At 39.6% G+C, this 57,671-nt stretch carries 52 protein-coding genes and 1 other RNA gene (1 of these 53 running past the window's edge); 25 read left to right on the top strand and 28 right to left on the bottom strand.

Annotated elements, in window-relative coordinates; all coding sequences use genetic code 11:
* The 7 genes from gcvP to Q0948_RS09580 all read left to right on the top strand — a co-directional run.
* Positions 1 to 1,432, top strand: partial view of an aminomethyl-transferring glycine dehydrogenase gene (gcvP, locus tag Q0948_RS09610; RefSeq protein WP_298351573.1) — the 3' portion only. It extends 1,418 nt beyond the left edge of the window; 1,432 of the gene's 2,850 nt are visible here — the last part of the coding sequence; its start codon lies off the left edge, out of view; its stop codon occupies positions 1,430 to 1,432.
* A 252-nt stretch (positions 1,433 to 1,684) separates the two neighbouring features.
* The gene (locus tag Q0948_RS09605; RefSeq protein ID WP_298351570.1) at positions 1,685 to 2,743 is read left to right on the top strand and encodes a 3-oxoacyl-ACP synthase III family protein; all 1,059 of its coding nucleotides are present in this window, start codon (positions 1,685 to 1,687) and stop codon (positions 2,741 to 2,743) included.
* Positions 2,744 to 2,798: 55 nt separating this feature from the next.
* Positions 2,799 to 3,320: a methyltransferase gene (locus tag Q0948_RS09600; RefSeq protein ID WP_298351567.1), complete on the top strand. Its 522-nt coding sequence runs from the start codon at positions 2,799 to 2,801 to the stop codon at positions 3,318 to 3,320.
* A 1-nt stretch (position 3,321) separates the two neighbouring features.
* A complete protein-coding gene (locus tag Q0948_RS09595; protein WP_298351564.1) occupies positions 3,322 to 4,173 on the top strand; it encodes a glycosyltransferase family A protein in 852 nt (283 codons plus the stop codon).
* Positions 4,174 to 4,237: 64 nt separating this feature from the next.
* Positions 4,238 to 5,329, top strand: a complete 1,092-nt coding sequence (locus Q0948_RS09590) for an alkaline phosphatase (protein WP_298351561.1) — start codon at positions 4,238 to 4,240, stop codon at positions 5,327 to 5,329.
* A gap of 74 nt (positions 5,330 to 5,403) precedes the next feature.
* On the top strand, positions 5,404 to 6,141 hold the full coding sequence (locus Q0948_RS09585; protein ID WP_298351558.1) for an ABC transporter permease: 738 nt from the start codon (positions 5,404 to 5,406) through the stop codon (positions 6,139 to 6,141).
* Positions 6,142 to 6,903, top strand: coding sequence for an ATP-binding cassette domain-containing protein (locus Q0948_RS09580; RefSeq protein ID WP_035327447.1), 762 nt, complete (start codon positions 6,142 to 6,144; stop codon positions 6,901 to 6,903).
* Between the two features lie 91 nt (positions 6,904 to 6,994).
* Here the strand turns inward: Q0948_RS09580 and Q0948_RS09575 are convergent, their stop codons facing one another.
* From Q0948_RS09575 to porU, 10 genes are all read right to left on the bottom strand, one after another.
* A complete protein-coding gene (locus Q0948_RS09575) occupies positions 6,995 to 8,485 on the bottom strand; it encodes a DUF389 domain-containing protein (protein WP_298351554.1) in 1,491 nt (496 codons plus the stop codon).
* Positions 8,485 to 9,570, bottom strand: a complete 1,086-nt coding sequence (locus Q0948_RS09570; protein WP_298351551.1) for a mannose-1-phosphate guanylyltransferase — start codon at positions 9,568 to 9,570, stop codon at positions 8,485 to 8,487. The genes Q0948_RS09575 and Q0948_RS09570 overlap by 1 nt, the downstream gene beginning before the upstream one ends.
* A gap of 8 nt (positions 9,571 to 9,578) precedes the next feature.
* Positions 9,579 to 10,175 (bottom strand): SprT-like domain-containing protein, encoded by a 597-nt coding sequence (locus tag Q0948_RS09565; protein WP_298351547.1) that lies wholly within the window; start codon positions 10,173 to 10,175, stop codon positions 9,579 to 9,581.
* A 3-nt stretch (positions 10,176 to 10,178) separates the two neighbouring features.
* Positions 10,179 to 10,859 (bottom strand): SDR family oxidoreductase, encoded by a 681-nt coding sequence (locus tag Q0948_RS09560; protein ID WP_035327439.1) that lies wholly within the window; start codon positions 10,857 to 10,859, stop codon positions 10,179 to 10,181.
* A gap of 22 nt (positions 10,860 to 10,881) precedes the next feature.
* Positions 10,882 to 11,892, bottom strand: a complete 1,011-nt coding sequence (locus Q0948_RS09555; protein ID WP_298351541.1) for a M20/M25/M40 family metallo-hydrolase — start codon at positions 11,890 to 11,892, stop codon at positions 10,882 to 10,884.
* A gap of 63 nt (positions 11,893 to 11,955) precedes the next feature.
* Complete coding sequence (locus tag Q0948_RS09550) at positions 11,956 to 13,602, bottom strand: pyruvate dehydrogenase complex dihydrolipoamide acetyltransferase (RefSeq protein WP_298351538.1); 1,647 nt, start codon at positions 13,600 to 13,602, stop codon at positions 11,956 to 11,958.
* A 3-nt stretch (positions 13,603 to 13,605) separates the two neighbouring features.
* A complete protein-coding gene (gene pdhA / locus Q0948_RS09545) occupies positions 13,606 to 14,604 on the bottom strand; it encodes a pyruvate dehydrogenase (acetyl-transferring) E1 component subunit alpha (RefSeq protein ID WP_298351535.1) in 999 nt (332 codons plus the stop codon).
* Between the two features lie 183 nt (positions 14,605 to 14,787).
* Complete coding sequence (locus Q0948_RS09540; protein ID WP_298351531.1) at positions 14,788 to 15,270, bottom strand: cytidine deaminase; 483 nt, start codon at positions 15,268 to 15,270, stop codon at positions 14,788 to 14,790.
* A 33-nt stretch (positions 15,271 to 15,303) separates the two neighbouring features.
* On the bottom strand, positions 15,304 to 16,494 hold the full coding sequence (gene porV, locus Q0948_RS09535; RefSeq protein ID WP_298351528.1) for a type IX secretion system outer membrane channel protein PorV: 1,191 nt from the start codon (positions 16,492 to 16,494) through the stop codon (positions 15,304 to 15,306).
* Between the two features lie 46 nt (positions 16,495 to 16,540).
* The gene (gene porU / locus Q0948_RS09530) at positions 16,541 to 20,350 is read right to left on the bottom strand and encodes a type IX secretion system sortase PorU (RefSeq protein WP_298351525.1); all 3,810 of its coding nucleotides are present in this window, start codon (positions 20,348 to 20,350) and stop codon (positions 16,541 to 16,543) included.
* A gap of 214 nt (positions 20,351 to 20,564) precedes the next feature.
* On the opposite strand from porU, the gene gldJ reads away from it, so the two are divergent.
* From gldJ to Q0948_RS09485, 9 genes are all read left to right on the top strand, one after another.
* The gene (gldJ, locus tag Q0948_RS09525) at positions 20,565 to 22,226 is read left to right on the top strand and encodes a gliding motility lipoprotein GldJ (protein WP_298352527.1); all 1,662 of its coding nucleotides are present in this window, start codon (positions 20,565 to 20,567) and stop codon (positions 22,224 to 22,226) included.
* Positions 22,227 to 22,295: 69 nt separating this feature from the next.
* Positions 22,296 to 23,570 (top strand): UDP-N-acetylmuramoyl-tripeptide--D-alanyl-D-alanine ligase, encoded by a 1,275-nt coding sequence (gene murF / locus Q0948_RS09520; RefSeq protein WP_298351522.1) that lies wholly within the window; start codon positions 22,296 to 22,298, stop codon positions 23,568 to 23,570.
* Positions 23,571 to 23,660: 90 nt separating this feature from the next.
* On the top strand, positions 23,661 to 26,840 hold the full coding sequence (gene glpK, locus Q0948_RS09515) for a glycerol kinase GlpK (protein WP_298351519.1): 3,180 nt from the start codon (positions 23,661 to 23,663) through the stop codon (positions 26,838 to 26,840).
* Positions 26,841 to 27,022: 182 nt separating this feature from the next.
* On the top strand, positions 27,023 to 28,666 hold the full coding sequence (locus Q0948_RS09510; protein WP_298351514.1) for a solute:sodium symporter family transporter: 1,644 nt from the start codon (positions 27,023 to 27,025) through the stop codon (positions 28,664 to 28,666).
* Positions 28,667 to 28,716: 50 nt separating this feature from the next.
* Positions 28,717 to 29,739 carry a UDP-glucose 4-epimerase GalE gene (gene galE / locus Q0948_RS09505; protein WP_298351511.1) on the top strand — a complete coding sequence of 341 codons (1,023 nt, stop codon included), beginning with the start codon at positions 28,717 to 28,719 and terminating at the stop codon, positions 29,737 to 29,739.
* Between the two features lie 187 nt (positions 29,740 to 29,926).
* Positions 29,927 to 30,451: a CPBP family intramembrane glutamic endopeptidase gene (locus Q0948_RS09500; RefSeq protein WP_298351508.1), complete on the top strand. Its 525-nt coding sequence runs from the start codon at positions 29,927 to 29,929 to the stop codon at positions 30,449 to 30,451.
* Between the two features lie 6 nt (positions 30,452 to 30,457).
* A complete protein-coding gene (locus Q0948_RS09495) occupies positions 30,458 to 30,967 on the top strand; it encodes an N-acetyltransferase (RefSeq protein ID WP_298351505.1) in 510 nt (169 codons plus the stop codon).
* Positions 30,964 to 32,400: an L-serine ammonia-lyase gene (locus tag Q0948_RS09490; RefSeq protein WP_298351502.1), complete on the top strand. Its 1,437-nt coding sequence runs from the start codon at positions 30,964 to 30,966 to the stop codon at positions 32,398 to 32,400. Before Q0948_RS09495 ends, Q0948_RS09490 begins: the two co-directional genes overlap by 4 nt.
* 79 nt (positions 32,401 to 32,479) lie before the next feature.
* On the top strand, positions 32,480 to 33,229 hold the full coding sequence (locus Q0948_RS09485; RefSeq protein WP_035336360.1) for a hypothetical protein: 750 nt from the start codon (positions 32,480 to 32,482) through the stop codon (positions 33,227 to 33,229).
* A gap of 13 nt (positions 33,230 to 33,242) precedes the next feature.
* Here Q0948_RS09485 and Q0948_RS09480 read toward each other — a convergent pair whose 3' ends face one another.
* Positions 33,243 to 33,752, bottom strand: coding sequence for a nuclear transport factor 2 family protein (locus tag Q0948_RS09480; protein ID WP_035336359.1), 510 nt, complete (start codon positions 33,750 to 33,752; stop codon positions 33,243 to 33,245).
* Positions 33,753 to 33,812: 60 nt separating this feature from the next.
* Between Q0948_RS09480 and panB the strand changes: the two genes are divergently transcribed.
* Both panB and Q0948_RS09470 read left to right on the top strand, forming a co-directional pair.
* Positions 33,813 to 34,631 (top strand): 3-methyl-2-oxobutanoate hydroxymethyltransferase, encoded by an 819-nt coding sequence (gene panB / locus Q0948_RS09475; protein WP_035336358.1) that lies wholly within the window; start codon positions 33,813 to 33,815, stop codon positions 34,629 to 34,631.
* 34 nt (positions 34,632 to 34,665) lie between these two features.
* On the top strand, positions 34,666 to 35,355 hold the full coding sequence (locus Q0948_RS09470) for an RluA family pseudouridine synthase (protein WP_298351492.1): 690 nt from the start codon (positions 34,666 to 34,668) through the stop codon (positions 35,353 to 35,355).
* 7 nt (positions 35,356 to 35,362) lie between these two features.
* On the opposite strand, the gene Q0948_RS09465 is transcribed toward Q0948_RS09470, so the two are convergent.
* The gene (locus tag Q0948_RS09465; RefSeq protein ID WP_038599407.1) at positions 35,363 to 36,223 is read right to left on the bottom strand and encodes a DMT family transporter; all 861 of its coding nucleotides are present in this window, start codon (positions 36,221 to 36,223) and stop codon (positions 35,363 to 35,365) included.
* 46 nt (positions 36,224 to 36,269) lie between these two features.
* On the bottom strand, positions 36,270 to 37,832 hold the full coding sequence (locus Q0948_RS09460) for a hypothetical protein (RefSeq protein ID WP_298351476.1): 1,563 nt from the start codon (positions 37,830 to 37,832) through the stop codon (positions 36,270 to 36,272).
* A 118-nt stretch (positions 37,833 to 37,950) separates the two neighbouring features.
* On the opposite strand from Q0948_RS09460, the gene Q0948_RS09455 reads away from it, so the two are divergent.
* The 5 genes from Q0948_RS09455 (at position 37,951) to Q0948_RS09435 (ending at position 43,394) form a co-directional block, all read left to right on the top strand.
* On the top strand, positions 37,951 to 39,123 hold the full coding sequence (locus Q0948_RS09455) for a 2-isopropylmalate synthase (RefSeq protein WP_298351473.1): 1,173 nt from the start codon (positions 37,951 to 37,953) through the stop codon (positions 39,121 to 39,123).
* 50 nt (positions 39,124 to 39,173) lie between these two features.
* The gene (gene leuC, locus Q0948_RS09450) at positions 39,174 to 40,559 is read left to right on the top strand and encodes a 3-isopropylmalate dehydratase large subunit (protein WP_298351470.1); all 1,386 of its coding nucleotides are present in this window, start codon (positions 39,174 to 39,176) and stop codon (positions 40,557 to 40,559) included.
* Positions 40,559 to 41,149 (top strand): 3-isopropylmalate dehydratase small subunit, encoded by a 591-nt coding sequence (leuD, locus tag Q0948_RS09445; RefSeq protein WP_298351467.1) that lies wholly within the window; start codon positions 40,559 to 40,561, stop codon positions 41,147 to 41,149. Before leuC ends, leuD begins: the two co-directional genes overlap by 1 nt.
* A gap of 77 nt (positions 41,150 to 41,226) precedes the next feature.
* On the top strand, positions 41,227 to 42,342 hold the full coding sequence (leuB, locus tag Q0948_RS09440) for a 3-isopropylmalate dehydrogenase (protein ID WP_035327391.1): 1,116 nt from the start codon (positions 41,227 to 41,229) through the stop codon (positions 42,340 to 42,342).
* Positions 42,343 to 42,497: 155 nt separating this feature from the next.
* A complete protein-coding gene (locus Q0948_RS09435) occupies positions 42,498 to 43,394 on the top strand; it encodes a hypothetical protein (RefSeq protein WP_298351463.1) in 897 nt (298 codons plus the stop codon).
* A 163-nt stretch (positions 43,395 to 43,557) separates the two neighbouring features.
* Here the strand turns inward: Q0948_RS09435 and Q0948_RS09430 are convergent, their stop codons facing one another.
* The 14 genes from Q0948_RS09430 to Q0948_RS09365 all read right to left on the bottom strand — a co-directional run bounded on the left by Q0948_RS09430 (position 43,558) and on the right by Q0948_RS09365 (position 55,645).
* Positions 43,558 to 43,839: a DUF2188 domain-containing protein gene (locus tag Q0948_RS09430; RefSeq protein WP_035327387.1), complete on the bottom strand. Its 282-nt coding sequence runs from the start codon at positions 43,837 to 43,839 to the stop codon at positions 43,558 to 43,560.
* A gap of 57 nt (positions 43,840 to 43,896) precedes the next feature.
* A complete protein-coding gene (argH, locus tag Q0948_RS09425) occupies positions 43,897 to 45,180 on the bottom strand; it encodes an argininosuccinate lyase (RefSeq protein WP_298351458.1) in 1,284 nt (427 codons plus the stop codon).
* A 54-nt stretch (positions 45,181 to 45,234) separates the two neighbouring features.
* Positions 45,235 to 46,305: a M20 family metallo-hydrolase gene (locus tag Q0948_RS09420; RefSeq protein ID WP_298351455.1), complete on the bottom strand. Its 1,071-nt coding sequence runs from the start codon at positions 46,303 to 46,305 to the stop codon at positions 45,235 to 45,237.
* The gene (gene argB, locus Q0948_RS09415; protein WP_298351452.1) at positions 46,296 to 47,081 is read right to left on the bottom strand and encodes an acetylglutamate kinase; all 786 of its coding nucleotides are present in this window, start codon (positions 47,079 to 47,081) and stop codon (positions 46,296 to 46,298) included. The genes Q0948_RS09420 and argB overlap by 10 nt, the downstream gene beginning before the upstream one ends.
* Complete coding sequence (locus Q0948_RS09410; protein ID WP_298351449.1) at positions 47,071 to 48,036, bottom strand: N-acetylornithine carbamoyltransferase; 966 nt, start codon at positions 48,034 to 48,036, stop codon at positions 47,071 to 47,073. Before Q0948_RS09410 ends, argB begins: the two co-directional genes overlap by 11 nt.
* Positions 48,033 to 49,157, bottom strand: coding sequence for an aminotransferase class III-fold pyridoxal phosphate-dependent enzyme (locus Q0948_RS09405; protein ID WP_298351446.1), 1,125 nt, complete (start codon positions 49,155 to 49,157; stop codon positions 48,033 to 48,035). The genes Q0948_RS09410 and Q0948_RS09405 overlap by 4 nt, the downstream gene beginning before the upstream one ends.
* Positions 49,158 to 49,175: 18 nt before the next feature.
* Complete coding sequence (gene proC, locus Q0948_RS09400; protein ID WP_298351443.1) at positions 49,176 to 49,964, bottom strand: pyrroline-5-carboxylate reductase; 789 nt, start codon at positions 49,962 to 49,964, stop codon at positions 49,176 to 49,178.
* An 18-nt stretch (positions 49,965 to 49,982) separates the two neighbouring features.
* Complete coding sequence (gene argC / locus Q0948_RS09395; RefSeq protein WP_298351440.1) at positions 49,983 to 50,957, bottom strand: N-acetyl-gamma-glutamyl-phosphate reductase; 975 nt, start codon at positions 50,955 to 50,957, stop codon at positions 49,983 to 49,985.
* The gene (gene argG, locus Q0948_RS09390; RefSeq protein ID WP_298351437.1) at positions 50,954 to 52,135 is read right to left on the bottom strand and encodes an argininosuccinate synthase; all 1,182 of its coding nucleotides are present in this window, start codon (positions 52,133 to 52,135) and stop codon (positions 50,954 to 50,956) included. Before argG ends, argC begins: the two co-directional genes overlap by 4 nt.
* A complete protein-coding gene (locus Q0948_RS09385; protein WP_035336340.1) occupies positions 52,135 to 52,752 on the bottom strand; it encodes a GNAT family N-acetyltransferase in 618 nt (205 codons plus the stop codon). Before Q0948_RS09385 ends, argG begins: the two co-directional genes overlap by 1 nt.
* A gap of 439 nt (positions 52,753 to 53,191) precedes the next feature.
* A complete protein-coding gene (rny, locus tag Q0948_RS09380; RefSeq protein WP_035327372.1) occupies positions 53,192 to 54,757 on the bottom strand; it encodes a ribonuclease Y in 1,566 nt (521 codons plus the stop codon).
* Positions 54,758 to 54,880: 123 nt separating this feature from the next.
* A non-coding RNA gene (gene ssrS / locus Q0948_RS09375) (6S RNA) lies at positions 54,881 to 55,003 on the bottom strand.
* Positions 55,004 to 55,057: 54 nt separating this feature from the next.
* On the bottom strand, positions 55,058 to 55,348 hold the full coding sequence (locus Q0948_RS09370; RefSeq protein WP_035327370.1) for a cell division protein ZapA: 291 nt from the start codon (positions 55,346 to 55,348) through the stop codon (positions 55,058 to 55,060).
* 6 nt (positions 55,349 to 55,354) lie between these two features.
* A complete protein-coding gene (locus Q0948_RS09365) occupies positions 55,355 to 55,645 on the bottom strand; it encodes a hypothetical protein (RefSeq protein ID WP_035327369.1) in 291 nt (96 codons plus the stop codon).
* A 297-nt stretch (positions 55,646 to 55,942) separates the two neighbouring features.
* Between Q0948_RS09365 and murQ the strand changes: the two genes are divergently transcribed.
* The gene (murQ, locus tag Q0948_RS09360; RefSeq protein WP_298351420.1) at positions 55,943 to 56,758 is read left to right on the top strand and encodes an N-acetylmuramic acid 6-phosphate etherase; all 816 of its coding nucleotides are present in this window, start codon (positions 55,943 to 55,945) and stop codon (positions 56,756 to 56,758) included.
* The gene (locus Q0948_RS09355) at positions 56,745 to 56,966 is read left to right on the top strand and encodes a DUF6095 family protein (protein WP_035327366.1); all 222 of its coding nucleotides are present in this window, start codon (positions 56,745 to 56,747) and stop codon (positions 56,964 to 56,966) included. Before murQ ends, Q0948_RS09355 begins: the two co-directional genes overlap by 14 nt.
* 27 nt (positions 56,967 to 56,993) lie before the next feature.
* Here Q0948_RS09355 and Q0948_RS09350 read toward each other — a convergent pair whose 3' ends face one another.
* Positions 56,994 to 57,503 carry a DinB family protein gene (locus Q0948_RS09350; RefSeq protein ID WP_298351411.1) on the bottom strand — a complete coding sequence of 170 codons (510 nt, stop codon included), beginning with the start codon at positions 57,501 to 57,503 and terminating at the stop codon, positions 56,994 to 56,996.
* Positions 57,504 to 57,671: the final 168 nt, after the last annotated feature.

Below are 57,671 nucleotides of genomic sequence, written 5' to 3'. Positions count from 1 at the left end.
ATACCACTCTGAAACAGAGTTAATGCGTTACATCAAAAAACTTGAGCGTAAAGATTTATCATTAAATCACTCAATGATCTCTTTAGGGTCTTGTACGATGAAGCTTAACGCTGCTTCTGAAATGCTACCACTTTCTGATCCGCAGTGGGGGAATATGCACCCATTTGCACCACTAGATCAAGCAGAAGGGTACCAGACGATGCTTAAAAAACTAGAAGATCAACTTACGGAAATCACTGGTTTTGCAGGCACTTCATTACAACCTAACTCTGGTGCACAAGGTGAGTATGCCGGTCTTATGGTTATAAGAGCATACCACGAGTCTCGTGGAGACAGCCATAGAAACATTTGCCTCATTCCATCTTCTGCACACGGAACAAATCCTGCAAGTGCAGTAATGGCAGGTATGAAAGTAGTGGTAACTAAAGCGCTAGAAAATGGAAACATTGATGTAGACGACTTACGTGAGAAGGCTGAGAAGCATAAGGACAATCTTGCCGCACTTATGATTACATATCCATCTACACACGGTGTTTATGAGAGTGCTGTAAAAGAAATCACGCAACTCATACACGATAACGGCGGCCAGGTATATATGGACGGTGCAAATATGAATGCACAAGTTGCCCTTACTAACCCAGGTGCGATAGGTGCAGATGTGTGTCACCTTAACCTACATAAAACCTTTGCTATTCCTCACGGAGGCGGTGGCCCAGGTGTAGGACCTATTTGTGTTGCAAAGCAACTAGTTCCATTTTTACCATCTAACCCTGTTATTACAACCGGAGGAGATAAAGCTATTACAGCAATAAGTGCTGCTCCTTGGGGGTCTGCTCTAGCTTGCTTAATATCTTATGCATATATCACTATGCTAGGTGAACCAGGACTGCGTCACTCTACTGAGTATGCAATCCTTAATGCAAATTATATTAAAGAAAGACTAGATGGTGCTTACCAGTGTCTTTATGTAGGAGAACGCGGTCGCGCAGCTCACGAGATGATTATAGACTGCCGCCCTTTTAAAGCAAATGGTATTGAAGTGACAGATATTGCAAAGCGACTTATGGACTATGGTTTTCACGCACCTACAGTATCATTTCCTGTTGCAGGAACTATTATGATAGAGCCTACAGAAAGTGAAAGCAGAGAAGAGCTAGATCGTTTTTGTGATGCTATGTTATCAATAAGAAAAGAGATAGAAACAGCTACGGCAGATGAGCCTAATCATATAATGAAAAACGCTCCTCACACCCTAGCAATGCTCACGGCAGATACTTGGGACTTTACATACAGTAGAGAGCAAGCAGCATACCCACTAAGCTACGTTGCCGAAAATAAATTCTGGCCTACTGTACGTCGTGTAGATGATGCATATGGTGACCGTAATTTAATATGTACGTGTGCGCCTATAGAAGAATATATGGAAGCATAACACTTCTATCTAATCTATTAATGAAATGGTCTAAAGCGTATGCTTTAGACCATTTATATTATAAGAAAAAGTACAAAACATTATTTAAAATTAACAATATATCAATGATAGTGTAAGTGCGTATCATAACTCGCTGTAAATGGCGTTTAATAGGTTAAAAATTATAGATTTCACAAAAGAGGCCAGATTAACAAAGCCTCACCGCTATCCCGATACATTTTAGTAACTTTACCCGATTACAAAACACCCTATATGGCAATTAAAATTACAGGTTTAGGCAGTTTTATACCTGACGTGATTCAAAAAAACGACCAGTTTAAAGATCATACATTTTTGAATATGGACGGCTCTGCAATAACCTCAGAAAATGGAGTTATTATAGAAAAATTTAAGGCCATCACAGGAATTGAAGAAAGACGCTATGCTCCTAGTGAGATGAAGTCTTCAGATATGGGCTCAAAAGCAGCAGAGAAAGCTATTAAAGACGCTGGTATTGATCCAGAAACACTAGACTATATCATCTGTGCTCATAATTATGGTGATGTGCAAAAAGGTTCAAACTTTAGTGATATTGTACCTAGCCTTGCATCGCGTATAAAACACAACTTACGTATACAAAACCCTAAATGTGTGGCTTATGATATCCTCTTTGGATGTCCAGGTTGGATAGAAGGAGTTATACAAGCCCAGGCTTTTATTAAAGCCGGTATGGCAAAAAAATGTCTCGTTATAGGTACTGAGATGCTCTCTCGTGTTGTAGATGATAACGACCGCGATAGTATGATATACAGTGATGGTGCAGGTGCAACTGTTATAGAAGAAGATGACAGCGACACAGGTATACTTGCTTTTGAAACGGCAACATTTACATATGATGAAGCTTATTTCCTCTTTAATGGCTCTTCATATAACACAGAAGCAAACCAAGACACAAAATACATCAAGATGTACGGTCGTAAGATCTACAACTTTGCCCTTACACAAGTTCCTCAGGCTATGAAGTCTTGTTTAGAAAAAAGCGGATGTAGCATTGACGAGGTAAAGAAAATATTTATCCATCAGGCAAATGAGAAAATGGACGAAGCTATCGTAAGTCGTTTTTACAAACTACACGATTTAGAAATGCCAGAGCACATTATGCCTATGAGTATAAATAAACTAGGTAACAGCTCAGTTGCTACAGTACCTACCGTTTTTGACCTTGTACGTCAAGGCGCGCTAAAAAATCACGAGATTAACAAAGGTGATGTTGTTATTTTTGCAAGTGTAGGTGCAGGGATGAATATCAATGCGATGATTTATCGTTACTAGACAATCTTTACTTTTGTAAAGAAGTTATCAAGCCTAACCATTTAATAAATTATTCTTGTACGAAAACACGTTTCCAAACAAGCGCTATAAGCACACGCTACATTTTTTAAAAGATGTGGTAAGTACAGACCAGAGCATACTTGACTTGGGCGTGCGTAATCCCTTTGTAACATATATGGAGCGTGAAGGTTACAACGTACAAAACACAACTGGCGAAGACTTAGATCTAGACACCACAGCAGTAAAAAATGCAGATGCAGAGGTCGTTACGGCTTTTGAGATTTTTGAACACCTACTCTCTCCTTTTACCGTATTGCAAGACATAAAAGCAAATAAGATAGTGGCGAGCGTGCCTCTCAAATTATGGTTCTCTCCAGCCTATAGATCTAAAACAGATATGTGGGACAGACATTATCACGAGTTTGAAGACTGGCAGTTTGACTGGTTATTTGAAAAAGCTGGATGGGAGATACAAAAGCGTGAGAAGTTTACTAATCCCGTAAAAAAGCTAGGCTTCCGCCCATTGCTACGTCTCTTTACGCCTCGATATTATTTGATTTACGCCACTCGCAAGTAAGATGGATTTTTATATTGTCATCCCTTGTCACAATGAGTCGGCTTTTATTGGTCAGACGCTTGCATCTTTGGTAGCGCAAACGCATCTTCCTAAAAAAGTGGTAGTCGTAAATGACCAAAGCACAGATAATAGTGCCGAGATTGTTTCCGCTTTCGCGAAAGCGCACTCATACATACACCTACTCAACACCACAAGTAGCGACAAGCACCTACCAGGAAGCAAAGTCATAAACGCTTTTTACAAAGGTTTTGAAAGCATAGATGATGAGTATGATGTGATTTGCAAGTATGATGCAGATCTCATTTTCCCGCACAACTACTTAGAAAAAGTAAATAATGCTTTTACAAAAAACAATGCTATTGGAATGGCAGGCGGTTTCTGTTACATTGAAAAAGACGGAAACTGGGAGCTAGAAAACCTCACAAATAAAGATCACATAAGAGGTGCACTCAAGGCATACCGCAAAGCTTGTTTTAAAGATATAGGTGGCATAAAGAAAGCTATGGGATGGGACACTATAGATGAGCTACTTGCAAAATATCATAAATGGGAGATTCACACAGATGACACCCTGCACGTAAAACATCTTAAACCTACCGGAAATACATACAATAAAAGTGCACAATACAAGCAAGGCGAAGCGTTTTATGGTATGCGCTACGGACTTACACTAACACTTATAGCTTCTAGCAAACTCGCCAAAAGAAAAGGTAATATAAAATTGCTCAAAGACTACCTAAGTGGCTATCTTAAAGCAAAAGCTGCAAAAAAAGAATACCTCGTGACTCCACAGGAGGGTGATTTTATAAGAACTACCCGCTGGGCTGGCATAAGAAAAAAGCTAGGGCTCTAATTCTTAACTTTTTCTTTAAAACAGTACCGTAGACATTAACTACTTTTACAAAAATTGACTAATAATGAAGTTTACCTCTTTTACACAATATCTTTCTCTTTGCCTTATTGGGCTTACTATTTCTTGCGCATCTGTAAAGACAACCGCACAAAACAAAAAACCAAAAAATGTTATCCTTATGATAGCAGACGGAACTGGTTTAAGTCAGATCTCTTCAAGTCAGTTTTATAACTCACAGCCGTCTAACTATGATAGATTTAAACACATAGGGCTTATTAAAACCTCATCTGCCAGTGACCTTATAACAGACTCTGCAGCTGGAGCAACTGCATTTTCGGCAGGAGTAAAAACATACAATGGAGCTATAGGTGTTAACACAGATACCATAGCCGTACCCACTATACTTGAAGACCTGGAGAAAAGAAATTTTGCAACTGGTGTTATAGCAACCTCAACCATTACTCACGCGACGCCTGCCAGTTTTTATGCGCACCAGAAATATAGAAAAATGGAACTTGAGATTGCTCAAGACCTCGTTACCTCTGGTGTAGACTTTTTTGCCGGTGGAGGGCGTAAGTTTTTTGAAAACAGAGAAGATGGCAACAACCTCGTTGCTGCACTAGAAGGTTCTGGATATGAGATGTACTTAGATCGTCTTGACCCTTCACTTAAAATGAAAGCCTCAAAAAAATACGGCTTTTTACTAGCAGGCTCTGGGATGCCTAAAGTACTAGAAGGCAGAGGTTCTTTTCTCTATGACGCTACAAAACTCGGAATAAAAAGACTCTCAAAAAACAAAGAAGGTTTTTTCTTAATGGTAGAAGGATCTCAAGTAGATTGGGGTGGTCATAATAACGATGGAGAATATCTAGTGAGCGAACTCATAGATTTTGATACTGTAATAGGTCAAGTACTTGACTATGCTGCAAAAGATGGAAATACACTTGTAGTTGTAACTGCAGATCACGAGACGGGAGGCTTTACCCTCGCATCTGATGAGGGAGACTATAATAAAATAAACCCTTCATTTTCTACTGGTGGTCACAGTGCCACTATGGTACCTGTTTTTGCTTATGGACCAGGCGCTGCAGAGTTTATGGGTATTTATGAAAATACGGCAATTTACAGTAAGATTAAAGCCCTTATTAAAGAGTAGGTATTCATAAAGGTATCTTAAATACTATTTTAACATACTGATAAATCCCTACTTTAGCTTTCTAAATAACTTCAATGTCATACCTACACTCTATAGGAGCGTACTTTATAATGATCAAAGACACCTTTGTAAAACCTACTAAGGGTCGAGTGTTAAGTGATCTTATTTTTAAAGAAATAGACGACCTTATTATAGGGTCTCTAGGTATTGTAGCATTCATATCTTTCTTTGTGGGAGGTGTAGTTGCTATACAGACAGCGCTTAACCTTAATAATCCTCTTATCCCAAAGTCACTTATAGGGTTTGCAGCCAGACAGTCTGTTATACTAGAATTTGCTCCTACATTTATCTCTATAATTATGGCAGGTAAAGTAGGATCTTTTATTACCTCTAGTATAGGTACAATGCGTGTAACAGAGCAGATAGATGCCCTAGAGGTTATGGGCATCAACTCTCTTAACTACCTCATATTTCCTAAAATCGTTGCAATGCTTGTATATCCATTTGTGATAGCAATAGCAATGTTCTTAGGTATTATAGGTGCATATACCGCTGCGGTTTACGGAGGCTTTACCTCAAATGATGCCTTTTTATCTGGGCTACAAGAAGACTTTATACCATTTCAATTATTTTATGCCTTTTTCAAGACATTCCTTTTTGCCTTTTTACTAGCAACCATACCCTCATATCACGGGTATTTTATGAGAGGAGGAGCACTAGAGGTAGGTAAGGCGAGTACAACATCCTTTGTATGGACTAGTGTTGCCATTATCCTTGTAAACTTTATAGTAACTCAATTATTACTAAGCTAGATGATAGAGGTAAAAAACATACGCAAAGGTTTTGGAGATGTTGAGGTTCTTAAAGGATTCTCTACCACATTTAAACCAGGTCAAACTAACCTAATCATTGGTCAGTCTGGATCTGGAAAAACGGTTTTCTTAAAAACAATGCTAGGTCTTCACAAGCCAGATAGCGGCCAGATTATATATAATGGCAATGCATACTCAGACCTTAATGAAGAGCAGCAACGTGACCTCAGAGAGCAAATAGGGATGGTTTTTCAAGGGAGCGCCCTCTTTGATTCTATGACGGTAGAAGAGAACATCGCTTTCCCGCTCAAGATGTTTACCAAAATGAAAAAAAAGGAACGCATCGCCAGAGCAAATGAAGTGATACAGCGTGTAAATCTCGAAAATGCAAACCATAAACTTCCCTCAGAAATTTCTGGAGGAATGCAAAAACGTGTTGCCATAGCCCGCGCTATTGTAAACAATCCTAAATATCTTTTTTGTGATGAGCCCAACTCTGGTCTTGATCCAAATACGGCAACGGTGATAGATAATCTTATACGTGAGATTACTATAGAATATGATATTACCACAATCATAAACACCCACGATATGAACTCTGTGATGGAGATAGGTGATCACATTGTGTATTTACAAAAAGGACATCTCGCTTGGGAAGGAACGCGTCACGAGATTTTTAAAACAGATAATAAAGATGTGACAAACTTTGTTTACTCTTCTAACCTGTTTAAAATGGTGAGAGAAGCTCAAAACGCAAAGTAGAAAGGTTTTAATAGCGCTTTCGCGAAAGCGTAATCAAACTACTAATAGCACAAAACCCATTTCAGTAATGGCGACGAGCCACACTTTCCGTTTACTTTCTTACCTCAACATTACCACTTACCACCACAGTATCTAGCGTAAAACGTTCTTTAATCCAGAGACCCATTTTTTGTTCTTGTCTTGATCTTACCTCTTGAGATAAACTATCTGCCCACATCACACGCACGACGGTGAGTGTATCTATAGCACCACTAAAGTCTGTAGTAATCTCAGTCGCATACCCAAAACGTTTAAGCCCATCATAATTAATCTTAGCTTCATTACGCATAGATGCAAATGGCAAGGCAGTGCTTCTAAGTTGTGTTACCTCATTTTCTAGCAATCTTATTTGCTCATCTTTTGAGCTCATTGCTTCTTGATTTTTTACATAAAGATCTTCTAAGATTCCAGAACGCACCTCTGTACTCAATCTAGCGGCTAGCTCTCCGCTTTGATCTGCTCCTTGGTGTACTACGAGCGTACAGTTCTCACAGTCCTCTGTTTTTTTAAATTCATCTTCCCACCTATCTATAATATTTTGAGGTACCAGACTCCCTATAAGGTAGACATCTATTCGTTTTTTCTCGGCGTCATCAGTTTCTTTTACAATCTCTGCACCTTCATACTTAATCGTATTCGTCACAAAAGCTTTTGCTTTTGTGATAAAAATTTGCTGATTGAGCAGTCTTAAGAAAGTCCACACACTAGGTACTAAAACAAGTACTGCTATGAGCGTAGCCATACGCGTGGTGCGCTTTCTCCTTTTTTGATTTGCATATTTTACAAGAGGGAATTTGAGAAGCTTTGATACTGTAAATGTTGCTAGCGCTATAAACACAGCATTTATAGAGAACAAATACATCGCCCCAAGCGCCCAGTAAAGCCCCTCACTGTTACCTATAATAGATTGTGATAATCCATACCCTACAGTACATAAAGGTGGCATAAGTGCCGTTGCAATTGCTACACCAAAAATCACACTGGCAATTGTACCAGACTTAGTCTTTGCCACAATAAGTGCAAGACCACCAAAGATGGCTATAAACACATCAAGTATAGTAGGCCAAGTACGAGCCATAAGCTCTGGAGTTTCTTCCTTTACTGGTGATAAACTAAAATATAGGGTTGCCGTGAGCACACTAAGTACAATCATAACAGCAAGGTTTACAAACGAGCGCTTCATCATAAGCGCATCGTTTATAGCGATAGAAAGTCCTACACCTACAATAGGTCCCATAAGCGGACTTATAAGCATCGCTCCTATCACTACTGCCGTACTACTCACGTTAAGACCTATACTCGCCACAAAAATGGAGAATATAAGAATCCACGCATTGTGTCCCTTAAAAGGGATATCCTTACGTATCGCCTCTACCGTAGTAGAGCGATCTGTGTCTTCTCGTATATCAAGAAGATCGTTTAAAAATTGCTTTATAGACTCCCAGACACTCTGCGCCTCATCGCGCATATCTTCTTTAGGATTTATATCTAACTCGCTAGGCTTTGGGTCAGGATTTGCCCCTATATTATCTTTATTTTCCACTATCCTAAATTATTACCAAATTTTGATTGTACCTCATTACGAATCTCCTTGATGTCTTGCTCCTTACTTTTTGGCACAATAACGAGAACATCTTCTTTTTCGACGATAATGTAGTCTTTAAGTCCGTCTACAACTACCACTTTATCACTAGCAGTTCTTATAATATTCCCCGATGTGTTTGTTGCAATTATACGAGCATTTACTACGGCATCTTCACCAGAATCACCTTGCATTTTATCATATAGTGACCCCCAAGTACCTAAATCATTCCAGTCAAAAGTAGCTGGGACGACCTTCACATTTTGATGTTTTTCCATCACGCCAAAATCTATACTTATATTTTCTGCCTTAGGATACTCTTCATCTATAAAAGCTTGTTCCTCTGGTAGGTTATAAACAGCATTCCCTTTATTAAATAGCGCATACATCTCTGGCAAAAACTCTTTAAAACTATTTACCACAGTTGCTACACTCCAGATAAACATTCCGGCATTCCAGAGGTATTCTCCGCTGGCTACAAATTCTTTGGCAGTAGGGTAATCTGGTTTTTCTGTAAAACGTTTTACCGCTTTCGCGAAAGCGTTATCACTCTTATCATAATTTATATAACCGTACCCCGTGTTAGGAAATGCGGGCTGTATACCCAAAGTTACAATAGCCTCTTCCTTCTCTGCCGCATCAAAGGCTTTTTGTAAATCACCTACAAAGGCATCTTCATCTTCAATCCAAGCATCACTAGGCGCTACAATCATCACTGCATCTGGATTTTCCTTTTCTACCTTAAGTGCCGAAAGTAAAATACAAGGAGCCGTGTTGCGCATTGCAGACTCTAGCACAATATTTTTTTGTGCGATTTGTGGTAATTGCTCTTTTACGAGATCGTTATAATCTACATTAGTAAGCACAAGTATTTGCTCTTCTGGAACAAGCTTTGAAAGACGCTTAAATGTTTTTTGCAATAAAGTTTCTCCCGTACCTAGCATATCGTGAAACTGCTTTGGGAAAGATTGCGTACTTACAGGCCAAAACCTAGAACCTACACCTCCTGCCATAAGAAGGGCATAATAGTTTTTATTGTCTTTCATACTTCTGTTTATTTTAATTGTTCTACCTCTGCATTAGGTTGAAAAAGATACACTTTTCCGGTTGCAACTTCCACACACTCATACCTTTTAACTCTTTTATTTCCTTTCTGAAAAATTTTTCCATTTTGGATTCTAAAGGTGCTTCCTGTAGGTATTTCAAATATATAATTTTTATCAGACGGTGGGTCGTACATTTTTAAAGCTACAGAAAGATGTGCATCTGTATCACTACTTGCCTTTGGGTTTTTAAAATGTCTTGCGAGATAAGGCAATAAATCTTGAGGAAATATCTCTGGCCGTATAAAGGGTAACATAAGGTGCTGGAAGGTATGCTTCCACTCTTTCCCGTGGGGTTTTATACGCCTACCGTATTTTTTAAACGCAACGAGATGTGCTATCTCGTGTACTAGCGTGACGAGAAACCTGTATTTGTTAAGGCTTACATTAACGGTAATCTGGTGTTGCCCGTCTGGTAATATTCTATAATCTCCGTGCCTGGTAAGTCGCTCATTTACAATTTTAAGATACACTCCGTGTTCTTTTATAAGTTCAAAAACAGGTGGTGCTGCCCGCTCCGGAATGTATTTTTTTAAGGTTTCAACCATACATTAAGGTGTACTTGCAGAGACTTGCAGTGTTTTACCGTTATAAAAAGCATTGCCCTTACGAGAGAAGTCATAAAGATAATCTGCCATTTGCACTGCACTAAGTGGTGCCTCATAACCCGGAAATGCTTCTTCTAGCATCTCTGTTTGTACAGCTCCTAGAGCTAGCACATTAAAAGCAATACCGCTTTCTTTATACTCTTCTGCCAGAAGTTCGTTCCAGGTGATAACTGCTCCTTTACTTGAGCTATAAGCCGCCAGACCCGGGAATTTCATACTCCCTTGTATTCCTCCCATACTTGATACAGTCACCACGTGGCTTCCCTTGCTCATATAAGGCAGCACTACACGAGTCATCTCTGCTACACCAAAAACGTTGACACGATACACTTGTTCAAAATCTGCAATGGTAGTCTCTGCAAATGGTTTGTTTAATAATGCACCTGCATTATTAATTAAGATATCGACACCTTCCCAATCGCTCTCTATAAAGTCTACAACTTTTTGAAAATCATCTTGATTTGTAATATCAAAAGGAAATGCGGTAAGATTTTGTAGATTAAGATCTGCACAACTTTTATGCTTTCGCGAAAGCGCAAGTACCTGATGCCCCTCCTTTGCAAACTGCTTTGCCAGCTCAAAACCTATACCTCTACTTGTACCGGTAATAATAACTCTTTTCATAACCTGTCTTGTCTACTCTTTGCTATTGCTTTACAACCTTTACTTCTTGAGTCTTGCTATTTGCCAGTCCCTCTAGACCTGGTATAAATTGTTTTATGGCTTTTTCCATAAAAGCGATATCCATCTCTTCTACCTCATCATTTACACCGTGGTAATGATCAAAGTTTGTGAAGTCAAAAGAAGAAATCGTATGTGCCGGAACACCAAATTCTAAGAAGAATGGGTAGTTATCGCTACGCATAAATAAGTTAAACTCTTTAGCCTTTGGTAAAAAGCCTACCACCTTAGATCCTGCGTATTTATTAAACACCTCAGGAAAATTAGACATCTCATAGCCTGATGCATACACTGTGTGATCTTTACCTACCATAGGCACTCCTATCATCTCTATATTAAAAACCATATAGACAGCAGTGTTTGCGGCTTTCATTTCTTTAGCAAGATGCTTAGAACCCAACAGTCCTTTTTCTTCTGCCGAAAATAATGCAAATACGAGTGTTCGTTTATTGTTCATTGTCTTAGCAAAATGATCTGCAAGTGCCAGGACTGCGGTTGTACCTGCTGCGTTATCATTTGCTCCATTTGCAATTACATCACCATCTACAGCTTTACTATTACCTATGTGGTCGTAATGAGCACCTATAACAATAACCTCATCTTTAAGCGCAGGATCTGTACCGTCAAGCACTCCTACAATATTATAAGCATCACGCCCCTTTGCTTCAAAATTATCTCGATAGGTATTATAATACGGTTTTACCCCTGTATCTTTAAAGCGAGCTTCTATAAACTGAGCGGCCATCTCTATACCTTCACTACCGGTATCACGGCCTTGCAACTCATCTGATGCTAAAAAGGTCATCGTGTTTTCTACAGATTTCATCTTCTTGATGTCTGGCATCACCATCGTTACCTGAGTAGGGCTAGACGCTTTTACCTCTGGTACATTCTCACCCTTAACACCCACTAATGGTGCTCCTGAATTACAAGCGGCAAGTAGTACCGCTGTGCTTATTACTACAAATTTTCTCATAAAGCTAAAGATAAAAAAACCCACGCAGATGCGTGGGTTTATACATTTATAATTACTGTGTGCCTATGCAAGCATAAGTACAGGATTCTCAATATATGTTTTAAGTGTTTGTAAGAACTGTGCTCCTGTCGCACCATCTACTGTGCGGTGATCACAAGCAAGCGTAAGCTTCATCGTGTGACCTACTGCAAGTTGACCATTCTTCACAACTGGCTTCTCTACAATAGCTCCTACAGATAATATTGCCGAGTTAGGCTGGTTAATAATAGACGTAAAATCTGTTATTCCAAACATACCAAGGTTAGATATCGTAAAAGTAGAACCTTCCATCTCTGGAATGGTAAGTTTCTTGTCACGCGCTTTACCAGCTAGTGTCTTTACCTCTGCATTAATTTGCTGTAATGACTTCTCATTTGCAAACTCTACTACAGGTACAACAAGTCCATCTGGTACAGCCACAGCTACACCTATGTGCACGTGGTGGTTAAGACGCATCTTATCATCAAACCATTGAGAGTTTACCTGAGGATGTTGCTTAAGCGCAATAGAAGTTGCTTTAATGATCATATCATTAAAAGAAACCTTTGTATCTGGCTGTGTGTTAAACTGCTTACGGAAACTCATCATATTCTCCATATTGAACTCAACATTCAGGTAATAATGAGGTGCTGTAAACTTAGATTTACCAAGACCACGAGCAATCGCTTTACGCATTTGAGAGTTTTCTATCTCTTCAAAGCTTTCTTCTCCGGTTGCAACGAACTGCTGCACAGAACCGCTTGTAGAAGGTGTGAAGTTCTCAACATCACTCTTTACAATACGACCGTTTTCTCCAGTCCCTTTTACTTGAGCAAGGTTTATACCTTTCTCTTCTGCTATTTTCTTTGCTAGAGGTGACGCAAAAATACGTCCTCCGCTTGTGCTAGTAGTTGTAGTTGCTTTTGCTGGAGCAGCAGCCTTAGGCGCACTGGTTGTATTTTCTTTTGAAGCTTTTGGCGCTTCTTTTTCCTCCTCTTTCTTTTCTTCTTTTTTAGGTGCAGATTTTGCAGGTACTCCACCACTTTTTATAACTCCAGAGACATCTGTCCCTTCTGGGCCTATGATAGCGAGTAAGGCATCTACCTTTGCAGTTTCACCTTCATTGATACCTATATGTAATAGCGTTCCAGATTGAAAAGACTCAAACTCCATTGTAGCCTTATCTGTTTCTATCTCTGCAAGAATATCGCCCTCTTCTACCATATCACCTACGCTTTTAAGCCAGGTAGCTACAGTTCCCTCTTCCATTGTGTCTGAGAGTCTAGGCATTGTTACTACAATAACTCCTTCTGGCACATCGCTAGATGTATCTTCTTGAGTATCATCTTCGGTTGTTGCCTCTGCGTTATCTTCTGAATCACTAGAATCTGAAGTTGCAGTTTCTTCTTCTTTCGCGGAAGCGTCACCATTAAGCAGTCCTGAGATGTCTTCTCCTTCTTCACCTATAATAGCAAGTAGGGTATCTACCTTTGCAGTTTGCCCCTCTTCTATCCCGATGTGTAATAAAACACCCTCGTTAAAAGACTCAAACTCCATTGTAGCTTTATCTGTCTCGATCTCTGCTAGTATGTCTCCTTCTTCTACCTTGTCACCTACGCTTTTTAACCAGGTAGCGACTGTTCCTTCTTCCATCGTGTCGCTCAGACGCGGCATATTTATTACTTCTGCCATAACTTATAATCTATGAGGTATGAATGGATAATCTTCTTGATCGTACACTACGTCGTACATAACATTTACATCTGGGAATGGGCTTTCTTCTGCAAACTTCTCACACTCTGCAACGCGTTTCTTAACGTTTTTACCCATTTCATCTATCTCCTCTTGGGTTGCATAACCTTCTTTAAGAAGAACCTCTTTTACCTGAGTAATAGGATCTATTTTTTGATACTCTGCTACCTCGTCTTTTGTACGATAGTGTTGTGCGTCAGACATAGAGTGACCTCTATAACGGTATGTTTTTAGCTCTAAAAATGTAGGTCCATCACCACGGCGAGCTCTCTCGATAGCTTCGTCCATCGCTTCGGCTACGGCAACTGGATTCATCGCATCTACAGGTCCACAAGGCATCTCATATCCTAAACCTAGTTTCCAGATATCTTCGTGGTTTGCAGTACGTGCAACAGAAGTTCCCATTGCGTACCCATTATTTTCTACACAAAATACTACTGGAAGTTTCCAGAGCATTGCCATATTAAACGTCTCGTGTAGTGAACCTTGTCTTGCTGCTCCGTCTCCAAAATAGCAAAGTGTCACCGCACCTGTCTTATTATATTTATCTCCAAAAGCCATTCCTGCACCTAGTGGGATTTGCCCCCCTACGATACCGTGACCTCCGTAAAATCCTTTTTCTCTAGAGAATATGTGCATAGAACCTCCAAGACCTTGTGAGGTCCCAGTTCCTTTACCATAAAGCTCTGCCATTACTCGCTTTGGGTCTACTCCCATCCCGATAGGTTGCACGTGATTACGGTATGCAGTAATAATTTTATCCTTAGATAAATCCATTGCGTGTAGTGATCCTGCTAGTATTGCTTCTTGCCCATTATACAGGTGTAGAAAGCCACGTACTTTTTGCTGAATATATACTTGAGCTAGCTTGTCTTCAAACTTGCGCCAGAAGAGCATCTCTTCGTACCAATTAAGGTAGGTTTCCTTCGTGATTTTTTTCATTTAAAAGCGTATAAATGCCACCCATTTTTAGGCGAATAACAAAAATAACGATTTAAAGGAATATGTAAAAACTGTAAGAGAGGAAAAATTACGCAATCGCTTTCGTAATAAATAGTTGCCTTTTTACGCTTTCGCGAAAGCGTAATCATACGCATCGCAACCTAGGTTTTACTAATAAACCTATTATAGATACTTTGAAGTAAATAGTAGCGGAAGTATGTTTTCTAAAGATGCACTCTTAACCACCTTGCCCTTTTCTCCCATAAAATAAAGCTCAATAGGCGCCGCTTGCTTAATCTCATACTCTGCAATAGCTTGCCTGCACACACCACACGGCGGTATCGGATCTGTAGTTTCTTTATCTCGCGCACGGGCGGTAATTGCCATTGTGAGCATCTTTGCATCTGGGTACTGCGATGAGGCATAAAAAATGGCTGTACGTTCTGCACATAGACCAGCAGGATAACAGGCATTCTCTTGATTATTACCTGTAACAACCTCTCCATTATCAAGGAGAATAGCGGCACCCACTAAGAAGTTAGAATATGGAGCATAGGCTTGCTCTCTAGCAGCAAATGCTGCATCCATTAAAGAAGAAATCGCTTCTGGAAGCTCATCCTTAGAGGAATACACATCAAGAAACGATTCGATTTTTATTTTTTCCATAAAGTTATTTCGCTTTAAGCGAATGTCTTAATTCTAGTACTCGTCGTACTCTTCGCCAAAAGTAAACGTAAGTCCAAAACGAAGTGTGTTTTCTAAAGGACTTCTTACAGATCCTGTAGAAAATAGATAAGATAGGTCTAGGTCTATTGAGTTAAACTCAAACCCAGCTCCTAGTGTTGCAAATTTACGCGCTCCTTTAATATCACTCTCATTAAAGTATCCTGCTCTTAAGGCAAACACATCATTATACGTATACTCTGTTGCAAGCGACCACGTCACTTCCTTTAACTCTTCACTAAATCCATCTGGCGCATCTCCAAAAGATTGAAAAATACCTGAGAAGAAGTTTACATCATCATCTTGACCTGCTATAATTACAACATCATCTTCAGATGTGATTTCTCCATCTCCATTAGTATCTACCCGTCCTCTTAAAGGTGGTGTAGGCACGAGTAATTTATTAAACTCAAGACCTACAAATATTTTATTATAACTATCTAGTATGAAATCAAAACCTCCTCCTAACTTTAGGTTAGTTGGGATAAAGTTTTCTTGACCAGCATCGTCATAACTTACTTTGGGACCTATGTTTGAAATATTAAATCCAGCTCTCCATCTACCATCAAAATTGTTATACACCTGCTCTTCAGACTGGTAATAACCTGAGATATCTACCCCAAAAGAACTCGCCGGACTAGCATCTGCAAACTCATCAAGTTGCTGTATACGTAAGTTACTCTGTAAAAAACGTCCAGAAACCGCCATTGAGAACTGATCGTCTAGCTTAAGAGCATATGTTGCGTCTATAGAAAATTCATTTGGCTTAATATCTAAACCAGGGCCAGCTGCATCTGTTCTTGTATTAATCGTACCAAGGCTAAAATAACGTAGACTTGCCGCAAAAGCGCTACGGTCATCAATACGGTTTGCGTAGACTGCCTGGAGCAATCCTATATCATTTACTAGGTTTCCTAAGTAAGGTGTGTAGTTTATACCCACGTTATGTTGATCTGGTAGAAAGGCCAGCTTTGCTGGGTTCCATTGTACAGCATAAGCATCTGGACTCGTTGCAACTCCCTGTTCTCCCATACCTGCAGCACGCGCGTCTCCAGCAATAGCAAGAAAAGGAACTGCAGTGGTAATTGTATTAGGCTCATCTTGTGCTTGGATAGACGCACTAGATAAAATAAAAGCTGCTACTAACAGCGATAAAAACTTATTCATACTAAAGGGTAATTTTGGTAAATATAGACTTTTATTTTTTTTATAATTATAAGATCACAAGCTTCTCGATTTTCTCCACTCGCTTGTTTGTTAACGTAGATTTTACGGTTATCTTATAGATGTAGACACCTTTTCCTATTGCTTGTCCAAAATCATCAAGACCATCCCAAGTGATATCTCGAGATAAGAATCCTTCTGTCATTACAGATTGATTTATAGTTTTTACCACCTTACCACTCACCGTAAATATCTGAACCTGAACATCAAGAGGCTCAAACGGACGATTATGATTAAACCAGAACTCTGTATAATTTACAAATGGATTAGGGTAGTTAAGGACATTCTCAAGCTCTATCTCATCATCTCCAAGAACAACAAATTGTAACTCTGCAGTAGATGAATTATTATAAACATCCCAAGCTTTAAAGGAAAGTGTGTGAGGACCCGGCTCTAAATTTCTGATTTTTCTTGCCGCTGTACCTTTCATAAAATTATCTACCTCGGTCTCGTAAAAGTCATTCATAATTATGGGATTAGTTTCATCACCATCTATTATAGCAACTATATCGTGACCTATACCGCTAGCAGTGTTTATACCATTCTCATCTTCAAGTTTTGCTAGAATGATGGGGGAGTCATTTGTAATACCACCATTTACAAAGTTTTCGTCATTCATAAAGAGACGTATCGTAGGCCCTAAGTTATCTTCTGGAGCATCTTCATTAAGACCTCCTATAATAATGGTTTCATTTACTCCCGCTTGGTCTTCTAAAACCCCTAGTCGCTCTGCATAAAAATTAAGCCTACCATTACCTAAAGGTATTGCTGTATCTCGTGGCATTCTAAATGTAAATTCAAAATTACCATTAGTCACTGATGCCTGACCTCTATAAAGTATTGCTCCTAGTGTCGTAAAATCCATTACTGCGAGCTCACCTCCTATCTGTACTCCGTCATTACCTAGTGTTTGTCTCTCTATACGTTTATCATATAATGTCACGGCTAGTGTGCCTGTATAATTTGTAAGCGTTTGCCCAAATTCTGTCGTCACTCGCCCATTAATTTTTACGAGATCTAACGCTTTAAGAACAGGTAACTCCTCAGTAACTGGCACATCATTTACCGCACTAAGTTGTATATCTGGTTTTGGAAAAGCTAGCTTCATAGCAGGATCGCCCACAAAGAATATTACCCTTCTCAACTGGTCAGATATACCGTTTTTTGAAGCTCTTATGTTTTCTGCTACGCTTTGCACTTCATTAGTCCCAAAAGAATAGAGTTGCTCTACAAGTGCATTATTAAATTGTACTCCAAGCGTTACTGTTATCTCACGAGTTGTAGTAACAAGTCCTACAGCTCCCCCTTCTGCATTCCAAAAAAGCTCTTCTCCACCAGTAGGTCGCTCTGGGTTATCAAATTTTCCAAACTCACACGTAACTGTCACCACAAGCGGCAATCGTTCACCATTATCAAGGTTATCGATTTCATTTTGTGTAACAATAGCCTCTGCTGCTAGAAGTTCTTCTCCACCGTGACCGAGATAAGTTACTACAAGTGAACCTACTTCTATCGCATTTTCTATAGCTTCATTTACTTGAGGATACCTATCTCCACCAGCAGAAGATTGCTGCTGAAAGGCATCACTATGTATTTTTATCACATTTACAAAAGGCTTCTCTACACTTATCTGATCTCCTAAATTGTCAAGTGTACCTTGCAGCTGAGTAAACTCAAATGCTTCATCTACATCATCAGAGACAAGTACAAAATTATTGCGCCACCTACCATAAGATGCTCTTGCGTCATAATTAATAATTTTATCTACTACTGTGTTTGCAAGTTGTGGTGTATCTGCCACTATGCGCCCTACGGCCAGATCTAATTTATCTGATGCGAGCATCCTTCCCTCATTTGGATCCAGTGAGCCATAAAAATCGTCACTCATAAAAGAACGCACAAGACTAAAACTATCAAAAGTTTGATATGTGGGCATTACATTATTATTACCTGTGATACGATTTTTATAATCTACAGAGGTATCTCCAAAAAGACATACGTATTTGAGTCTGTTTGCATCAGACGATGCGTTTTCATAAACATATCTCACAAAATTGCGTATCGCCCCAATATCTGCCTTACCTCCGCCAAATTCTTGGTATATCTCCTCAAGCGTTACCGTCTTGACATTAAGACCTCTAAAATTTCTATTATGTTGCGCTAATCTTTCAGCTTGTGACAAGAGTGTGTTACCAGTAATCATAAGGTAGTCTACATCTTGAAAGCTACCACTACTATTCAAAAATATAGTGCCTTTTAAATTTTGATTATTTACTAAAGCACTACCTCCCTCGCGAAGCGGCTCATAATAATCTAATGGGTGTACCGCTACAAAACGTCTATCTGTACCAAGGTTACTTTTAAAAGTAATAGCACTCTGGTCTTCTATCTGTAAAGCACGCACACTCGCCTGGTTTGTTACCTCCCATATCTGAGAATATCCTTGAGCATTAGAAAATGCATAGGCCCCTACACCCGCCTCCAGAGCAGCATTTGCATTGCGAAAATTAAATTGCTCCCCTGTACCACTTAACTGTGACGGTACCTCTAGGCTTATAAAATCTAGATAACCGGTACTAGAAGGATTACCACTATTATTATAGGTAAGAGTAACCGTAACCTCTTCACTCGTAATGGGAACTTGCACCTCAAGCTCATCCCCCCTTGCAAGCACGATATTATTAATAGGTAAAATAGGTATAGAACCTACACCTGCCCCATTTACAGAAATATCAAAAGACGTCGAACTCTCTGATGTTGCTGCAGCCACGACTCGCAAGCTTGCTGTCTCACCTGGAACTACGTTTGTAAACTCAAAATCAAAAGACTGCTCATTCTCAAAACTAAAAGACTCTCCAAACCACCTTCTTCCTATTTTAACTAGACTTACCTCATCCTCTTCATAAAACTCATAATCATCATACGTACTATAAGTCACAGAGGGCACCCCTGCAGGCTCTACATACGACTGGATGCGCTGTCCATTATTACCATCTACGGTTATAAAATAATATGACCTGTCTGCATATGGATTAATGTGTGTATCTAACTCTTCGTGATATGTTCGTGTGCTTTCTCCATAAAACAAGACACCATCATTTGAGTCAAAAGAGCCATCTTGACCTCCTTCTATTTGTACAGCAATCTCCCTTAAATCAAACTCTGTATTATCACTATTGATAAATGGTAATGGCGAACCTCCATACCCGTATACTTTTATTTTTGACGGATCAATGTTATTTACATTCATCCCAAGGCTTTGCATAAAACCTCTACTTATGCGGTGCACTCCTGTTTCTTCTACATAAAATTTATAAAAATTACCCGTTGCAAGTACACTGCTTGTAATAGGTAAGGATGAGGATGGTTGTGATTGCGCTTTCGCGAAAGCGTAATTAACCCCAGCACTTACTACTCGTTTTACTTGTCCATTTTGATTAACAAAAGGATTAAAAGTGACGACTGCATAATTCACCCCTCTAGCTCTTGCAGCAGTAAATGTCGCAACTACCTTATTAGACAGCTTATCTTTATTAATAAGAGAGAGCAAACTTTGAGGCACTGGCTCTAGCTGTACATTAACTAATTTTGAAGCGGAGGCTGAAATGGCATTCCCTGTCGTGTACTGAGTATGATACTCCCAGTTGCCATCTCCATCTTGTGAGAGATTAATAGACTCTATACCTGTAGAGCTCGCGTTACTTTTTACTATCTCATCCCACTTAATTTGTAGTCGCTCGGTTTGTGAAGAAACCGCAACCGTAAGGAGCAAAAAGAGTAAGGTAATGGTAGATTTCATTAGTATGGTAACGCAAGTGCGTATGGCTTAGTATTAACGCGCGAGTAATAGCGATGTTTTTTTTATGCATAACAATAATAAAGAATAAATCACGCCGTTACTAATGAGTTACCTATAACTAGTTAATATTTTTTTGGGTTCGACGTCGTAAAATGCTTGCACTTTAACGAGTTATTACTATATTGCAACCCCAAATCTAATGAACGCAAAACCTATGAAACCACACTTTGCATTAAAAATGCTGGCGCTAGCCGTGATCTCTTTCACAGTAGCAAGTTGCAGTAAATCAAACGACTACAAAGATTCCTCTAGAGGTACTGGTTGGAAAGTAGACGGTAAGAACGGAGGTTTTAAACTTAAAACAGACTACGAAGAGCAAGCTACAGGACCTGGACTTGTCTTTGTAGAAGGAGGTACTTTTACTATGGGTAAAGTACAAGATGATGTTATGCACGACTGGAATAACTCTCCAAACCAGCAACACGTACAATCTTTTTATATAGATGAAACTGAGGTTACTAATGGGATGTACCTGGAATACCTTGACTATCTTAAGAAGGTTTTCCCTCCGGAAGAAGAAAATTATAGAAATATTTACAAGGGAGCACTTCCTGATACATTGGTATGGAGAAACCGTCTTGGTTTTAACGAGACTATGACAGAAAATTACCTGCGCCACCCTGCATATGCAAACTACCCTGTGGTGGGTGTGAGCTGGATACAGGCTGTAGAGTATGCAAACTGGAGATCTAACCGTGTAAATGAATTAATATTAGAAGAGCAAGGATTTACGGCGAGAGGCGCTAGATTTGATGTAGACGCAAGTTCTACTTTTGATACAGAAACATATCTTAACGCACCTACACTTACCTATGGAGGAAGTGATAGTCTTGCTCGTGGAGGAAGATCTAGTGAGCGTAGAATGAAACAAAACGATAGTACAAACATATTTGTACAACGCTCTGACGGAGTTCTTTTACCAAACTACAGATTACCTACAGAAGCAGAGTGGGAATATGCAGCTCTTGGTCTTACAGAATTAAGAAGTTATAATGTATATCGTGGTCGTAAGAAATATCCTTGGGATGGATCATATACAAGATCATCAAGTAGACGTACTCGTGGAGATCACTTAGCAAACTTTAAACAAGCAGATGGTGATTACGGAGGAATATCTGGATGGTCTGATGATAATGCAGATATCACTGCAGAGGTAAAAAGCTATGAGCCTAATGACTTTGGTCTTTACGATATGGCTGGTAACGTGTCTGAGTGGGTAGCAGATGTTTATAGACCTATAGTAGATGATGAGTTTAACGACTTTAACTATTACCGTGGTAACGTTTATACCAAAAACGCTATAGGAGAAGATGGAAAAGTAAAAGTGGTTACAACAGACTCTATTGTATATGACACCCTTGCAAATGGAAGTATCGTAGCTAGAGACTTACCAGGAGAAATTTTACAAGTACCAGTAGATGAAGATGAGACTTACTTAAGAACTCAATTTTCAACTAGTGATAACCGTAACTTTAGAGATGGTGACAGAAGGTCTACAAGATATTTTGAATCGTTTAATGATGATGCAGAAAATCCAGACTCTAACAAGAAGATGTACAACTCACCACAACACAGAGTTGAGCAAGACAGCGCAGGTAGTGTAGAGCGCCGTTATGATGATTCTAATAACAGAACTTCTTTAATAAACGACGAAGTGCGCGTTTACAAAGGAGGGTCTTGGAGAGATAGAGCATACTGGCTAGATCCAGCACAGCGCCGTTTCTTACCACAAGGTATGGCAACAGATGATATTGGTTTCCGTTGTGCGATGTCTCGTGTAGGTTCAAAATCAAAAACAGGAAAGAGAGCTAGATAATACTCTTAATTACATACATAAAAAAGCCCTCTCTCGTGAGGGCTTTTTTGATATAATATTTTACTAGATATGACTATAGCAGAGTTACATTTTCACTTTTTAAATAGTAATGGTGTTTGCACAGACACAAGAAGCCTTAAAGAAAACCAAATTTATTTTGCGCTCAAAGGCGAAAACTTTAACGGAAATAAATTTGCACAACAAGCTCTTACATCTGGCGCTTCTCTTGCAATTATAGATCAAAAAGAATATGTAACAGATAGAACAGTACTGGTAGATGATGTACTAGGCACCTTACAGCAACTTGCAAATTATCACCGCAACTACCTAGACTTACCCATCATAGGAATCACAGGTAGTAACGGAAAAACCACTACAAAAGAACTTATTTATGCCGTGCTATCTGAGCAGTATAACGTTATTGCCACAAAAGGTAATCTAAACAACCACATAGGGGTACCACTCACCTTACTCACTATGGATGCAAGCACAGAAATAGGTATCGTAGAGATGGGCGCAAATCATCAAGGGGAGATAAAAATGCTGTGTGAGATTGCACAACCTAATTTTGGTTATATCACAAACTTTGGCAAAGCTCATCTAGAAGGCTTTGGAGGTTTTGAAGGTGTGATAAAAGGTAAAAGTGAACTTTATAATTACCTACGAGAAAACAATGAACTCGTCTTTATAAATGATCAAGATGAGATTCAAGTACGACAGTCTGCAAATATTGTTTCAAAGACCTTTGGCTCATCACAAAGCGAGTACCCAGTATATCTAGAAGATGGCTCAGGTAACTTAAAGATTACTGTAGGTGAAACCACGATTATAAGTAATCTCATAGGTACATATAACTTCTCAAACATTGCTGTTGCTATGGCTATGGGCAATCACTTTGATGTGCCATTTACCCACATCAAAAATGGTATAGAAAAATATGTGCCGTCAAATAATAGATCACAAATTATTGACAAAGACACTTACAAGATTATACTAGACGCTTACAATGCAAACCCGACAAGTATGGCTGCTGCATTAAAAAACCTGCAAGCCACAGGTACAAACACAATTGCGTTTATGGGAGATATGTTTGAAGTGGGGGAAACCTCAAAAACAGAACATCAAGCCATTTTAGACCTTGCACATAATCTTAACATCTCACAAGTATATGCGATAGGCCCAGATTTTGGGACTTCTTCTCCTCACCCTAAGCAAAAAGTTTATGGGAGTTATGACGCTTTCGCGAAAGCGTACTCAAAACAAATACCAGCAGACACAACAGTACTTATAAAAGGATCGCGAGGTATGAAAATGGAGCGGATCTTAGATATTCTCGCCTCTTAACTATTGCTTTATACATAAGGCTGTGATGTTTTAAGAACTGCCGTTAATACCTTAACTTTAAAAGCCACGTACACGTAAGGTTTTTAAAGTATGGATAAGAAATATATTGTTGCCTTTGACCAAGGTACCACCAGCACACGAGCTATCATTTTTGACAATAAGGGTACTATAAAGAATATTGCTCAAAGAGAACTCAAACAACACTACCCACAACACGGCTGGGTTGAACACGACCCTCTTGAAATTTATGAAGCCCAAAAAGCTGTGTTTAAAGAAGTCATATCAACTTCTGATATTAGTGCGGAAGAAATTGCTGCTATAGGTATCACAAACCAGCGAGAGACCACCGTAGTCTGGGATAAAAATACTGGAGAACCTGTTTATAATGCTATCGTTTGGCTAGACAAGCGTACAAAAACTATATGTGAGCAACTCAAATCAAAAAACCTAGACGAGTATGTGCGTAAGAATACTGGGCTCATCATAGACTCTTACTTTTCTGGCACAAAGGTAAAATGGATTTTAGACAACGTACCAAACGCGTCTAATAAAGCAGCACAAGGTGACCTCCTTTTTGGAACCATAGACACCTGGCTTATTTGGAAGTTCACAAATGGCAAGGTACACGCTACAGATCACTCTAACGCGAGCCGCACGATGCTCTACAATATTATAAATCTAGAGTGGGATAAAAAACTACTTGATGCACTTACCATACCTACCTCAATGTTACCACAGGTAAAGAACTCTGCATCACATTTTGGCGAGATTACAATAGATGGTACGAGTATTCCTATAAGTGGTGTTGCTGGAGACCAGCAGGCCTCTCTTTTTGGTCAAGGAGGGTACAAATCTGGTGTGGCAAAAAATACTTACGGTACCGGTTGTTTTGTCCTTATGAATACGGGAAAGAAACCATTTAAATCTAAAAATGGATTACTCACTACCCTCTGTGCAAGTTTACCGGATGGCAAAGTAAAATATGCACTAGAGGGATCCATCTTTGCTGGAGGTGCTTCTGTACAGTGGTTACGTGATAAACTAGATGTTATAGACCACGCTCAAGACACAGAAAGCATCTGTGTAAACACCCCAGCTACAGATGATCTCTACCTCGTACCCGCATTTGCAGGGCTAGGCGCTCCGCACTGGGATATGGACGCAAAGGGAGCCATATATGGTCTCACACTAGACTCCACAAAAAATGATATTATAAAGGCTACTGTAGATGCCATTGCATATCAAACTAGAGATGTACTTGATGCAATGATAGAAGACTCTGGCAAGCAAATGAAAACCCTTAGAGTAGATGGGGGAGCTACGGCAAATAATTACCTAATGCAGTTTCAGTCTGACTTACTTAACGTACAAGTAGACCGCCCAAAAATGCTCGAAGTAACAGCGCTAGGCGCAGCCTTTCTTGCAGGCATACAGTCTGGTATTTGGAACAAAAAAGACATTGTCAAGATACGCCAAGTAGACACCATCTTTGAACCTAAAATCACTCAATATGAGCGATCAAAAATATATACCGGTTGGAAAAATGCTGTCGCAAGAACAAAGAGCACTACAAACCAAATGCTAGCTACACAAGAAGACACACCACTTAGGTTTTCTGTACTTGATAGGCAAAGACAATTACAACGAGCGCAGCAAGAAAAATTTGACCTCATCATCATAGGTGGTGGCGTTACCGGGGCTGGTATTGCACTAGACGCATCCTCACGAGGGATGAAAGTATGCCTTATAGAAAAAAATGATTTTGCATCAGGAACAAGTAATAAATCTACAAAGCTCATACACGGCGGCTTGCGCTACCTAAAACAAATGGAAATAGGCCTTGTAAAAGAATCAGGTAGTGAGCGTGCTATTGTGCACACTCTTGCCCCTCACCTCGTAGTTCCAGAAAAGATGTTATTACCACTCATAGAAGGAGGAACTTACGGTAAGATGATGACCGCAATAGGGCTTAAAGTATATGATTTTCTTGCAAATGTAGAGGGAGATGATAAACGCAAAATGTTAAGCGCAGAAGAGACTGCATCACGAGAACCCTTACTTAATACCAAAGATCTCATAGGTGGTGGTTACTATGCAGAGTATCGCACAGATGATGCGCGTCTTACGGTAGAACTTCTTAAGAAAGCTGCAAGCTTTGGTGCCACCATAATTAATTATTGTGAGATGACCTCTTTTAAGTATGATGCAAAAGGTAAAATCAAAAGCCTACACTGCTATGATCACAATAACGATAAGTCATTTAAACTTAAAGCACAAAACTATGTCTCTGCGGCAGGTCCCTGGGTAGATCTATTAAGAAAAAAAGATCACTCTATGAACAGTAAGCACCTACACCTTACAAAAGGAGTACATATCGTTTTCTCTAGAGAGCGTTTCCCGCTTACACAGTCTATCTATTTTGACGTGCCAGATGGACGTATGATTTTTGCCATTCCACGTGGCAGGTCAACCTATGTAGGTACTACAGACACAAATTACAGTGGCAATCTCAATAGAGTGGTTGCTACACAGGCAGACGCTACATATTTACTAGACGCTACAAATAATATGTTTCCAGACCTGCAACTCAAAATAGATGACATTGAGTCAAACTGGGCAGGCTTACGCCCTCTTATACACGAAGATGGCAAAGACCCATCTGAGTTAAGTAGAAAGGATGAGATTTTTGTTTCAGACACGGGTCTTATATCTATAGCTGGTGGTAAGCTTACGGGATACCGCAAGATGGCGCAACGTGTAATAGATAGAGTACTTAAAGATATCCCAGAAAAGAAAAAAAGTCACCTCGTCACCTCGTATACAGATAAGATACCCCTCACTGCTACTCCATTATCAAATACCGAAGAGGTAGACGCTTACCAAGTCACTATTGCAAAACAACTTGAGACAGCGGGTATCATAGACTCCTACCAGAGTTGGTACCTCGCCACCACTTATGGTAAGCAAAGTGATACCATAATCTCAAAGATGAGTTACTTCTTAAATGACAATCCAGAAGAGCGACTTTTAAGAGCAGAGGTATGGTACAGTGTACACCACGAGATGACTAACAGCCTTTCGGACTTTTTTGTGAGGCGTACGGGTAGACTCTACTTTGACATCCATTCTGTGCATCTTTATCGTGATCTTGTACAAGAAGATATGATCCTATACCTAGGGTGGGACGAAGCTCGTGTGGCAAAAGAAAACCAGTACCTCGATCTCTTACTACAAGATGCAAGTGCTTATTATGAAAGTGAGTTTGAGTAAAAAACTGCACCTCATCGTTACGAACTATTCATAATGAGAATTATACAGATGGTGAGGAGACCGCTTTCGCGAAAGCGTAATAAAAACACGCAAACGTTATAGTAACAAGGTTCGCAATAGAAGTGCTAGTATTCTATTAAAAAGTCATATTTTAGACCCTAGACTAATAAATATTTAACCATATGGGACTCATTTCATTTCTTGGATTTACATTGCTAGTAGCAGGATACGCCTGGTGGAAAACCCGCGGCACAGACGAAAAAAGTGCAGACGGATACTACCTGGGAGGAAGAAGCTTAGGAGCACTTACCATAGCAGGGTCTTTACTACTTACAAACCTCTCTGCAGAGCAAATAGTAGGTCTCAATGGTCAAGCATTTTCTGAGGGTATCTTAGTAATGGCCTGGGAGACGCTAGCAGCCATTGCGATGGTTGTAACGGCTGTTTATTTTTTACCAAAATATATGCACAAAGGTATCACGACGATACCAGAATTTATAGAAGAACGCTTTGACGAAAACACAAAAGCCATACTCTCGATCTTATTCTTACTAGCCTTTGGGGTAGTTCTCCTTCCTACTATACTCTACTCTGGGTCTATCGCATTTAGTACAATGTTTGACTTACCAGAATTACTAGGCCTGTCTGACGCTGCTACCATAATGGTATGTGTATGGACCATAGGGCTTATAGGTATTGTTTATGCCATATTTGGAGGGCTTAAAGCTGTAGCCGTATCTGACCTTGTAAATGCAATAGGCCTCTTGATAGGTGGTTTGTTAATCCCTTATTTTGGACTTAAGCTTATAGGTGACGGTAATGTAGGTGATGGACTCAACGAGCTATGGACAGAAAATCAAGATAAATTTGATGTAACAGGTGATGTAACCTCTTCTATTCCTTTTGGAACTATTTTTACTGGGATGATGATTGCTCAGATTTATTACTGGGGTACTAACCAAGCGATTTTGCAACGTGTTTTTGGCGCAAAGAGCCTTAAAGAAGGGCAAAAAGGGATGATGCTCGCAGCATTTGTAAAGTTCTTAATACCTGTGATAGTAGTACTGCCAGGTATTATTGCGTGGCACCTTTTTGGTGAAAACTTAGAATCTGCAGATAAGGCGTACCCTGTTCTTGTAAAAGAAGTATTACCACCTGCCCTAGTAGGCTTCTTTGCAGCCGTACTTTTTGGAGCGGTATTAAGCTCATTTAATAGCTTATTAAATAGTAGTGCTACACTGTTTGGTTTTGACTTATACAAGAAGTTTTTTAATCGCGACGCATCAGAGCATAAAGCGGTAAAAGCAGGTAAAATATTTGGACTTGGTCTTGCGATTGTAGCTATGATTATAGCTCCTTTTATTGCAAACGCGCCAGATGGATTATTTGATTATATACAACAAGCACTAGGTAGTTTAAGTGTACCTATACTTTCTGTAGTATTAGTAGGTATTGTGAGTAAACGAGTGCCAGCAATAGGAGCAAAAATCGTGATGATTGCAGGAGTGATTATGTACTTAATAAGTATGTACCTCCGCCCTATCTTTCAAGAAAATGCTCTTACCGAAGCTGCTGCAAATGGAATTACAGACGCTGGAGAATTAGCAATTATAGAAGCAGAGGCTTTTCCTCACTTTTTACACGTGATGGGTATTCTATTTGTAGTAAATATTCTTATAATGGTAGTTGTAGGTATGATAAAGCCAAAACAAGATATCTACGTCCCAAAACAAACAGAAGCTATAGACACAACACCTTGGAAATATGCTTGGATTGTAGGTCTTTGTATCGTGTTACTTGTATTGAGCACGTATTTCATTTTTTAAAAAAGGGTTGAGTACGCTTTCGCGAAAGCAAAAAAAGAACACGCACCACTATGAAAATATTAGTCACCGGCGGATTAGGGTTTATAGGTTCTCATACCGTTGTAGAGCTACAAGCTAAAGGCTACGATGTTATTATTATAGACGACTGTTCTAATGCTTCTCAAGAGGTGCTTGCGGGTATAACTGCTATAACTGGTATAGAGCCAGCTTTAGAAATTTTTGACCTACGTGAGAAAAAGCTTGTTGAAGATTTTTTCAATAAACACACAGATATAGGTGGAGTAATTCATTTTGCCGCTTCAAAGGCGGTGGGTGAGAGTGTAAAAAACCCGCTTCTGTATTATGAAAATAATATAGGGACACTTACATACATACTACAACAACTTAAAAAACTTGAGCTTCCTACATTCATTTTCAGCTCTTCGTGTACCGTTTATGGGCAGGCAGACGAGTTACCTATAACCGAAAGCGCACCCGTTAAACCAGCAGCCTCTCCATATGGAAATACAAAGCAGATAGGTGAAGAGATTATAAGAGATACCTGCTCAATAATGCCAGAACTAAAGGCGATAGCATTAAGATACTTTAATCCCATAGGAGCGCATCCTTCTGCACATATAGGTGAATTACCGCTGGGCGTACCAGCAAATCTTGTTCCCTATATCACTCAGACGGCTATAGGACTTAGAGAAGAGCTATCTGTTTATGGCAACGACTACCCTACTCCAGACGGCACAGCCATACGCGATTATATACACGTAGTAGATCTAGCAAAAGCGCACGTCGTAGCTCTGGAGCGCTTACTCAATAACAAGAATAAATCTAACTACGAGGTCTTTAATATAGGTACTGGTACCGGTAGCTCTGTGATGGATGTTATCACTTCTTTTGAAAACGTTTCTGGTAAAAAATTAAATTACAAAATTGTAGCTAGAAGACCTGGTGACGTAGTTGCCGCATATGCAGATACCACACTAGCAAATCAAGAGCTAGGCTGGACTGCAAAAAGTAGTCTAGATGATATGCTAGCAAGCGCTTGGAAATGGGAGCAAAAAGTGCGAAGTATTGAGTAACTTTATTCTCTCAATAAAAATCACTTTACTCAAAAACTAGCTTATCAATAAGACCTCAAATCTCGTAAGGTATTACCTCTATCTCTGGGCGTTATACATCGTATTTTTCATTGCATTTGGCATTGTAAAAACTCAGTTTCCAGACCTATTTGAAGAGCAATATGAGCAAAGTTTCTTAAAGGAACTCTTGCAAGACAACCCGCTTAAGTTATTTGTACTCGCGGTAATATTTGCTCCCATTATCGAGGAGATGATGTTCCGCACGCTTATAAAACCTTCTCACGCAGATGTGATATTGCTTTTATGCTCCTGGCCACTTTTTTACTCAAATAAATTTATACCTACAGATGTGCATTGGGCTGTAAAACTTGGGTTTATAGCCGTATTCTTATTTACCGTGTTTACGATTCTTAAACAGCTTATATCCGAGCAAAGCACCCTCAAAATACGCAACTTCTTATCAGGACATTCTACGGTTGTTCTTGTTGTGAGTTCGCTACTTTTTGGTATGGTACATATTAATAATTATGTAGACACCTTTGTCCTTAATGCAGCGCTTATTGCGCTTATTATACCTAGAATAATTTCAGGATTTATGATGGGATTACTTAAAATCAAAAATGAAAACATCGTTTGGCCTATGGGACTTCACGCGATGAATAACGGTTTTGTAATCATTATTTTAATTATTTCTCGCACCACAACAAGCTAGATCAGTATGCGTCTCACTCCTATCACATTAAACGATCTTGCTACCCTACGTGATCTTGCTATACGCACATACTCGGCAGCTTTTGCTTCAAAAAATGCACCTGGTGTGATTGAGAGGTATTATGAAGACGCTTTCGCGAAAGCGAACCTCAACAAACAACTATCTAACCCAGATTCATACTGGTATTTTTACAAAGACCAAGAGGAAATTCTAGGCTATTTAAAACTCAATACAGGTAACGTCCAAACAGAATTTCAAGAAGAAAATGGATTAGAAGTAGAACGTATCTACATAGATATCCCCTACTTAGGAAAAGGCTACGGAAGCGAGCTTATAGAATTTTCGATTTCTAAAGCAAAGGAGTTAGAAAAAAACTACATTTGGCTGGGCGTTTGGGAAGAAAATCCAGAGGCCATAAAATTTTATAAAAGACACGGTTTTAAGATAGTAGGCACTCACGATTATGATATGATTGCAGAGATTCAAACCGATTATATAATGCGACTTGATCTATGAACAAGCAAATAGAGGCTATTTCTGTTTTTGATATGCTTAAAATAGGTGTGGGACCTTCTAGTTCTCATACGCTAGGACCGTGGAGAGCGGCCATTAGATTTATTGAAAAACTTAAGACCAAAGGTAACTTTGAGCTTATGGAGAGTTTAAAAGTAGACCTCTACGGCTCATTATCTCTCACCGGTAAGGGGCACGCCACAGATGTTGCCGTTATTATGGGACTTACGGGTGCAGACCCTACGACCTGCAGTATAGAAGACATCCCGACTACGGTAGAACACATAAAACTCTTTAGAAGGTTAGAGCTAGATGGGTCACTCACCTTTAGTTTTGACCCAGAAGAGGATATTATTTTTAATAGAAAATTTCTCCCTTTTCACCCTAACGGAATACGCTTTACAGCAACACTTACAAACGGCAAAAAAGTAAGAGAGGTGTACTACTCCATAGGCGGTGGTTTTGTAATTCAAAAAGAAAGAAAGAGAGCACAGCGCAAGAAGATAGCCTTTGAATGTTTCCCTAGGCCTATAGAAAAAGCAACCGAATTACTTAAATTCTGTAAGCAAGAAGGCAAGTCCATTTCTGAAATTATTTTAGAAAATGAATTGTACCTCAATACTCAAGAGGAGATTGATGAGCGTTTTAGACAGATTTGGGATGTAATGCTTGACTCTATGTACACAGGCTGTCACACTGAGGGAACGCTCCCGGGTGGTCTCAATGTGAGAAGACGCGCTTTTGACACGCACTTACGCTTACAAAAAAACACAACATACACAGATAAGTACGAGTGGATAGAAGCTATACGTGGGCAAGAAGTACGCTTTCGCGAAATATTAAAATGGGTATCCTGCTTTGCTCTGGCAGTAAATGAGGTAAATGCATCTCTAGGACGTGTCGTGACCGCTCCTACTAACGGGAGTGCAGGCGTAATCCCATCTGTGCTTATGTACTACATCGTTATAGAAAATCACGATGCAAATTTTGAAGATATTAAAAGGTTCTTACTTGTAGCTGGAGAGGTAGGCAGCCTCTTTAAAAAAGGAGCAACCATCTCTGCCGCAATGGGTGGATGTCAAGCAGAAATAGGAGTCTCTAGTGCTATGGCAGCAGCGGGTCTTACAGAGCTTATGGGCGGTACTCCAGAGCAAGTTCTTATGGCTGCAGAGATTGCAATGGAACATCACTTAGGTCTTACCTGTGACCCTATAGGCGGTCTTGTACAGATACCTTGTATAGAGCGTAATGCAATGGGAGCTATAAAAGCAATTAATGCCTGTGAGATGGCACTAGATGCAGATGCTGCAAATGCCAAAGTCCCACTAGATAAAGTCATAGAGACGATGTGGCAAACAGCACAAGATATGAATACAAAATACAAAGAAACCTCAGAAGGTGGCCTTGCGATAAATGTTGCAATGTCAGATTGTTAAAAATATAAAGCCACTTATCACGCAACCTTCTGATAGAGAATGTATCTTGATATAGAATCCTCACTAAATCCTACCTTAAATGAGAATTACTACAACTGCCCTCGTTATCATTTTATGTTGTTTTCAAAACCTACAGGCACAGACCACCCGTGAAGAAAAGAAAGCAATACGCGTAGAAAAACGAATAAAAAAAATTGAGCGCAGGGATAGTATCTCAAGAGTACCTGTAAAATCATATGTGAGTCTTAGTTTAGTAAGTCCTATCACACCTTTTCCTAGAATAAATGTAGGGTACACGAGATCTCTTAACAGTCACTGGTCTGTGGGAGGTAGCCTGGGAGTAGGTTTTCAAGGCTTACCTTACACAAATGAAGACTCAAACAATTATAGCCTTTATGAAATACGTCCAGAAGTACTTTACTTTATAGGCAAAGGAGAAAAATACACAAATTATATAGGGCTAGAGTTGTTTTACATAAACAGTAAAGAAACACTCCTTTTTGACACGTTTAATCCTGTAAATGATGCAAACGGCACCGTAGAGCTCATAGCTTTTGACCGTGCAGACTATCAACGTGTAAAAAATGGGGTTTTAGTAAACTTTGGAGAGTACACTAGATTATCAAATAAACTTATGCTCCGTGTAAACTTTGGGCTAGGTGTTCGTTTTAAGGATAACAGATATAGTAATATCGAAAATCCAAGCTTTAGAGGATTTGATTTTGAAGACAACTTTTTATTTAATGATACAAATCCGCGACGTGATGAGGGATTCTCTACCGGTGTTGAGTTTAATATGGATTTTAGATTAATTTACAAGCTAGACTAGAGAGCTCCTATCGCTACCCTCGCTTCTCACCACAGCCCTCACGATCACGAGTGTCTACTATATAAAATATCTTCCAGACACCGTTGCGCTTAAAAAGCTGGAAGCTATTAGTCCCGCAATGACTTAGACTGCCATTTATGTAAAATGAATATGGCGTCCAGACATTTGCCATCTTGCCATCCATTTTTATCTCATAGCTATCTATACGCTCTTCAAAAGTTGTACTCGCAGGTATACTACAAATAGACTTTAAAAATCCGCTAAAATCTTGCTTGCTCAGTTGTACCTCACCTAGCTCTCCCTTTCCTATAGATTGCATCATTACATCTGGATGCACTACTTTTTTTATTAAAATTGAGTCTTGCGTATGAAAGCCTTCAAAAAAAGTTTGCACCACCTCCTTTACAACTTTCTCACTATAAACATCTTGATTTGCAGTCCTGTAGTAATCTTTATCTGCCTTTACAAAGGCAAATAATAAGAACACCGCAATCATAGGAATAAAAAGATATTTGAGTCGCATCTATAATGTTTAACACATAGGTATCTAATTTACTACTTTTGTAACAGAAAAAATAAACAAATGTCTACAGCCAAAAAAGAATACAAAAGAGTAACCGTAAAGTCTCTTACTGAGATGAAATCTCGAGGAGAGAAAATATCAATGCTCACAGCCTATGATTATACAATGGCTCAAATTGTAGATGGTGCAGGTATAGATGTGATTCTTGTAGGTGATAGTGCATCAAATGTGATGGCTGGTCACGAGACTACATTACCTATCACTCTAGACCAGATGATTTACCACGCCTCTTCTGTTGTAAGAGCGGCAAACCGCGCGCTAGTAGTTGTAGATCTACCTTTTGGTAGTTATCAAAGTGACCCTAAAGAAGCACTAAGATCTGCCATACGTATTATGAAAGAATCTGGAGGTCACTCTATAAAACTTGAAGGTGGTAAAGAAGTAAAAGAAAGTATAAAGCGTATCCTTAACGCAGGTATCCCGGTAATGGGTCACCTAGGACTTACGCCACAAAGTATCTATAAATTTGGTACATATACAGTACGAGCTAAGGAAGAAGAAGAAGCTCAAAAACTTAAAGAAGATGCCCTTATGCTTCAAAAAGCAGGTTGTTTTGCCCTTGTGCTTGAAAAAGTGCCCGCACAACTTGCAAAGGAGGTTGCAGACAGTTTAACAATCCCTGTTATAGGTATAGGCGCTGGTGGTGGCGTAGATGGTCAGGTACTAGTAACACACGATATGCTGGGTATGACTCACGAGTTCAACCCACGATTTTTACGTCGTTATCTAGATATGCATACTGAGATGACCTCTGCTTTTGAGAAGTACAGCGCAGACGTAAAATCACAGGACTTTCCTAATGAAGATGAGCAGTATTAATAGTACGCTTTCGCGAAAGCGGTAACCACCCACAATGCACTCTACGCCAGAAAACCTCAACGTTATATATGAAGACAACCACATTATTGTGGTTAACAAACGTAGTGGTGATATTGTTCAGGGAGATAAAACGGGAGACTTGCCACTGAGCGAAGTTGTAAAAAAATACATTGCCGTAAAATATAATAAGCCAGGAGCGGTTTATCTAGGTGTGGTACACAGACTAGACAGACCTACTTCTGGCATTGTTATTTTTGCCCGTACCAGCAAGGCGTTACCACGTCTTAACAAGATGTTTTCTGAGCGACAGACTAAAAAAACATACTGGGCACTTGTAAAAAACCCGCCTCCGGCAGAGAGTGGCACGCTTACACACTTTTTAAAACGCAACCCAAAACAAAACAAAAGCTACGCTCACAAACACGAGGTACCAGACAGTAAAAAGGCTATTCTAGATTACAGAGTGATTAAAAAGCTTAAAACATTTTATCTTCTTGAGATAGACCTACACACTGGGAGACATCACCAGATACGCGCCCAGCTTACCGCCATAGGTTGCCCTATAAAGGGAGATCTTAAATATGGTTTTGACCGCAGTAATGCTGATGGTAGTATAAGTTTGCTTTCGCGAAAGCTTACCCTCCCCCACCCGGTAAAAAAGGAAGAAATGACCTTTGTAGCTCAAGTGCCCGAAGGAGATGCTGTGTGGAAGGCCTGTAATTAGGGATTTCCTACTTATTTCGAGACGCTCTTAAACTCTCTACCACTACACTAAATAAAATAAGAGAACCTCCCAAAACGGTACGCCACCCAGGTATTTCGTTAAGAAAAATAATACCAAGGATGATTCCGTAAATAGGTTGTACGCTTCCCATTAAACTAGCAGCCGTCACAGAAAATCTTTTAATACTAAAGAGAAACATCGTGTGTCCCAAAGCAGTAGTTATAAGGGCAAGCATCCCTATATAAGGAAGCTCTTTTACAAATCCTTCGGCATCAAAAATGAAATATGCAGGTATAAGCATTATTGCTATCACCAGCGTTTGATACCACATCACTACAGACCCGTTGTAGGAGCCTATTTTTGTTTTTACCAAGAGGTTACGTATTGCAAAACATAATGCCGACAGTAAACCTATTAATATCGCAAGGAAGTAGTCGTTTTCTGTATCAAAAGAAGGCGCAAGAAAGTAAATACCTATCAAGACAAGTACCCCTAGTAGCAAGTGCATTTTTGAAAACTGTGTTTTTAAAAACACAGGCTCGAGTAAGCTTGTCATTACTGGATATGTAAATAATGATAACATCCCTATCGCCACGTTAGACAATTGTAATGAGTAGAAATAGGTAATCCAGTGCAACCCCATAAAAACTCCAGATAGCGCAATTGCGAGTATATCTTTTCGCGCAAGCGTAAAAGAAAAACCTTTCCACTTTACAAATAATCCCAGTAGTAACATTGCAAGAAATGAGCGTATACCGATGGTTACGGCTGGAGGCAAATCGATGTATCTACCCAGTACTCCCGAGGTGCTTACAAAAAGCATAGCTAGGTTAATTTCTAATATATGGCGGGTGGTGTTATTTGACATTAAATAGTGTTAGGGTATGTATGTTGTAAAAAGATAAAGTAGAAGATTACCTTATTAATTTTTGCGCTTTTTCTTTAATCACATCTGCAACGGGTCTGTTTTCTATCTTACTCTCTAGCCAAGACAACACATCTAGATATAAGAAGGCTCTGCGCTCATACGGATCGTCTTCGTATTGCTTGAGCGTACTGTGAAGTTTTTTAAACTCGGCTTTAAGTTCGTGAGGGTAGATATCTCCCAGGTTGCGCACAAATTTAATCATCTCCTTTTGCACCTCGTGCATATCATCCATCTTAATAAGAAACTTATAGGTGCTTCTTAACAATGACTCAAGATGGTAATCTTTGCCAGCCTCATAATGAGCGATGAGATTAAGAATACGTGAGAAGCACATTAAATCTTCACGGCTCTTAAGGCTGTGGTTATTTATGATTTTCTGGCAGTACTCGATACATTTTATGTTATCACCCGCCCCAAAATATAGACTCGCCATCTTGTAATAAAAGATCATCACGTGATGCTCATCTATACGGTATTTAGGTGATTTTAATCCAGTGAGCACCTCCTTAACGAGATCTTCACCATCTTTAAACTCGCCTATCATAAAGCGATGATTAAAGCGGTTACTACTCGTATATAAAAACAGGAGTGTATCCAGATTATCACCTTTAGGGAAATTAGGATTTTCCTTTACCGTGGTGAGCTTCTCTAGCGCTTCTCTAAATTTTGACTCGTGTTTGAGGTAAAATAATGACTCTAGCAAATAATGTATGCCTTTGAGATAAAAAACAGGATTCTGTTTTATCATTAAAGGGTTCTCATCAAATAAGCGTACATAGCGATCTGCATACTTATAACAAGAAAGAAAATCTTGAATAAGAAAACTGTACCAAAGATGCGCTTTATACAACCACATCTTCTCTCTAAAATTGAGCAAGTCGTAATCATAATTAGGCAAGTGCCCATCAAAGTAATCTGTGAGCTCTTGCTTTTCCTTATCACTTTTTACATAGCCAGTCTTGAGCATAATGCTATAAAGTTGCAGCGACAAGTTAGATAACTTACTCGCCATCACGTTTTGCTCACTCAGGCTTTTGGCCTGCACAGCAAGCTCATCTGCGCGCGTAGCTATACTTCTAGTGATATACTGGGTTTCTATGATTTTTTCTAGCTCTACAATCTCGTATGCAACATTTTTCTCCTCATTCTCTAGTGCCATACTTTTAGCTTTATCTAGAATTTTAAGGCTTTGCTTATACAACCCTTTTTGATATAGTATGGTTGCAAAGTCTAGCTGCTCTCGTATTTGCACACGTATATTTTGATGTGCAGGCGTAAGCCGCAGGCTTATTAAAAGTTGTCTATAAAGATGCGCTTTGAGGTTAGATAGTTGTGTTTTGGTAACAATTCCAGACTTTAAAATAGCAGCCTCATTGTATGTTTTCTCTTTGTCTAAAAATTCAAAAAGTTGTAAAAATTTTGCCTCGCTATTTCCCACTAGTCGGCCTACGTACAGCTTGAACTGTCGCTTTTCACTCTTAGATAATGACTTTATTAAAATAAATAAAGAGTCATTATGATCATTAAGCGTTGTAATGATTTTTCTCATAACTAATTGAAATACAGTTATTTGATTAGACTAAAATTAACCTTGATATCGTAAGACCTCTCATTTGAAAGATTCACAAAGAATAAGCAAGGTATAAATTCGTGTAGAAATGAAAGCTATGCAAAACGACAAAGTTCAGATTTTTGACACGACTCTTCGTGATGGAGAGCAGGTACCTGGTTGTAAACTAGACAAAAAAGAAAAACTCTCTATAGCAGAGCGTCTAGATGTTTTAGGCGTAGATGTTATAGAAGCCGGTTTTCCTATTTCCTCTCCTGGAGATTTTAGCTCTGTAGAGGAGATTTCAAAACTTGTAAAAAACGCAACCGTATGTGGTCTCACTCGCGCAGTAGAGAAAGATATTAAGGTTGCCGCACAAGCTTTAAAATATGCCGTTAGACCTAGAATACATACTGGTATAGGTACCAGCGAGTCGCATATGAAGTATAAATTTAACGCCACTCCGGAGCAGATTATAGAGCGCGCTGTAAAAGCAACCGCTTACGCGAAAAATTTTGTTGATGATGTAGAGTTCTATGCAGAAGATGCGGGTCGTACAGATAATGCATTTCTTGCAAAGGTGCTTGAGCAAGTAATCGCAGCTGGGGCAACCGTTCTTAATATTCCAGACACTACAGGATATTGTTTACCTGAAGAGTATGGAGCAAAAATTAAATACTTACGTGAAAATGTGAAGGGTATAGAAAATGTAACCCTCTCTTGCCACTGTCACAATGACCTTGGTCTAGCCACTGCAAACAGTATTGCAGGTGTGATAAACGGAGCAAGACAGATAGAATGTACCATAAACGGTATAGGAGAGCGTGCTGGTAACACCTCGCTAGAGGAAGTAGTAATGATTCTTAAACAACACCCCACACTTAATCTTCATACAGATATAAATACCCAACTCCTTTTTGACACGAGCCGTATGGTGAGCGATAAGATGGGAATGGTTGTACAACCTAACAAAGCGATTGTAGGTGCAAATGCCTTTGCGCACAGTTCAGGAATCCATCAGGATGGTATGATTAAAAATAGAGAGACCTACGAGATTATGAATCCTAAAGATGTGGGAGTAAACGAGACATCTATCGTGCTTACAGCAAGAAGCGGTAGAGCAGCACTCGCCTACAGATCAAAAAAAGTAGGATACGAACTAACAAAACTTCAACTAGATGCTGCTTATGAGCAGTTTCTTAATGTGGCAGATAGACAAAAGGAAGTAAAAGACAACGACATACATATGATTATGCAACACATACAATGCAAAGCTGGAGCCGTAGCATAACTTATAAAAAATCATAATTACACACGTAATTTACGAGAGCATACATAACAATGGGAAAAACACTATTTGATAAAGTCTGGGATGCACACGTGGTAGACACGGTAGATAACGGACCCCAAATCTTATATATTGATAAGCACTTGATACACGAAGTGACCAGTCCGCAGGCATTTAATGAGCTTGAGGAACGTGGCATTGCTGTAGCGCGTCCAGATCAAATAGTTGCCACGGCAGATCATAATACCCCAACTCAAGATCAGCATTTACCTATTAGAGATGAGATGTCTCGCAAGCAATTACAACAACTCACAGAAAACTGTGAGAAACACAACATCACCCTTTATGGTTTAGGTCACAAGTACAATGGTATTGTACACGTGATGGCACCAGAACTGGGCATTACACAACCAGGTATGACTATGGTTTGTGGCGATAGTCACACCTCGACGCACGGAGCTTTTGGCACTATTGCCTTTGGTATCGGGACGAGCCAGGTGGGACAAGTATTTGCGAGTCAGAGCTTGTTACTTAACAAGCCTAAAAGCTTACGCGTTTCTGTAAATGGAACACTTGCACCACACGTTTCTCCTAAGGATGTGATTTTGTACATCATTTCAAAAATTGGCACTAATGCCGGTACAGGTTACTTCTGTGAGTATGCGGGTAATGTTTTTGAGGAGATGAGTATGGAAGGCCGTATGACGGTTTGTAATATGAGTATCGAGATGGGTGCTCGTGGCGGAATGATTGCCCCAGATCAAACCACTTTTGATTATGTAGAAGGACGCAAATTTGCTCCGCAGGGTGACGCTTTCGCGAAAGCGGTATCCTATTGGAAAACACTTCCTACAGATCAAGATGCCACTTTTGACAAAGAATATCACTTTGATGCCGAAGATATAGCGCCTATGCTCACCTACGGCACAAACCCAGGAATGGGAATAAAAATAAACGGCGCCATACCCGAGAAAGGCGATATGACCTTTGAGAAAGCGCTGGAGTATATGAATTTTAAGGGTGGAGCACAATTACTAGACACGCCGATTAATTATGTGTTTTTAGGAAGTTGTACAAACTCAAGAATAGAAGATTTTAGAATAGCCGCATCATACGTGCGCGGAAAACATAAAGCTGCAAATGTGAACGCCTGGCTCGTACCTGGCTCACAACAAGTAGCAAAGCAACTCGAAGAAGAGGGGCTTAAAGAGGTGTTTGAAGAGGCTGGGTTTGCCTTACGGCAGCCTGGCTGTTCAGCCTGTCTAGCGATGAATGATGATAAAATTCCCGCTGGAGAGTACTGTGTTTCTACCTCAAATAGAAATTTTGAAGGTCGCCAGGGACAAGGCGCAAGGACGATTCTTGCATCCCCCCTAGTCGCTGCTGCAACCGCAATTGCTGGTAAAATAGTAGACGTCACAAAAGAAGCTGTAGCCTAATGGAAAAATTTACAAAACTCATAAGCACAGCGGTACCGCTACCTATAGAAAATATAGATACAGACCAGATTATCCCTGCGCGCTTCCTGAAGGCGACAGATAAAAAAGGATTTGGTGATAACGTTTTTAGAGACTGGCGCTTTAAAAAAGATGGAACGCTGGATGCAGATTTCCCTATTAATAAACCACAATATGCTGGAGCAAAAATTCTGGTAGCTGGAGATAACTTTGGTTGTGGGTCTAGCCGTGAGCACGCTGCTTGGGCAATTGTAGGATATGGGTTTAAGGTCGTGATCTCAAGTTTTTTTGCAGATATTTTTAAAGGTAATGCACTTAACAACGGCTTACTTCCCATTCAGGTGACGCCGGAGTATCTTAAGGAATTACTAGCAGGTATAGAAGCAAACCCTGAGTTACCTATTACAATAGATCTAGAAAATCAGGTAGTTGAGACCGCTTTCGCGAAAGCGGAATTTGAAATAGATCCTTACAAGAAGGTTTGTATGATTAATGGATATGATGATATCGACTTTCTACTAAGTAAAAAGGCCGAAATAGAGGCCTTTGAAAAAGAACGAATGGTGTTTTAATAGAACACAATATATAAATGGTTACCAGATCCTCGCCTACTAAGGCGGGGATTTAGTACATAATTCAAACACACACTATGGATTTTAATATTGCAATCATACCTGGAGACGGGATAGGACCAGAAGTTACTGCTCAAGCAAAAAAAGCCCTAGAGGCAGTAGCAGACGAATACGGACATCACTTTACATATACAGAAGCAATGATGGGTGCTTGCGCCATAGACGCGACAGGCAATCCGCTTCCTGAGGAAACACTAGATATTTGCGAGGCATCTGACGCTATACTGTTTGGGGCCATTGGTGATCCCAAATATGATAACGACCCTACAGCAAAAGTTCGCCCAGAACAAGGCCTTTTGAGACTTCGTAAGTCACTAGGACTATTTTGTAACGTACGCCCAGTAAAAGCTTACGAGCAACTTATAGATAATTCACCTCTTAAAAGAGAGATCATTTCTGGCGCAGATATGTCTATCTATCGCGAACTCACAGGTGGTATCTATTTTGGTGAGAAACACCTTAGTGATGATGGTCAAGTAGCCTCAGACGGTTGCTCATATTCTGTAAAAGAAATTACAAGAATGGCACATCTAGCCTTTAAAGAGGCTCAAAACAGACGAAAAAAATTGACGCTCGTAGATAAAGCAAACGTGCTAGAAACGTCAAGGCTGTGGAGAAAAACAGTAACTGAGATAGCAAAAGGATATCCAGATGTAGCGGTAGATTTTCTCTTTGTAGACAATGCAGCGATGCAAATGATTTTAAACCCAAAGCAGTTTGACGTGATTTTGACAGAAAACTTGTTTGGTGATATTATTTCTGATGAGGCAAGTGTGATAGGTGGTTCTATAGGACTTCTAGCTTCTGCCTCTGTAGGTACAGAAAATGCACTTTTTGAGCCTATACACGGCTCTTACCCGCAAGCTACTGGCAAGGGAATTGCAAATCCGCTGGCTTCTATCTTATCTGCTGCGATGTTATTGAGACATCTAGGGCTTCAAGATGAGGCTGCTAGTATAGAAACCGCAGTAGAAAAATCTTTAGAACTAGGTTTTACAACAGAAGATCTCAAACCAGAAAACCCGTTAAGCACTTCAAAAGTGGGTGATTTTATTGCAGACTATATCTTAAACCCAGAGGACACAAACCGTAATTTTAAAAACATTCACGCAGGACAGAGCACGATTATTTAATAAGACTTTAGTTGTAAGAGTTACGCTTTCGCGAAAGCGTAATTCCACTCTTATTTCATCTCTATGATGTTTTAGCATTTATTTAATACACTGCTATGTAAGTTAGAAGAATAGAAATAGACCAAACTTGCTTTACTAACCAACATATTTCGAAGATGAAGAAAATGATTCTCGCATTAGGTATTGCAATACTTGCCTGTGTGTCTTGCCAAGAAACAAAAACTAAAACCACGACAACATCTAACGAGGTAGCTATAAATCCAGAACTTGCTGTAAAGCCAGACTCGTGGATTGAGAAACGTGTAGGTGAAGCACAAGCTAGACTTAATAAAACAGATGCCGGAAAAATAGTATGGCAAGCGATGGAAGCACACGGCGGACTGGATACTTATTTTAAAAATGGACCGCTTTCTTTTCATTTTGACTATAAACCTGAAGATGGGAGCACACGTCGTAACACTTATCAAACCATTGATACTTGGAGTAATAAGGCTCGTCATCAACACGTAGAGGATCGCTCTCAAGAGTTTGGGTGGACGGGTGAGAAAGCTTGGAAAAAAGTTAAGGACTCTACCGCTTTTCCTTTTGATATGCGCTTCTGGGCGCTTACCCCTTACTACTTTCTAGCACAACCGTTTATACTAGATGGTGAAGGTGTTAATCTTGAAAAACTTGCAGATAAGACTCATAACAACACCACTTATGACGCTATTAAAGTAACTTTTGCAGCAGGAACGGGAGATGCTCCAGATGATTACTATGTGCTTTATTTTGGGAAAGATAATCACAAACTAGCGGTAATACGCTACATTGTCTCTTACCCTAAATACTTTGCAGATGGTGGTCACCTACCAGAAAAGTTAATGACTGTAGAGGGAACAACTACGGTAGACGGTATAGAGTTTGCCACAGGATACAAAACCCACTGGCTTACCGAAGATGAAAAAGCTGGCGAGCATATCACAACTATTGATGTATCTGATATTACATTTAAAAAAGATATAGAAAACAGCTATTTTGATATTCCTGAAAATGTAGCTTTGATAGAATAGAGATGTAGTTCTACTCATTAAAAACTTTAAATCCCATCAATAGATTGATGGGATTTTTTTATTCTCTTATCATTTGCTTTACCTACCGCGAGTTTTGCATCGCTTCATTACAAAATGCAAGCATAGATGTTTCTAAGGTTGATTTGTATAAAAAATAGCTATTCTAGTCGTAGCTTATACGCTCGCGTATTCCACCGCCGGCACGGTGTATAATCACATCTGCCTTTCGTTTACGTGCAATACTCTTCGCTTTGCGTATGGCAGTACTCTGCTTTTGATGCTTAGAAGTGATACGCTTGTTACCCTCGCGCCTTACAGCCCAGTCCCCTTCATAGGGGACTACGTGCTGATGCCAAGTGCGTTTTCTACTTGCCTTGCGAGAGTTTTCATATACGTTTTCTACTATTTCTAGTAATGAACGCAAAAAGGTTTTAATGCTACTCATAGTGCGAAGATACTATTTTACACAAGCTCATTTTGTGTCTTAAGTCTTCCATACTCATTAAGATACCGCCTTGTCAAATTTGGCTTGTATCTTATCTAGACCTAGGTTATGTATACTTCCTAAGTGTGAGTGCTCTTTTGTGTTTCCTGCTTTAAAAGAACCATTTTCTACCTGCTCACCTATTTGCTTATATGCTTCTCTAAAAGGTACTCCAGAAGTTACAAGGTCATTAATAGCATCTACTGTAAAAAGGTGTTGATACTTCTCATCACCTAGATTAACATCCTGCACTTGCACCTGCGCAATAGAGAACTCAAAAATATCTAGCACTACTTTGAGATCCTCAACAGACTTGATAGCATTTTCTTTGAGTAACTGGTAATCTCTATGGTAACCACTTGGTAAATTATTTGTAATCATAATCATTTCTTGAGGGATCGCTTGCAACTGATTGCACTTACCACGAAGCAATTCAAAAACATCTGGATTCTTTTTGTGCGGCATTATACTACTCCCCGTAGTAAGTGCATCTGGAAATTTAATGAACCCAAAATTTTGAGAACAGTACAAACATACATCCATTGCAAAACGACTCAAAGTATTTGCAATATTTGCTACAGCTTGTGTTACCGTACGCTCAGATTTCCCTCTTGAGAGTTGAGCTGCAATTACGTTATATTTCAAATCGGCAAATTGAAGTTGCGCGGTAGTCATCTCTCTATCGATAGGAAAACTAGATCCATATCCAGCTGCACTCCCCAGCGGATTTTGATCTACGACCTTCTGCGCTGCTTTGAGTAAGTAAAGATCATCTATAAGTAACTCCGCATAGGCAGAAAACCAAAGCCCAAATGATGATGGCATTGCCACTTGAAGGTGTGTATATCCAGGTAGTAAGGTGTTCTTATGCGCCTCTGCAAGTTTTAGAAGTGTCGTAAACAACTTCTCTACGCCTTCAGTTATTTGAGATAACTCTGCTTTAAAATAAAGGTTTAACGCCACAAGAACTTGGTCATTACGAGATCTCGCTGTGTGTATTTTTTTACCCGTATCTCCCAGTGCTTTTACAAGGTCACTTTCTATCTTAGAATGTACATCTTCAAAATCTGCTTCTATAACAAATGTCCCCTCCTGCTCTTGCTTGAGCATAAGGTCTAATTGCTTATTTAACTGCTCGCTCTCCTCTTGTGTAAGCAAGCCTACAGATGCGAGCATCGTTGCGTGTGCCTTGCTGGCTAGCAAATCATACTTAGCAATATGGATATCAATCTCACGATCATTACCCACCGTAAATGCTTCTATTTTTTGATCTGTTGGTATTCCTTTTTCCCAAAGTTTCATAGGTATCTTATTAGTAGGTTATGCTATTCAGACTATTGCAACAACCTTTATTATTTATGCGGTTAAAAATTTTTCTAAGAGCTCGATGTATAATGCTATCCCCTGCTCTATCTCGTGTACGTAAACAAACTCATCTGCCATATGAGAGCGTGTGCTGTCACCTATACCTAGCTTTAAAGATGGACAAGACAAGCAGGCTTGATCAGATAAGGTAGGCGAACCGTAGGTTTCTCTGCCTAATGCAATTCCAGCTTTTACAAGCTTGTGCTCTTTTGGGATACGCGAACTATTTAGCCGCAATGACCGTGGCTGTATTGTGTCACACGGCACATTTGCCGCCATATAATCGGCGATTTCTTGATTGCTGTAATGTTCATTAACTCTCACATCTATAACGAGTTCTACCTGACTAGGCACTACATTATGTTGACTACCCGCATTAATTTGAGTAACTGTAACCTTAGTTGCACCCAGCGTATCAGACACTTTATCAAAAGTTATATTTTCAAACCACTGCAAGGTTTCTATCACATTATAAATAGCCATATTCTCCTTTATATGAGCTGCGTGACCTGCCGTTCCTTTTACTACTGCATCAAAAACAACCAAACCTTTTTCGGCAATGGCGAGGTTCATAAGTGTAGGCTCGCCTACTATGGCAACATCTATTTCTGGTAGATGCGCAAGCATACTATTAAGACCATTTGGACCACTTGACTCTTCTTCAGCAGAAGCTACAATTACAATATTATGAGACATACCCTCACGCTCATAAAAATGAACAAACGCAGTAAGCAATCCTACAAGACTTGCACCTGCATCATTACTGCCTAGACCGTACAATTTCCCGTCCTTGATTTCGGCATTATAAGGATCTCTTGTGTATCCTTTATTTGGCTTAACCGTATCGTGGTGGGAGTTGAGAAGCAATAACGGTTTTGATGCGTCATAATGTTTATTAAATGCGTAGATGTTGTTACGCTTTCGCGAAAGCGTAATCCCCTCCTCCTCTAACCAGTTTATGATAAGTAAAGCTGTGCCGTCTTCTTCGCTAGAAAAACTTTGTGTCTCAATGAGTGATTGCAGCAATGCTACGGCGCTATCAATTTGAGTTTTTAAAGACATAGTGTCGTGTGTTTTATAGTGTTATCGCTCAGTACATCAACCTCGCCCAAATGTACTCTCATAACGCCTTGATCGAGCGCCTCAAAAGCAGTATCTAGTTTAGGAATCATACCTTCAAATATTTGTCCCGCTGTTTTCATCTCTTTATAAAGCCCTTTATCTATGCGCGTTACTATCGATTCATCATTATTTACATCTTCAAGGACACCTGGTTTTGTAAAACAATAAAACAACTGAACGTTATATAAAGAGCTCATTGCTACCGCAATTTTGGCAGCGAGTGTATCTGCATTGGTGTTGAGTAATTGCCCATTACCATCGTGCGTAATTGCAGAAAATACAGGCACTTTACCGTCAGAAAGGAGGTCATTTATAAAACTCACATTTACTCTATCTATATCCCCTACAAAACCATAATCTACCGTAATCACTTCGCGTTTATGCGCTCTCACGGCATCTCCATCTGCTCCAGAAAGTCCTATGGTGTTTTTACCTTTTGCCTGCAGGCCAGCGACAAGTTTCTTATTGAGAAGTCCGGCATACACCATTGTCACAACCTCTAGCGTGGCCTCATCTGTAACCCTTCTCCCGTCTACTTTTACCGGGACAGAACCCAGCTGCTCTTGTAAAGTAGATGCTTTATTTCCTCCACCGTGTATGATAATAGCTGGACCAGAAATTGCCTTAAAATGCGTGTAAAATGAAGTGAGTAGTTCATCATAATCTACAATGTCTCCACCTATTTTCACTACGGTAAGTTGCTGTTTATTCATCATTGTCGAGTATCTTTTTAAGCACCCATTGTGCAGCCCACGTTCTATTACCAGCTTGCTGGATTACAGCGCTTGACTCGGTGTCTAGCACATCATCTGCAATGACAACGTTACGGCGCACAGGTAGGCAATGCATTACTTTGGCTTGATTAGTTCCCTTAAGTTTTTCGGCATTAATCATCCAGTTACTGTCTTGCGATTGCACCTTACCATAATCTTCATAGCTGCTCCAGTTTTTTACATAAATGATATCGGCATTTGCAAAGGCTTCTTTCTGGTTATGAATCACAGGTACTTCACCACGTATCTCTGGGTTAAGATCATAACCCTCTGGATTAGTAATTGTGAAATTCACATTTGCCTTTTGCATAGTCTGGACAAATGAGTTTGCAACTGCGTGTGGCAATGCTTTAGGGTGTGGCGCCCAGGTCAACACAACATTAGGCTTTTTATTTGCTGCACGTAGACTTTCGGTGAGTTCGTAAATCGTGATTGCATCTGTAAAGCCTTGTAGCGGGTGCGCCGTACTGCTTTCTAGATTTACAACCGGCACACTCCCATATTGCATAAATGCAGAAAGTACAACCTCTAGCTCATCTTGACTTTTATCTACCAGCCCTGGAAAAGCTCTCACGGCAAGTACATCACAATATTGCGATAACACCTGCGCAGCCTCTTTAATGTGCTCTGCTTTTGTGCCATCCATCACAGTACCATCTTCAAACTCTAGTTGCCAGCTATCACTGTTTACATTGAGTGTCATCGTCTCCATTCCAAGGTTTTTGGCAGCCTTTTCTGTGCTCAATCTTGTACGTAAGCTTGAGTTAAAAAATAGAAGACCTAAGGTTTTTTGTTTTCCCGCTTTCGCGAAAGCGTACGGATATTCCTTCATATACAGCGCTTCTTTAATCGCCATTTCTAAATTAGGAATATCATTTATAGATATGTAGTTCTTCATAACTCCTTGTGTAATGCTTCAAATAGTAAATCTATCTGTGGTTTTTGAATCGTAAGTGGTGGAAGTATTCTGAGCACGTGTTTGTTTTTTGCCCCTCCCGTAAAAATGTGGTACTCGTAGATGAGTTTTTTGCGTAATGCTCCTACATCGTAGCCTAAGTCTAGCCCTAGCATTAGTCCGCGACCTTTTACAGTCACCCGATTGCCAAAAGCAAGTGCTTTCTCCCTAAAGTAGGTTTCCATTTCCTTTGCGTGTGCCATCAAATGCTCCTTTTCAATCACCTCGAGAACTGCAAGTGTAGCAGCGCAAGCAAGATGATTACCGCCAAAGGTCGTGCCCAGCATCCCATAACGCGCCTCAATAGAGTGATGCACCAGCACACCGCCCACGGGAAACCCGTTACCCATTCCTTTTGCAATAGTGATAATGTCTGGCGTGATATTATATTTCTGAAAAGCAAAGAAATCGCCAGATCTCCCAAAACCAGATTGCACCTCGTCTGCAATGAGTTTTACATCATACTTTTTACAAAGCGCGGCAACATCTTGATAAAACACCTCTGTAGATTGATCTAAACCTCCTACACCTTGTATAAATTCTAAAATCACAGCACAGCAATCTCCTTGTTGCAAAGTTTCCTCTAGTTGCTCTGTATTGCCCAGATCAAGTATGGATACTTTGTGTTGTGCATTTATAGGTGCAACAATACTAGGATTATCGGTAGCTGCTACGGCGGCAGAAGTTCTCCCGTGAAAGCTATTTTTAAACGCTACCACACGACTTTTACCTGTGTCAAATGACGCTAGTTTTAATCCATTCTCATTTGCCTCTGCGCCAGAATTACAGAAAAACAAATCATAATCCTCACAGCCAGAAAGTGCTCCTAACTTCTGAGCAACCTCCAACTGCAGCGGATTCTGAACTGCATTAGAATAAAACCCTATGGCATCCATCTGCGTTTTTAATTTCTCTATATAATGAGGATGCCCGTGACCTATAGAGATCACCGCGTGACCGCCATATAAATCAAGATACTCTTGACCACTTTGATCATACACATAGCATCCCTCTGCCTTAACAGGAGCAACATCATAAAGCGGATATACATCAAATAATTTCATATTCTTTATTTTTAAGCACTATGAGATGCTATTAATTTTTTGATAACTAGCCACGATTCCCTTTATGAGAGAAGAGCTTAGACCTGAATGTTCCATCTCATTGAGACCTTCTATGGTACAACCTTTTGGCGTAGTTACCTTATCAATTTCTGCTTCTGGGTGGTTTCCAGATTTAATAACGAGCGTGGCAGCTCCTAAACAGGTTTGCATAGCAAGTTCTTGCGCTTCTTTTGCGTCAAAACCTAGCTGTATGGCTCCCTGCGTAGTTGCTCTTATCAATCGCATCCAGAAAGCAATACCGCTCGCACAGATTACCGTAGCAGCTTGCATTTGTCCTTCTGGAATAATAAGACTGGTGCCTAGCTTATTAAAAATGGCTTCGGCTATGGCAATGCGCTTTTCGCCTGCTGTATTACTACATAAACAGGTCATACTTTGACCTACAGCAATAGCGGTGTTGGGCATTGCGCGTATAATAAATTGATGATCTCCTACAATTTCAGCGATTTGTGGCACTTTGAAACCTGTGATTGTAGAGATGATAATATGTTTTTCTGTAAGTAATTCTTTAATATCTTCAAGTATACCTGCAAAGTGACCTGGCTGTACTGCAAAAATGAGAATATCACTTTTTGTAACCGCTTCACGATTGTCACTCGTAGTTGTTACTTCCTTGTAGGCATCCCATTTTTCGATACTCGAAATATCTCTTTTAGTAAGATATAAGCTAGTCACCGCATTATTTGTGATGAGTCCTTTTGCGATGGCAAGACCTAAATTCCCCGTTCCAATGATTGCTATTTTCATATGTCTATATCTTAACTATTAGAAATAACTTGCCTTGAGATGGAGACCAGTATCTTGAGCCCAACCAAACATTAGATTCATATTTTCTACAGCTTGACCACTTGCACCCTTTAGGAGGTTATCAATCACACTCGTGATTAATAATTTATTGCCGTGTTTTTCTAAGTGTATAAAGCAGTAGTTGGTATTTACCACTTGTTTGAGATGTAAAGGTGCTCTTACCGCTTTCGCGAAAGCGGAGTCCTTATAAAAATCCTCATAAAGGGCATATGCCTCTTCAATCGTACCCTCATAAAATGTGTAGGCAGTTGCAAAAATTCCTCTAGAAAAATTACCACGCTGCGGAATGAAATGAAGTTCGCTGTTAAAACTCTCTTGCAGCTGAACGACAGACTCTCCTATCTCCCCAAGATGCTGATGATTAAAAGCCTTATAGTGTGAGAAGTTATTATCTCTCCACCCAAAATGCGTAGTAGCACTTGGTTTTACTCCCGCTCCCGTAGCACCTGTAACGGCATTAATATGCACATCTTGGCTAAGTAAAGAAGCGCTCGCAAGCGGCAATAACGCAAGCTGAATAGCAGTTGCAAAACAGCCTGGATTTGCAATATTCTGCGCGTTTTTTATTTCCTCTTTATTGATTTCTGGAAGTCCGTATACAAAAACTCGATCTTGAAAAAAGATATCATTTTTAAGTCTAAATTCATTACTCAGGTCAACAACCTTTGTAGCATCAGAAAATGTATGATTTCTCAAGAATTCGCCAGAATTACCATGACCCAAGCATAAGAAAACTACATCTACCTCACTATTTACTTTACTTGTAAAACTAAGGTCTACGTGAGCAAGATCTTGATGAACAATCCCTACTGCATTACCCGCATTACTTGTGCTGTATATAAAATCTATCTGCACTTCTGGGTGATGAATAAGCAGTCTAATGAGCTCCCCAGCAGTATAACCTGCACCACCTATGATTCCTATTTTTTTCATTTGTTTTGGTTTGCTATAATTCTAGACTGGTTACCTAGTATTTTTATAAATCCTTTAGCTTCGGCGGCGGTCCAGCCTTGGTTTTCTTCTCCGTAACTCGCTACCTTAGATTGCATAAGATCATAATCTGATGTGATGCCTACTACATCAAATCTATATGGATGTAATACTACTTCTACTTCTCCAGTCACCGTATTCTGGCTGCTCTGTAAAAAAGCTTCAAAATCTCTCATTACAGGCTCTAGGTATAATCCCTCGTGTAAGTGAGTTCCATACCACAACGCGATGTTTTCTTTGTGTTGTAATTGCCATTTTGAAAGTGTGTGTTTCTCAAGAGTACGATGTGCTTCTAGTATAATTATAGGAGCTGCAGCTTCAAAACCTACTCTTCCCTTTATACCAATAATGGTGTCTCCCACGTGCATCCCGCGACCTATGGCATACTTGCTTGCGATGTCTTCTAGTTGCTCTATAATCTCCACTGGTGAACCTTGCTTTCCATTAAGCGAAGTAGGTTCCCCTTGTGTAAATCCAATTTTTAAGGTTTGAGAATCGCTAGCCTCTAGCTGACTAGGATATGCATCCTGAGGCAGTGTTTGATGTGAGGTTAGGGTTTGAGCACCTCCTACACTTGTACCCCATAAACCTTGATTTATTGAGTATTGAGCTTTCTCCCAAGACCAAGAAATACCGTGACTCTGTAAGTAATCGATTTCTTGCTTTCGCGAAAGCGTTTGATCTCTTATCGGCGTTATTATTTCTAACTCTGGCACAATAGTCTGGAACGTCATATCAAAACGCACCTGATCGTTACCTGCACCCGTACTACCGTGAGCAATAGCATTTGCATTTTGAGCTTTGGCAAATTTTGCAATCTCTATGGCTTGCACGATACGCTCTGCACTTACAGAAAGTGGGTAACTGTTGTTCTTAAGTACATTACCAAAAATGAGATACTTTACCACCGTATCATAAAAGGTAGCTATGGCATCTATGTTTGTATATGATGTAGCTCCTAGTGCAAGCGCTTTCTCTTTATTATTTGCGATTTCTTGATCTGTAAATCCACCTGTATTTACACTTACAGCGTGCACTTCATATCCCATTTCTGCAGTAAAATATTTTACACAATAGCTCGTATCGAGTCCTCCTGAGTATGCTAAGATTAATTTTTTCATTACTTATTTTTTTTAAGGAATAGCTTTTCCTTTATTTGTTTCAGCCTGTTAAAAACAGGTGCTTTTACAGTATTTTTTTCTGTGGATTTTGATTCTTTTGATGGGTCATAGAGCATCCCCGTGCATAAGCACATCTTTTGCTCTGTACGTGTGAGCACGTCAAAGTTCTTGCAGGTCTGGCAACCTTTCCAGAAGCTTTCATCTGTTGTGAGTTCAGAAAACGTGACGGGTTTATAACCAAGGTCACTATTAATCTTCATCACGGCTAAACCCGTAGTGATTCCGAAGATTTTTGCATCTGGATAACGCTTTCGCGAAAGCGTAAATATCTCTCCTTTAATTTTTTTGGCAAGTCCCTGTCCTCTGAAGTCTGGGTGAACAATAAGTCCAGAGTTGGCAATAAATTTTTCGTGTCCCCAGGCTTCTATATAACAGAAGCCCGCAAAAACGTCTCCCTCTAAAGCGATGACAGCATTACCTGCTTCCATCTTTGAGATGACATATTCTGGAGTTCTACGAGCGATTCCTGTACCACGTACCTTAGATGACTCTGCGATGGTATCACAGATAATCTGAGCATATGGTGTGTGCGAAATCGTGGCTACAACAATTTGCATAGCGATGATTTAAGTTAAAATGTATATTGAAAATGTGACGGTTCCTTTTGTGGAAAACGGGATAGGACTCACCTACCATCCCTCATTAATGAGCTACCCTTACGGGCGGCGGCGGAAGCGTCGTACAGGAACAGGAAGTAATTGCATAGCAGGTCTTGCAGCAAGAAGTGCTGTAAGGCTATTTGAGATATGTGCAATTATTCTATTCATACTAATGGCTCAAAGGTAGCAACTTATTTGAGCTAGCAATGCACTTTTAGTATTAATTATATAAAAACTATCTTTTTTATATAATTAAATAAGATTTTTAGACTTTACTACAAGAATCTTATTTAATGCCTTTTAGATTATGAAATAGTCAACATAAGGGGTTTAAAACAAAAGAGGCTAGCGCATAATGCGCTAGCCTCTTTATAAAAATAATAACTAAATCTTACAGTTACTTTGCAATATTGACCGCTCTGGTCTCTCGTATTACGGTAACTTTTACTTGACCTGGGTAGGTCATATCTGTTTGAATTTTTTGAGAAATTTCAAAAGATAGTGATGAAGCTTTATCATCATTAACCTTCTCACTCTCTACAATAACACGTAGTTCACGTCCTGCTTGAATAGCATAAGCCTTCTTCACACCTTGGAATCCAAAAGCTATTTCCTCAAGATCCTTAAGACGTTGTATGTATGAATCTAATACCTGACGGCGTGCACCTGGTCTCGCTCCACTTATAGCATCACAAACCTGTACAATAGGAGAAAGCAAACTTGTCATCTCAATCTCATCGTGGTGAGCACCTATGGCATTACACACGTCTGGCTTCTCTCCATACTTCTCTGCCCATTGCATTCCTAAGATTGCGTGTGGTGTTTCTGTCTCTGTATCTGGCACTTTACCTATATCGTGCAGAAGTCCAGCTCTACGAGCAAGTTTTGCGTTTACGCCCAACTCTGCTGCCATCACACTACAAAGTTTTGCAACTTCTCTACTGTGTTGTAGTAGGTTTTGACCATAAGAAGAACGGTACTTCATACGCCCTACTGCTTTAATAAGCTCTGGGTGTAAACCGTGTATTCCTAAGTCGATTACTGTGCGCTTTCCTACTTCTACAATCTCTTGCTCAATTTGTCTCGTTGTTTTCTGTACAACTTCTTCAATTCTTGCTGGGTGTATACGACCATCTGTTACAAGTTTGTGTAATGATAAACGAGCCACCTCACGACGCACACTGTCAAAACAAGAAAGTATAATTGCCTCAGGAGTATCATCTACAATAATCTCAACACCCGTTGCTGCTTCAATAGCACGTATATTACGACCTTCTCTACCTATAATTCTACCTTTTACATCGTCACTTTCAAGGTTAAAAACAGATACACAGTTTTCAACTGCTTCCTCTGTTCCTATGCGTTGTATGGTATTAATGATAATCTTTTTGGCCTCTTGCTCTGCAGTCATTTTTGCCTCTTCGATAGAAGTTTGCACGTGCTTCATAGCATCTGCCTTGGCTTGATCTTTCAGAGTAGTTACAAGTTGACTTTTTGCTTCTTCGGCAGAAAGTCCTGAGATTACCTCAAGTTGCTGCACCGTACTCTGGTGCATTTTTTCAGCTTCGGCCTTTTTCTTATCAACGTATTCTAAACGCTTATCGTAATCTTTAATTCTATCTTCAAGAGATTGATTTAATTTTTTATTTCGCGAGAGCTCACCACTTACTTGAGATTCTTTATCACGAGTGCGCTTCTCTGCATCGTTCATTTTTTTATCTCTTCCTAGGATTACTTTTTCGTGCTCTGCTTTAAGCTCGATAAATTTTTCTTTGGCTTGAAGTATTTTGTCTTTTTTGATAGACTCGCCCTCAGACTTAGCTTCTTTTAAGATGCCCTGAGCACTTTTCTTTGCGCGTTTAATGATTTGTGATGCATTGTTACGTTCTAACATTTTTGCAATAAGAAATCCTAGTGCAAGAGCAATCACACCTACTATAAACAAGAGTGCGTTATGTTCCATAATTTTGACTTAATATTATAATGCCTTTACAGGCGCTACTGATGGTTGATTGTTAAGGCTTTTAAGCCTCACTATCTCGCGATGAGATATAAAAAAAGCCCACATTGATAGTGCATTTCGTATAAACTCCTAATAGTAAGGATTAGAGCTATAAAGCTGATCAAGGTTCCGTCTACCTAGAACAAGTCTAGTAACGGCGTGCTTTTACAACTTAGAGTCACTCTTTATAAAAAATAACTGTTGAGTTTATCAAAATAATAATCAATGCAGGCAGTAATATGCTGTTGTATGTAAAGAACGTTATGACAAACTATCATCAAGGAGGTCTGCCAGCTTTTGTAATCTAGCCGCAGTTTCCTCACTTAGAGAGTCTTCACTTATAGTTTTTTGGGTAACCTGAGATGCAAATTGAAGTGCACACATTGCGAGTACATCCTGTTTATCTCTAACGGCATAGCTTTGCTCAAATTGCTTGACCATTGCCTCAATCTCTTTTGTTGCTTTACGCAATCCCTCTTCTTGAGATGGATGAATCGTGAGTGGGTATACACGATCTGCTATAGACAACTTGATTTTGAGCTTGTCTGCCATAATTTATTATTCTGCAAGCGATGCAATACAAGCATCTATCTCACGCACTAAAGAGTTTATCTTTAGTTTGGTTTCCCTTTTATAATCGTTACTGCCTAGTAATGCATTTGCGGTTTTGAGAGTCTTTATCTTCTGCTCACGATTTTCTAACACCTCTTTTAGTTTTAGATTTTCTTGTTGCAATGCGGTAAGTTCTGTTTCCAGTTCTACCCGTGTTTGCTTCACATCTTTGTATTGTTTCAACAAAGCAGCGATTTTGTACTCAAGAGAATCTACAACTTCAGAAAGACTACTCATAAAACATCTGCATTTCTACGTAACACAAAGTTAACATTTGAAAAATAGCCGTGCAATGGATAGTCGTTAAAATTTAAAAGTCACAATTTGTGATAGTAAATCAATACTTTTTTAATGACAAATTTTCTTTTTTAAGCTTTCGCGAAAGCGTAATCACACCCCTTATGATGCTAATAACAATTAGCAAAATTAAATACTTGACGTATCAAACTCTGAGTAAAATGTATATGCATAAACTTAATAACAAATGTTCTTGTGGGGCATTATACCTATTTTTGTAAAAACCAATTTCCTACTGTGACTTTTACAAAAACAACCGAAACGGATTCTCGCTACGACAATTTAGAACATATGAGCACCTCAGAGCTGCTCATTAATATCAATAAAGAAGATAAAACGGTACCGCTTGCTGTTGAAAAAGCCTTACCTCAAATTGAAAAACTTATAGAAGCGATTGTTCTTAAAATGAAAAAAGGAGGACGCCTTTTTTATATGGGAGCAGGCACTAGCGGAAGACTAGGTGTGGTAGACGCCAGCGAGTGTCCACCTACATTTGGTGTAAGTAAAGATCTAGTAGTAGGAATAATTGCGGGTGGTGACAAAGCTATAAGAGATGCTGTCGAGTTTGCCGAAGATAGTACAAATCAAGGGTGGAATGACCTTAAGTCACACAATATAACAAGCGACGATGTTGTAATAGGTATTGCCGCATCTGGCACCACACCTTACGTAATAGCCGCTCTTGAAGCGTGTAATGCAAATACTATTACAACAGGTTGTATTACTTGCAATGCCGGGAGTCCTCTCGCGCAAACGGCTCTTTATCCTATAGAAGTAGTTGTAGGACCGGAGTTTGTAACTGGCAGCTCACGTATGAAAGCAGGTACAGCACAAAAACTTGTGCTGAATATGATCTCAACAGCTTCGATGATTAAAATGGGTCACGTTAAAGGTAATAAGATGGTAGATATGCAGCTTAGCAATGATAAGCTAGTAGATCGCGGTACAAAAATGATTGCAAACCACTTGAAAATAGACTACAACGAGGCTAATAGATTACTAACAGCACACGGGAGCGTGCGTAAAGCGATAGACAACTATGCACACAAATAAAGAAAAGTTACTAAAAGGTGTTAAGCTTATGGGCGGTACACTACTACTTCTCATTACGGCTCCTATTGTTCTCAACTCTTCGTTTAAGAACCAAGACCACCCGATGTTTATACCTGTGTTAGGCATAGGTATAGTTCTACTGGTTGCAGCGATTTATTTTGGTTTCAAAGGAATACGGACTCTTATGGGAGCACTCTTTAATGATTAGTTATCAAAGTAACAACCTATAAACATATTATATACCCTCTCTTTTTGGTACTGGCGTAGAAGGATTGTAACCGAATCCAGGAATTTCTATCTCCACATTTAGCGATTGCATCATATAACTTATAATAGCATAGTGATGCGTTGCGTGTGTATTTGCTTGAGCGAGTATACTCTCAAGTGTATACATAATAGTTTCCTTGCCCTCTCCTAGGTTATCTGTCACCTTAAGTAGGTAATCTGTATTTACTCCTATAAAAGACACTAACCGCGCCTGTATAGCGTTTATCTTTTCCTTTGCTGCTATAGGATTTTTTGAAATTACTTCATCTCGTTTTCGTGCCGTTAGATCAATATTATTTGATTGGAGACCTTCTATAATACAATCAAAAAAGTCTAGTGCGTGACGTATATGAGAACCTATACTGCTATAATAAGGACCAATAGAGGCATCTGTATATGTTTCAAGAGTTATGCTATCTATAAGCGATATAGCATTGCCTAAATTATTGTTTATTGTGCGTACAATTTCCTTTCTCATAGTAATCCCTTTTACCAAATATAATATATAAGAACTTTATAGTCGGTACTTAGAAATTTACATTACAATAAATGAAAGTTTTAAAGAGGTTTTCCTTGACTTTCTTGTATAAAAAAAGCTCCAACACATTTCTGTATTGGAGCTTAAAAAGGCGGCGACCTACTCTCC

This window comes from uncultured Dokdonia sp., assembly GCF_947496725.1.
In the GTDB taxonomy this organism is placed as follows: domain Bacteria; phylum Bacteroidota; class Bacteroidia; order Flavobacteriales; family Flavobacteriaceae; genus Dokdonia.
This window is presented reverse-complemented; position numbering and strand designations above follow the sequence as displayed.

Coding starts and splice junctions, on each gene's coding strand:
- Q0948_RS09595 (WP_298351564.1), top strand. CDS start 3,322: ATGGATTTTTATATTGTCATCCCTTGTCACAATGAGTCGGCTTTTATT.
- Q0948_RS09555 (WP_298351541.1), bottom strand. CDS start 11,892: ATGAGAAAATTTGTAGTAATAAGCACAGCGGTACTACTTGCCGCTTGT.
- Q0948_RS09435 (WP_298351463.1), top strand. CDS start 42,498: ATGAAGAAAATGATTCTCGCATTAGGTATTGCAATACTTGCCTGTGTG.
- leuD (WP_298351467.1), top strand. CDS start 40,559: ATGGAAAAATTTACAAAACTCATAAGCACAGCGGTACCGCTACCTATA.
- proC (WP_298351443.1), bottom strand. CDS start 49,964: ATGAAAATAGCAATCATTGGAACGGGGAATTTAGGTCTTGCCATCGCA.
- murF (WP_298351522.1), top strand. CDS start 22,296: ATGACTATAGCAGAGTTACATTTTCACTTTTTAAATAGTAATGGTGTT.
- Q0948_RS09550 (WP_298351538.1), bottom strand. CDS start 13,602: ATGGCAGAAGTAATAAATATGCCGCGTCTGAGCGACACGATGGAAGAA.
- Q0948_RS09540 (WP_298351531.1), bottom strand. CDS start 15,270: ATGGAAAAAATAAAAATCGAATCGTTTCTTGATGTGTATTCCTCTAAG.
- Q0948_RS09580 (WP_035327447.1), top strand. CDS start 6,142: ATGATAGAGGTAAAAAACATACGCAAAGGTTTTGGAGATGTTGAGGTT.
- Q0948_RS09410 (WP_298351449.1), bottom strand. CDS start 48,036: ATGAAGAACTACATATCTATAAATGATATTCCTAATTTAGAAATGGCG.
- Q0948_RS09470 (WP_298351492.1), top strand. CDS start 34,666: ATGCACTCTACGCCAGAAAACCTCAACGTTATATATGAAGACAACCAC.
- Q0948_RS09590 (WP_298351561.1), top strand. CDS start 4,238: ATGAAGTTTACCTCTTTTACACAATATCTTTCTCTTTGCCTTATTGGG.
- Q0948_RS09355 (WP_035327366.1), top strand. CDS start 56,745: ATGCACACAAATAAAGAAAAGTTACTAAAAGGTGTTAAGCTTATGGGC.
- Q0948_RS09495 (WP_298351505.1), top strand. CDS start 30,458: ATGCGTCTCACTCCTATCACATTAAACGATCTTGCTACCCTACGTGAT.
- Q0948_RS09485 (WP_035336360.1), top strand. CDS start 32,480: ATGAGAATTACTACAACTGCCCTCGTTATCATTTTATGTTGTTTTCAA.
- leuC (WP_298351470.1), top strand. CDS start 39,174: ATGGGAAAAACACTATTTGATAAAGTCTGGGATGCACACGTGGTAGAC.
- rny (WP_035327372.1), bottom strand. CDS start 54,757: ATGGAACATAACGCACTCTTGTTTATAGTAGGTGTGATTGCTCTTGCA.
- Q0948_RS09490 (WP_298351502.1), top strand. CDS start 30,964: ATGAACAAGCAAATAGAGGCTATTTCTGTTTTTGATATGCTTAAAATA.
- Q0948_RS09385 (WP_035336340.1), bottom strand. CDS start 52,752: ATGCAAATTGTTGTAGCCACGATTTCGCACACACCATATGCTCAGATT.
- Q0948_RS09570 (WP_298351551.1), bottom strand. CDS start 9,570: ATGAAAGACAATAAAAACTATTATGCCCTTCTTATGGCAGGAGGTGTA.
- galE (WP_298351511.1), top strand. CDS start 28,717: ATGAAAATATTAGTCACCGGCGGATTAGGGTTTATAGGTTCTCATACC.
- Q0948_RS09350 (WP_298351411.1), bottom strand. CDS start 57,503: ATGAGAAAGGAAATTGTACGCACAATAAACAATAATTTAGGCAATGCT.
- Q0948_RS09605 (WP_298351570.1), top strand. CDS start 1,685: ATGGCAATTAAAATTACAGGTTTAGGCAGTTTTATACCTGACGTGATT.
- argC (WP_298351440.1), bottom strand. CDS start 50,957: ATGAAAAAAATAGGAATCATAGGTGGTGCAGGTTATACTGCTGGGGAG.
- argG (WP_298351437.1), bottom strand. CDS start 52,135: ATGAAAAAATTAATCTTAGCATACTCAGGAGGACTCGATACGAGCTAT.
- Q0948_RS09585 (WP_298351558.1), top strand. CDS start 5,404: ATGTCATACCTACACTCTATAGGAGCGTACTTTATAATGATCAAAGAC.
- Q0948_RS09455 (WP_298351473.1), top strand. CDS start 37,951: ATGCAAAACGACAAAGTTCAGATTTTTGACACGACTCTTCGTGATGGA.
- Q0948_RS09460 (WP_298351476.1), bottom strand. CDS start 37,832: ATGAGAAAAATCATTACAACGCTTAATGATCATAATGACTCTTTATTT.
- Q0948_RS09565 (WP_298351547.1), bottom strand. CDS start 10,175: ATGGTTGAAACCTTAAAAAAATACATTCCGGAGCGGGCAGCACCACCT.
- porU (WP_298351525.1), bottom strand. CDS start 20,350: ATGAAATCTACCATTACCTTACTCTTTTTGCTCCTTACGGTTGCGGTT.
- Q0948_RS09465 (WP_038599407.1), bottom strand. CDS start 36,223: ATGTCAAATAACACCACCCGCCATATATTAGAAATTAACCTAGCTATG.
- leuB (WP_035327391.1), top strand. CDS start 41,227: ATGGATTTTAATATTGCAATCATACCTGGAGACGGGATAGGACCAGAA.
- Q0948_RS09480 (WP_035336359.1), bottom strand. CDS start 33,752: ATGCGACTCAAATATCTTTTTATTCCTATGATTGCGGTGTTCTTATTA.
- Q0948_RS09430 (WP_035327387.1), bottom strand. CDS start 43,839: ATGAGTAGCATTAAAACCTTTTTGCGTTCATTACTAGAAATAGTAGAA.
- glpK (WP_298351519.1), top strand. CDS start 23,661: ATGGATAAGAAATATATTGTTGCCTTTGACCAAGGTACCACCAGCACA.
- panB (WP_035336358.1), top strand. CDS start 33,813: ATGTCTACAGCCAAAAAAGAATACAAAAGAGTAACCGTAAAGTCTCTT.
- porV (WP_298351528.1), bottom strand. CDS start 16,494: ATGAATAAGTTTTTATCGCTGTTAGTAGCAGCTTTTATTTTATCTAGT.
- Q0948_RS09405 (WP_298351446.1), bottom strand. CDS start 49,157: ATGAAATTATTTGATGTATATCCGCTTTATGATGTTGCTCCTGTTAAG.
- argB (WP_298351452.1), bottom strand. CDS start 47,081: ATGATGAATAAACAGCAACTTACCGTAGTGAAAATAGGTGGAGACATT.
- Q0948_RS09365 (WP_035327369.1), bottom strand. CDS start 55,645: ATGAGTAGTCTTTCTGAAGTTGTAGATTCTCTTGAGTACAAAATCGCT.
- Q0948_RS09370 (WP_035327370.1), bottom strand. CDS start 55,348: ATGGCAGACAAGCTCAAAATCAAGTTGTCTATAGCAGATCGTGTATAC.
- argH (WP_298351458.1), bottom strand. CDS start 45,180: ATGAAACTTTGGGAAAAAGGAATACCAACAGATCAAAAAATAGAAGCA.
- gldJ (WP_298352527.1), top strand. CDS start 20,565: ATGAAACCACACTTTGCATTAAAAATGCTGGCGCTAGCCGTGATCTCT.
- pdhA (WP_298351535.1), bottom strand. CDS start 14,604: ATGAAAAAAATCACGAAGGAAACCTACCTTAATTGGTACGAAGAGATG.
- Q0948_RS09420 (WP_298351455.1), bottom strand. CDS start 46,305: ATGTCTTTAAAAACTCAAATTGATAGCGCCGTAGCATTGCTGCAATCA.
- Q0948_RS09560 (WP_035327439.1), bottom strand. CDS start 10,859: ATGAAAAGAGTTATTATTACCGGTACAAGTAGAGGTATAGGTTTTGAG.
- Q0948_RS09510 (WP_298351514.1), top strand. CDS start 27,023: ATGGGACTCATTTCATTTCTTGGATTTACATTGCTAGTAGCAGGATAC.